Source organism: Candidatus Sodalis endolongispinus, assembly GCF_018777395.1.
Taxonomy (GTDB): domain Bacteria; phylum Pseudomonadota; class Gammaproteobacteria; order Enterobacterales; family Enterobacteriaceae; genus Sodalis_B; species Sodalis_B endolongispinus.
This window is the reverse complement of the sequence record NZ_JAFJYC010000001.1, coordinates 1037479-1093666: the sequence shown is the minus strand read 5'-3', so window position 1 is coordinate 1093666 and position 56188 is coordinate 1037479. Positions and strand designations below refer to the sequence as shown.

The 56188-nt window shown below is 51.6% G+C and carries 55 protein-coding genes, 2 tRNA genes, 1 rRNA gene and 15 pseudogenes (2 of these 73 running past the window's edge); 56 read left to right on the top strand and 17 right to left on the bottom strand.

The window, feature by feature from the left end; all coding sequences use genetic code 11:
• The 28 genes and pseudogenes from rplC to JZM24_RS05295 all read left to right on the top strand — a co-directional run.
• Positions 1-592, top strand: the 3' portion of a protein-coding gene (gene rplC, locus JZM24_RS05430) for a 50S ribosomal protein L3 (protein ID WP_215668926.1). It extends 38 nt beyond the left edge of the window; 592 of the gene's 630 nt are visible here — the last part of the coding sequence; its start codon lies off the left edge, out of view; its stop codon occupies positions 590-592.
• Between the two features lie 16 nt (positions 593-608).
• On the top strand, positions 609-1214 hold the full coding sequence (gene rplD / locus JZM24_RS05425; RefSeq protein WP_074012266.1) for a 50S ribosomal protein L4: 606 nt from the start codon (positions 609-611) through the stop codon (positions 1212-1214).
• Positions 1211-1513, top strand: coding sequence for a 50S ribosomal protein L23 (rplW, locus tag JZM24_RS05420; RefSeq protein WP_215668925.1), 303 nt, complete (start codon positions 1211-1213; stop codon positions 1511-1513). The genes rplD and rplW overlap by 4 nt, the downstream gene beginning before the upstream one ends.
• 18 nt (positions 1514-1531) lie before the next feature.
• Positions 1532-2353 (top strand): 50S ribosomal protein L2, encoded by an 822-nt coding sequence (gene rplB / locus JZM24_RS05415; protein WP_215668923.1) that lies wholly within the window; start codon positions 1532-1534, stop codon positions 2351-2353.
• 16 nt (positions 2354-2369) lie between these two features.
• The gene (gene rpsS, locus JZM24_RS05410) at positions 2370-2648 is read left to right on the top strand and encodes a 30S ribosomal protein S19 (protein ID WP_215668921.1); all 279 of its coding nucleotides are present in this window, start codon (positions 2370-2372) and stop codon (positions 2646-2648) included.
• A gap of 14 nt (positions 2649-2662) precedes the next feature.
• The gene (gene rplV / locus JZM24_RS05405) at positions 2663-2995 is read left to right on the top strand and encodes a 50S ribosomal protein L22 (protein ID WP_215668920.1); all 333 of its coding nucleotides are present in this window, start codon (positions 2663-2665) and stop codon (positions 2993-2995) included.
• Positions 2996-3012: 17 nt separating this feature from the next.
• Positions 3013-3711, top strand: a complete 699-nt coding sequence (gene rpsC / locus JZM24_RS05400) for a 30S ribosomal protein S3 (protein ID WP_215668919.1) — start codon at positions 3013-3015, stop codon at positions 3709-3711.
• Positions 3712-3723: 12 nt separating this feature from the next.
• On the top strand, positions 3724-4134 hold the full coding sequence (rplP, locus tag JZM24_RS05395) for a 50S ribosomal protein L16 (RefSeq protein ID WP_025243890.1): 411 nt from the start codon (positions 3724-3726) through the stop codon (positions 4132-4134).
• On the top strand, positions 4134-4325 hold the full coding sequence (rpmC, locus tag JZM24_RS05390; RefSeq protein ID WP_215668917.1) for a 50S ribosomal protein L29: 192 nt from the start codon (positions 4134-4136) through the stop codon (positions 4323-4325). Before rplP ends, rpmC begins: the two co-directional genes overlap by 1 nt.
• A complete protein-coding gene (gene rpsQ / locus JZM24_RS05385) occupies positions 4325-4579 on the top strand; it encodes a 30S ribosomal protein S17 (protein WP_025243888.1) in 255 nt (84 codons plus the stop codon). The genes rpmC and rpsQ overlap by 1 nt, the downstream gene beginning before the upstream one ends.
• Before the next feature lie 172 nt (positions 4580-4751).
• Complete coding sequence (gene rplN / locus JZM24_RS05380; protein WP_215668915.1) at positions 4752-5123, top strand: 50S ribosomal protein L14; 372 nt, start codon at positions 4752-4754, stop codon at positions 5121-5123.
• Positions 5124-5133: 10 nt separating this feature from the next.
• Positions 5134-5448, top strand: coding sequence for a 50S ribosomal protein L24 (gene rplX, locus JZM24_RS05375; RefSeq protein ID WP_215668913.1), 315 nt, complete (start codon positions 5134-5136; stop codon positions 5446-5448).
• A gap of 14 nt (positions 5449-5462) precedes the next feature.
• Positions 5463-6002 (top strand): 50S ribosomal protein L5, encoded by a 540-nt coding sequence (gene rplE / locus JZM24_RS05370; RefSeq protein ID WP_215668911.1) that lies wholly within the window; start codon positions 5463-5465, stop codon positions 6000-6002.
• Positions 6003-6015: 13 nt separating this feature from the next.
• The gene (gene rpsN, locus JZM24_RS05365) at positions 6016-6321 is read left to right on the top strand and encodes a 30S ribosomal protein S14 (RefSeq protein WP_215668909.1); all 306 of its coding nucleotides are present in this window, start codon (positions 6016-6018) and stop codon (positions 6319-6321) included.
• A 34-nt stretch (positions 6322-6355) separates the two neighbouring features.
• The gene (rpsH, locus tag JZM24_RS05360) at positions 6356-6748 is read left to right on the top strand and encodes a 30S ribosomal protein S8 (RefSeq protein ID WP_215668907.1); all 393 of its coding nucleotides are present in this window, start codon (positions 6356-6358) and stop codon (positions 6746-6748) included.
• Between the two features lie 13 nt (positions 6749-6761).
• The gene (gene rplF, locus JZM24_RS05355) at positions 6762-7295 is read left to right on the top strand and encodes a 50S ribosomal protein L6 (RefSeq protein ID WP_215668906.1); all 534 of its coding nucleotides are present in this window, start codon (positions 6762-6764) and stop codon (positions 7293-7295) included.
• A gap of 9 nt (positions 7296-7304) precedes the next feature.
• Positions 7305-7658, top strand: a complete 354-nt coding sequence (rplR, locus tag JZM24_RS05350; RefSeq protein ID WP_215668904.1) for a 50S ribosomal protein L18 — start codon at positions 7305-7307, stop codon at positions 7656-7658.
• A 14-nt stretch (positions 7659-7672) separates the two neighbouring features.
• Positions 7673-8173 (top strand): 30S ribosomal protein S5, encoded by a 501-nt coding sequence (rpsE, locus tag JZM24_RS05345; protein ID WP_215668902.1) that lies wholly within the window; start codon positions 7673-7675, stop codon positions 8171-8173.
• A 6-nt stretch (positions 8174-8179) separates the two neighbouring features.
• Positions 8180-8359, top strand: coding sequence for a 50S ribosomal protein L30 (rpmD, locus tag JZM24_RS05340; protein WP_011412070.1), 180 nt, complete (start codon positions 8180-8182; stop codon positions 8357-8359).
• Positions 8360-8362: 3 nt separating this feature from the next.
• Positions 8363-8797 carry a 50S ribosomal protein L15 gene (gene rplO / locus JZM24_RS05335; protein ID WP_215668900.1) on the top strand — a complete coding sequence of 145 codons (435 nt, stop codon included), beginning with the start codon at positions 8363-8365 and terminating at the stop codon, positions 8795-8797.
• Between the two features lie 7 nt (positions 8798-8804).
• Positions 8805-10136 (top strand): preprotein translocase subunit SecY, encoded by a 1332-nt coding sequence (secY, locus tag JZM24_RS05330; RefSeq protein ID WP_215668898.1) that lies wholly within the window; start codon positions 8805-8807, stop codon positions 10134-10136.
• A gap of 32 nt (positions 10137-10168) precedes the next feature.
• The gene (rpmJ, locus tag JZM24_RS05325) at positions 10169-10285 is read left to right on the top strand and encodes a 50S ribosomal protein L36 (RefSeq protein ID WP_002227352.1); all 117 of its coding nucleotides are present in this window, start codon (positions 10169-10171) and stop codon (positions 10283-10285) included.
• A gap of 147 nt (positions 10286-10432) precedes the next feature.
• Entirely contained in the window at positions 10433-10789 is a 357-nt protein-coding gene (rpsM, locus tag JZM24_RS05320) for a 30S ribosomal protein S13 (protein ID WP_215668896.1), read from the top strand.
• A gap of 16 nt (positions 10790-10805) precedes the next feature.
• A complete protein-coding gene (gene rpsK / locus JZM24_RS05315; RefSeq protein ID WP_025420689.1) occupies positions 10806-11195 on the top strand; it encodes a 30S ribosomal protein S11 in 390 nt (129 codons plus the stop codon).
• A 30-nt stretch (positions 11196-11225) separates the two neighbouring features.
• Entirely contained in the window at positions 11226-11846 is a 621-nt protein-coding gene (gene rpsD / locus JZM24_RS05310) for a 30S ribosomal protein S4 (RefSeq protein WP_215668894.1), read from the top strand.
• Positions 11847-11871: 25 nt separating this feature from the next.
• Positions 11872-12861 (top strand): DNA-directed RNA polymerase subunit alpha, encoded by a 990-nt coding sequence (locus JZM24_RS05305; protein WP_215668892.1) that lies wholly within the window; start codon positions 11872-11874, stop codon positions 12859-12861.
• 40 nt (positions 12862-12901) lie between these two features.
• Positions 12902-13304 (top strand): annotated as a pseudogene (gene rplQ / locus JZM24_RS05300) (50S ribosomal protein L17).
• A gap of 1022 nt (positions 13305-14326) precedes the next feature.
• On the top strand, positions 14327-15016 hold the full coding sequence (locus tag JZM24_RS05295) for an ankyrin repeat domain-containing protein (protein ID WP_215668886.1): 690 nt from the start codon (positions 14327-14329) through the stop codon (positions 15014-15016).
• A 7-nt stretch (positions 15017-15023) separates the two neighbouring features.
• On the opposite strand, the pseudogene JZM24_RS05290 reads toward JZM24_RS05295, so the two are convergent.
• A pseudogene (locus tag JZM24_RS05290) lies at positions 15024-16108 on the bottom strand (IS3 family transposase); the annotation flags it as partial.
• Positions 16109-16203: 95 nt separating this feature from the next.
• Between JZM24_RS05290 and JZM24_RS05285 the strand changes: the two are divergent.
• Positions 16204-16587 carry an ankyrin repeat domain-containing protein gene (locus tag JZM24_RS05285; protein WP_215668885.1) on the top strand — a complete coding sequence of 128 codons (384 nt, stop codon included), beginning with the start codon at positions 16204-16206 and terminating at the stop codon, positions 16585-16587.
• 846 nt (positions 16588-17433) lie between these two features.
• Positions 17434-18359: pseudogene (locus JZM24_RS05280) on the top strand (IS3 family transposase).
• Between the two features lie 638 nt (positions 18360-18997).
• Here the strand turns inward: JZM24_RS05280 and fhuE are convergent.
• Positions 18998-21190, bottom strand: a pseudogene (gene fhuE / locus JZM24_RS05275) (ferric-rhodotorulic acid/ferric-coprogen receptor FhuE).
• 451 nt (positions 21191-21641) lie between these two features.
• Between fhuE and JZM24_RS05270 the strand changes: the two are divergent.
• Positions 21642-21968 (top strand): DnaJ family domain-containing protein, encoded by a 327-nt coding sequence (locus JZM24_RS05270; protein ID WP_215668883.1) that lies wholly within the window; start codon positions 21642-21644, stop codon positions 21966-21968.
• A gap of 35 nt (positions 21969-22003) precedes the next feature.
• A complete protein-coding gene (locus tag JZM24_RS05265; RefSeq protein ID WP_215668881.1) occupies positions 22004-22252 on the top strand; it encodes an alternative ribosome-rescue factor A in 249 nt (82 codons plus the stop codon).
• Positions 22253-22256: 4 nt separating this feature from the next.
• On the opposite strand, the gene mscL is transcribed toward JZM24_RS05265, so the two are convergent.
• From mscL to def, 5 genes are all read right to left on the bottom strand, one after another.
• Positions 22257-22718 carry a large-conductance mechanosensitive channel protein MscL gene (gene mscL, locus JZM24_RS05260; protein ID WP_215668879.1) on the bottom strand — a complete coding sequence of 154 codons (462 nt, stop codon included), beginning with the start codon at positions 22716-22718 and terminating at the stop codon, positions 22257-22259.
• 97 nt (positions 22719-22815) lie between these two features.
• Complete coding sequence (gene trkA, locus JZM24_RS05255; RefSeq protein WP_215668877.1) at positions 22816-24192, bottom strand: Trk system potassium transporter TrkA; 1377 nt, start codon at positions 24190-24192, stop codon at positions 22816-22818.
• 167 nt (positions 24193-24359) lie between these two features.
• On the bottom strand, positions 24360-25661 hold the full coding sequence (gene rsmB / locus JZM24_RS05250) for a 16S rRNA (cytosine(967)-C(5))-methyltransferase RsmB (RefSeq protein WP_215668875.1): 1302 nt from the start codon (positions 25659-25661) through the stop codon (positions 24360-24362).
• A gap of 72 nt (positions 25662-25733) precedes the next feature.
• Complete coding sequence (gene fmt, locus JZM24_RS05245; RefSeq protein ID WP_215668874.1) at positions 25734-26684, bottom strand: methionyl-tRNA formyltransferase; 951 nt, start codon at positions 26682-26684, stop codon at positions 25734-25736.
• Between the two features lie 21 nt (positions 26685-26705).
• The gene (def, locus tag JZM24_RS05240; RefSeq protein ID WP_215668872.1) at positions 26706-27221 is read right to left on the bottom strand and encodes a peptide deformylase; all 516 of its coding nucleotides are present in this window, start codon (positions 27219-27221) and stop codon (positions 26706-26708) included.
• A gap of 132 nt (positions 27222-27353) precedes the next feature.
• On the opposite strand from def, the pseudogene dprA reads away from it, so the two are divergent.
• The 6 genes and pseudogenes from dprA (at position 27354) to JZM24_RS05210 (ending at position 31154) form a co-directional block, all read left to right on the top strand.
• Positions 27354-28476: pseudogene (gene dprA / locus JZM24_RS05235) on the top strand (DNA-protecting protein DprA).
• On the top strand, positions 28448-28921 hold the full coding sequence (locus tag JZM24_RS05230; RefSeq protein WP_215668871.1) for a DUF494 family protein: 474 nt from the start codon (positions 28448-28450) through the stop codon (positions 28919-28921). The pseudogene dprA and the gene JZM24_RS05230 overlap by 29 nt, the downstream one beginning before the upstream one ends.
• A gap of 23 nt (positions 28922-28944) precedes the next feature.
• Positions 28945-29499: pseudogene (locus JZM24_RS05225) on the top strand (DNA topoisomerase family protein).
• Positions 29492-30061, top strand: a complete 570-nt coding sequence (tsaC, locus tag JZM24_RS05220; RefSeq protein ID WP_376775536.1) for an L-threonylcarbamoyladenylate synthase type 1 TsaC — start codon at positions 29492-29494, stop codon at positions 30059-30061. Before JZM24_RS05225 ends, tsaC begins: the two are co-directional and overlap by 8 nt.
• Positions 30062-30080: 19 nt before the next feature.
• A pseudogene (gene aroE, locus JZM24_RS05215) lies at positions 30081-30840 on the top strand (shikimate dehydrogenase); the annotation flags it as partial.
• A 56-nt stretch (positions 30841-30896) separates the two neighbouring features.
• Entirely contained in the window at positions 30897-31154 is a 258-nt protein-coding gene (locus tag JZM24_RS05210; protein ID WP_215668867.1) for a DUF1488 family protein, read from the top strand.
• Between the two features lie 96 nt (positions 31155-31250).
• Here the strand turns inward: JZM24_RS05210 and JZM24_RS05205 are convergent, their stop codons facing one another.
• Complete coding sequence (locus JZM24_RS05205; protein ID WP_215668866.1) at positions 31251-31829, bottom strand: gamma carbonic anhydrase family protein; 579 nt, start codon at positions 31827-31829, stop codon at positions 31251-31253.
• A 454-nt stretch (positions 31830-32283) separates the two neighbouring features.
• Here JZM24_RS05205 and JZM24_RS05200 point away from each other — a divergent pair.
• The 15 genes and pseudogenes from JZM24_RS05200 to JZM24_RS18055 all read left to right on the top strand — a co-directional run bounded on the left by JZM24_RS05200 (position 32284) and on the right by JZM24_RS18055 (position 43685).
• Positions 32284-33824: ribosomal RNA gene (locus tag JZM24_RS05200) — 16S ribosomal RNA — on the top strand.
• A gap of 73 nt (positions 33825-33897) precedes the next feature.
• Positions 33898-33974: transfer RNA gene (locus JZM24_RS05195), tRNA-Ile, on the top strand.
• 182 nt (positions 33975-34156) lie between these two features.
• Positions 34157-34232, top strand: a tRNA-Ala gene (locus tag JZM24_RS05190).
• Between the two features lie 1148 nt (positions 34233-35380).
• Positions 35381-35662: a hypothetical protein gene (locus JZM24_RS05185; RefSeq protein WP_246579890.1), complete on the top strand. Its 282-nt coding sequence runs from the start codon at positions 35381-35383 to the stop codon at positions 35660-35662.
• 48 nt (positions 35663-35710) lie between these two features.
• Entirely contained in the window at positions 35711-35965 is a 255-nt protein-coding gene (locus tag JZM24_RS18450) for an NTP transferase domain-containing protein (RefSeq protein ID WP_246579889.1), read from the top strand.
• A gap of 54 nt (positions 35966-36019) precedes the next feature.
• A complete protein-coding gene (locus JZM24_RS18445; protein WP_246579888.1) occupies positions 36020-36466 on the top strand; it encodes a glycosyltransferase family protein in 447 nt (148 codons plus the stop codon).
• Positions 36467-36491: 25 nt separating this feature from the next.
• On the top strand, positions 36492-37157 hold the full coding sequence (locus JZM24_RS05175; protein ID WP_215668865.1) for a hypothetical protein: 666 nt from the start codon (positions 36492-36494) through the stop codon (positions 37155-37157).
• A 156-nt stretch (positions 37158-37313) separates the two neighbouring features.
• Complete coding sequence (locus JZM24_RS05170) at positions 37314-38000, top strand: hypothetical protein (RefSeq protein WP_215668863.1); 687 nt, start codon at positions 37314-37316, stop codon at positions 37998-38000.
• Positions 38001-38253: 253 nt separating this feature from the next.
• Positions 38254-38724 (top strand): hypothetical protein, encoded by a 471-nt coding sequence (locus JZM24_RS05165; protein ID WP_215668862.1) that lies wholly within the window; start codon positions 38254-38256, stop codon positions 38722-38724.
• Between the two features lie 27 nt (positions 38725-38751).
• The gene (locus JZM24_RS05160; protein ID WP_215668861.1) at positions 38752-39684 is read left to right on the top strand and encodes a WavE lipopolysaccharide synthesis family protein; all 933 of its coding nucleotides are present in this window, start codon (positions 38752-38754) and stop codon (positions 39682-39684) included.
• A gap of 231 nt (positions 39685-39915) precedes the next feature.
• Entirely contained in the window at positions 39916-40443 is a 528-nt protein-coding gene (locus tag JZM24_RS18440; protein ID WP_312884996.1) for an ABC transporter permease, read from the top strand.
• A gap of 283 nt (positions 40444-40726) precedes the next feature.
• Complete coding sequence (locus JZM24_RS19100) at positions 40727-41200, top strand: ABC transporter ATP-binding protein (RefSeq protein ID WP_312884921.1); 474 nt, start codon at positions 40727-40729, stop codon at positions 41198-41200.
• Positions 41201-41352: 152 nt separating this feature from the next.
• The gene (locus tag JZM24_RS05145) at positions 41353-42099 is read left to right on the top strand and encodes a PI-PLC domain-containing protein (RefSeq protein ID WP_215668859.1); all 747 of its coding nucleotides are present in this window, start codon (positions 41353-41355) and stop codon (positions 42097-42099) included.
• A pseudogene (locus JZM24_RS19635) lies at positions 41985-42618 on the top strand (HAD family hydrolase). The gene JZM24_RS05145 and the pseudogene JZM24_RS19635 overlap by 115 nt, the downstream one beginning before the upstream one ends.
• Before the next feature lie 239 nt (positions 42619-42857).
• A complete protein-coding gene (locus JZM24_RS18055) occupies positions 42858-43685 on the top strand; it encodes a nuclear transport factor 2 family protein (protein WP_220098815.1) in 828 nt (275 codons plus the stop codon).
• Between the two features lie 331 nt (positions 43686-44016).
• Here JZM24_RS18055 and JZM24_RS05130 read toward each other — a convergent pair.
• Positions 44017-44829: pseudogene (locus tag JZM24_RS05130) on the bottom strand (MurR/RpiR family transcriptional regulator).
• A gap of 184 nt (positions 44830-45013) precedes the next feature.
• Here JZM24_RS05130 and JZM24_RS05125 point away from each other — a divergent pair.
• Both JZM24_RS05125 and JZM24_RS05120 read left to right on the top strand, forming a co-directional pair.
• Positions 45014-46570, top strand: coding sequence for a PTS transporter subunit EIIC (locus JZM24_RS05125; protein ID WP_215668856.1), 1557 nt, complete (start codon positions 45014-45016; stop codon positions 46568-46570).
• An 8-nt stretch (positions 46571-46578) separates the two neighbouring features.
• Positions 46579-47285, top strand: a pseudogene (locus tag JZM24_RS05120) (N-acetylmannosamine-6-phosphate 2-epimerase).
• Between the two features lie 160 nt (positions 47286-47445).
• On the opposite strand, the gene JZM24_RS05115 reads toward JZM24_RS05120, so the two are convergent.
• The 5 genes and pseudogenes from JZM24_RS05115 to trxC all read right to left on the bottom strand — a co-directional run bounded on the left by JZM24_RS05115 (position 47446) and on the right by trxC (position 53532).
• Positions 47446-47784: a YfiM family lipoprotein gene (locus tag JZM24_RS05115; protein WP_215670014.1), complete on the bottom strand. Its 339-nt coding sequence runs from the start codon at positions 47782-47784 to the stop codon at positions 47446-47448.
• Positions 47785-47855: 71 nt separating this feature from the next.
• Positions 47856-49211, bottom strand: coding sequence for a CDP-diacylglycerol--serine O-phosphatidyltransferase (gene pssA / locus JZM24_RS05110; protein ID WP_215668855.1), 1356 nt, complete (start codon positions 49209-49211; stop codon positions 47856-47858).
• Positions 49212-49359: 148 nt separating this feature from the next.
• Positions 49360-51866 (bottom strand): annotated as a pseudogene (locus tag JZM24_RS05100) (bifunctional acetate--CoA ligase family protein/GNAT family N-acetyltransferase).
• 41 nt (positions 51867-51907) lie between these two features.
• A pseudogene (locus JZM24_RS05095) lies at positions 51908-52620 on the bottom strand (tRNA-uridine aminocarboxypropyltransferase).
• 471 nt (positions 52621-53091) lie between these two features.
• Positions 53092-53532, bottom strand: a pseudogene (gene trxC / locus JZM24_RS05090) (thioredoxin TrxC).
• Positions 53533-53752: 220 nt separating this feature from the next.
• Between trxC and JZM24_RS05085 the strand changes: the two are divergent.
• Positions 53753-54867 (top strand): annotated as a pseudogene (locus tag JZM24_RS05085) (tRNA/rRNA methyltransferase).
• Positions 54868-54940: 73 nt separating this feature from the next.
• On the opposite strand, the gene mprA reads toward JZM24_RS05085, so the two are convergent.
• The 3 genes and pseudogenes from mprA to JZM24_RS18425 form a co-directional block, all read right to left on the bottom strand.
• A complete protein-coding gene (gene mprA / locus JZM24_RS05080) occupies positions 54941-55459 on the bottom strand; it encodes a transcriptional repressor MprA (RefSeq protein ID WP_215668854.1) in 519 nt (172 codons plus the stop codon).
• A 137-nt stretch (positions 55460-55596) separates the two neighbouring features.
• Positions 55597-55935, bottom strand: coding sequence for an L-valine transporter subunit YgaH (gene ygaH / locus JZM24_RS05075; RefSeq protein ID WP_215668852.1), 339 nt, complete (start codon positions 55933-55935; stop codon positions 55597-55599).
• Positions 55936-55952: 17 nt separating this feature from the next.
• A pseudogene (locus JZM24_RS18425) lies at positions 55953-56188 on the bottom strand (AzlC family ABC transporter permease); its annotated part runs 163 nt beyond the window's last position; the annotation flags it as partial.

Below are 56188 nucleotides of genomic sequence, written 5' to 3'. Positions count from 1 at the left end.
CATCTTCACCGAAGATGGCGTTTCTATCCCCGTCACCGTTATCGAAATTGAAGCAAACCGCGTCACCCAGGTCAAAGATCTGGAAAACGACGGTTACCGTGCTATCCAGGTTACCGCCGGCACCAAAAAAGCCAACCGCGTAACTAAACCGGAAGCCGGTCATTTTGCGAAGGCTGGCGTTGAAGCCGGCCGTGGTCTGTGGGAATTCCGCGTCGAAGACGGCGAAGAAGTCACCGTTGGCCAGATCATCACCGTAGAACTGTTTGCTGATGTAAAAAAAGTCGACGTTACGGGTACCTCCAAAGGTAAAGGATTTGCCGGCACTGTAAAGCGCTGGAACTTCCGCACCCAGGATGCTACCCACGGTAACTCCTTGTCACACCGCGTTCCGGGTTCCATCGGTCAGAACCAGACTCCGGGCAAAGTATTCAAGGGCAAGAAAATGGCAGGCCAGATGGGCAACGAGCGCGTAACCGTTCAAAGCCTGGACGTGGTACGTGTTGACGTAGAACGCAACCTGCTGCTGGTCAAAGGCGCCGTCCCGGGAGCAACCGGTGGCGACCTGATCGTCAAACCGGCTGTCAAGGCGTAACGTCGAGGAGATAGGAATGGAATTGGTATTGAAAGACGCGCAAAGCGCGCTGACTGTTTCCGAAACTACCTTCGGTCGTGACTTCAACGAAGCGCTGGTCCACCAGGTTGTTGTGGCTTACGCAGCAGGTGCCCGTCAGGGGACCCGCGGTCAGAAGACCCGTGCCGAAGTCACTGGTTCCGGTAAAAAGCCCTGGCGTCAGAAGGGCACCGGCCGTGCGCGTTCCGGTAGTGTGAAGAGCCCGATTTGGCGTTCTGGTGGCGTTACCTTTGCCGCCAAGCCGCAGGATCACAGTCAGAAAGTCAATAAGAAGATGTACCGCGGGGCGCTGAAAAGCATCCTGTCTGAACTGGTACGTCAGGATCGTTTGATCGTTGTTGAACAGTTCTCTGTCGAAGCGCCGAAAACCAAGCTGCTGGCACAGAAACTGAAAGACATGGCGTTGGAAGATGTGCTGATCATTACCGGCGAACTGGACGAAAACCTGTTCCTGGCTGCGCGTAACCTCTACAAAGTAGACGTACGCGACGCTAATGGTATCGACCCGGTTAGCCTGATCGCCTTCGACAAAGTTGTTATGACGGCTGACGCTGTTAAGCAAGTTGAGGAGATGCTGGCATGATTCGTGAAGAACGTCTGCTGAAAGTACTGCGCGCGCCGCATGTTTCTGAAAAAGCATCTACCGCGATGGAAAAACACAACACCATCGTACTCAAAGTAGCTAAAGATGCGACCAAAGCAGAAATCAAATCCGCTGTGCATAAACTGTTTGAAGTCGAAGTCAATGACTTGCGTACCCTGGTCGTTAAAGGGAAAACCAAACGTCACGGACAGCGTATCGGTCGTCGTAGCGACTGGAAAAAAGCTTACGTCACCCTGAAAGAAGGCCAGAACCTGGACTTCATCGGCGGCGCAGAGTAAGTCGGAGGAGTAAGAACAATGGCAATTGTTAAATGTAAACCGACATCTCCGGGTCGTCGCCACGTTGTTAAAGTGGTCAACCCTGAGCTGCACAAGGGCAAACCCTACGCCCCGTTGCTGGAAACTCTCAGCAAATCCGGTGGCCGCAACAACAATGGCCGTATCACTACGCACCATATCGGTGGTGGCCACAAGCAACATTATCGTCTGGTTGACTTCAAACGCAACAAAGACGGTATCCCGGCAGTGGTAGAACGTCTGGAGTATGATCCGAACCGTTCCGCTAACATAGCGCTGGTGTTGTACAAAGATGGTGAACGTCGTTACATCCTGGCACCGAAAGGCCTGAAGGCCGGTGATCAGATTCAATCTGGCGTCGATGCGGCAATCAAAGCCGGCAACGCTCTGCCGATGCGCAATATTCCGGTTGGTTCCACCGTGCATAACGTGGAAATGAAACCGGGTAAAGGCGGTCAGCTGGCGCGTTCCGCCGGTGCTTATGTTCAGATCGTGGCTCGTGACGGCGCTTATGTCACGCTGCGTCTGCGTTCCGGTGAAATGCGCAAAATTCAGTCCGAATGCCGCGCGACCCTGGGCGAAGTAGGTAATGCTGAACATATGCTGCGTGTACTGGGTAAAGCCGGCGCCAGCCGCTGGCGTGGCATCCGTCCGACCGTTCGCGGTACGGCGATGAACCCGGTCGACCACCCGCACGGTGGTGGTGAAGGTCGTAACTTTGGTAAGCACCCGGTTTCGCCGTGGGGCATTCAGACCAAAGGTAAGAAGACCCGTAGCAATAAGCGTACTGATAAGTTCATCGTACGTCGCCGTAGTAAATAATATTAGAGGATAAACCATGCCACGTTCTCTCAAGAAAGGTCCATTTATTGACCTGCACTTGTTGAAGAAGGTAGAGAAAGCGGTGGAAAGCGGTGACAAGAAGCCTATTCGCACTTGGTCCCGTCGTTCAACGATCTTTCCCACAATAATCGGTTTGACCATCGCTGTCCATAATGGTCGTCAGCACGTACCCGTTTTTGTCGCCGATGAAATGGTCGGTCACAAACTGGGGGAATTCGCGCCGACGCGTACTTATCGCGGCCATGCGGCCGACAAAAAGGCCAAAAAGCGCTAAGGTAGGAGGAAGAGATGGAAACTATCGCTCAACATCGCCACGCTCGTTCTTCTGCTCAAAAGGTTCGCCTGGTGGCTGACCTGATTCGCGGTAAGAAAGTGTCGCAAGCTATGGAAGTTCTGACCTATACCAACAAGAAAGCTGCTGGTCTGGTGAAGAAAGTACTGGAGTCTGCCATTGCTAACGCTGAACACAACGATGGCGCAGATATTGATGATCTGAAAGTCGCGAAGATTTTCGTCGACGCTGGCCCGAGCATGAAGCGCATTATGCCGCGTGCCAAGGGTCGTGCAGATCGTATCCTGAAGCGCACCAGCCACATTACTGTGGTTGTGTCCGATCGCTGAGACTCTGGAGACTAGCAATGGGTCAGAAAGTACATCCTAATGGTATTCGCCTGGGTATTGTTAAACCCTGGAATTCTACCTGGTATGCGAATACTAAAGAATTCGCTGACAACCTGGACAGCGACTTTAAAGTTCGTCAGTTCCTGACCAAGGAATTGTCGAAAGCTTCGGTTTCCCGCGTGGTGATCGAACGTCCGGCCAAGAGCATCAGTGTGACCATTCACACCGCTCGTCCGGGCATCGTTATTGGCAAAAAAGGCGAAGACGTCGAAAAACTGCGTAAGGTCGTAGCGGATATCGCTGGCGTGCCGGCGCAGATTAACATCGCTGAAGTCCGTAAGCCGGAACTGGACGCCAAACTGGTCGCCGACAGCATCTCTTCGCAGCTGGAACGTCGCGTTATGTTCCGTCGTGCGATGAAGCGTGCCGTGCAGAACGCCATGCGTCTGGGCGCCAAGGGGATTAAGGTTGAAGTCAGCGGCCGTCTGGGCGGCGATGAAATAGCACGTACCGAATGGTACCGCGAAGGTCGTGTTCCGTTGCATACCCTGCGTGCGGATATCGACTACAACACCTCCGAAGCGCACACCACTTATGGTGTCATCGGCGTAAAAGTGTGGATCTTCAAAGGTGAGATCTTAGGTGGTATGGCTGCCGTTGAACAACCGGAACCGGCTGCTCAACCTAAAAAGCAGCAGCGTAAAGGCCGCAAGTAAGGAGAGTCGCTGATGTTACAACCAAAGCGTACAAAATTCCGTAAGATGCACAAGGGCCGCAACCGTGGCCTGGCAGCGGGTACGGATGTTAGCTTCGGTACTTTCGGTCTGAAAGCTGTTGGCCGTGGTCGTTTGACCGCTCGTCAAATCGAAGCAGCACGTCGTGCCATGACACGTGCAGTTAAGCGTCAAGGTAAGATCTGGATCCGGATTTTCCCGGACAAACCGATCACCGAAAAGCCGCTTGAAGTGCGTATGGGTAAAGGTAAAGGTAACGTGGAATACTGGGTTGCCTTGATTCAGCCGGGAAAAGTCCTGTACGAAATGGACGGCGTTCCGGAAGAGCTTGCCCGTGAAGCCTTCAAGCTGGCAGCAGCAAAACTGCCGATTAAAACCACCTTTGTAACCAAGACGGTGATGTAATGAAAGCAAATGAGCTGCGTGAAAAAAGCGCTGAAGAGCTGAACACCGAACTGCTGAACCTGCTGCGCGAGCAATTCAACCTGCGTATGCAGGCTGCCAGCGGCCAGCTGCAGCAGACTCACCTGTTAAAGCAGGTGCGCCGAAATGTTGCGCGCGTGAAGACGTTATTGACTGAGAAGGAGGGTGCGTAATGAGTGACCAAATCCGTACTCTGCAAGGTCGTGTGGTCAGTGACAAAATGGAGAAATCCATTGTTGTGGCCATCGAACGTTTTGTGAAACACCCGATCTACGGCAAGTTCATTAAACGTACGACCAAGCTCCACGTACATGACGAGAACAATGACAGCAACATCGGCGACATCGTTGAAATCAGCGAATGTCGTCCGATTTCCAAGACCAAGTCCTGGACGCTGGTTCGCGTTGTAGAGAAAGCGATCCTGTAAAACGGTAAGCGCGCTCTAAACAGATAAACGTCTCGTCCTTTGGGCCGTTTATTTTTTCTACCCATACACCAGGAGCGGTGTTATAATGCCGCGCCCTGTATTATGGGTTTTTTCTTACGACCGATTCAGGTCATTAAGTATAAGTAGTAGTTGACATTAGCGGAGCACTAACATGATCCAAGAACAGACTATGCTGACCGTGGCCGACAACTCCGGTGCACGACGCGTAATGTGTATCAAGGTTCTAGGTGGCTCGCACCGTCGCTACGCAGGCGTCGGCAACATTATCAAAATTACCATCAAGGAAGCGATTCCTCGTGGCAAAGTAAAAAAAGGTGATGTCCTGAAGGCGGTAGTGGTGCGCACCAAAAAGGGGGTTCGTCGCCCTGACGGTTCTGTCGTTCGCTTCGATGGTAATGCTTGTGTTTTGTTGAACAACAACAGTGAGCAACCTATCGGTACGCGTATTTTTGGGCCGGTGACTCGTGAACTGCGTACCGAAAAGTTCATGAAGATCATTTCCCTGGCACCTGAAGTACTCTAAGGAGCGAATCATGGCAGCGAAAATCCGTCGTGATGACGAAGTTATCGTGCTGACCGGCAAAGATAAAGGTAAGCGCGGTAAAGTAAAAAATGTCCTGTCTACCGGCAAGGCCATCGTTGAAGGTATCAATCTGGTCAAGAAACATCAAAAACCAGTCCCGGCCACGAACCAGCCGGGTGGCATCGTTGATAAAGAAGCAGCAATCGATCTTTCCAACCTTGCAATCTTCAATGCGGCCACCAGCAAGGCGGACCGTGTGGGCTTTAAGATTGAAGAAGGCAAGAAATTGCGTGTCTTCAAATCTAACGGCGAAACTATTAAGTAATTTGGAGTAGTACGATGGCGAAACTGCATGATTACTACAAAGACGAAGTAGCCTCTCAACTGATGAAACAGTTCGGCTACCATTCTGTCATGCAAGTCCCTCGGGTCGAGAAGATAACACTGAATATGGGTGTGGGTGAAGCAATTGCCGATAAAAAGCTGCTGGATAACGCCGCAGCCGATTTGACCGCGATTTCTGGCCAAAAGCCGCTTATCACCAAAGCACGCAAATCTGTTGCTGGCTTCAAAATACGTCAGGGCTATCCGATCGGTTGTAAAGTAACTCTGCGTGGCGAACGCATGTGGGAGTTCTTCGAGCGACTGATTTCCATTGCTGTACCGCGTATCCGTGACTTCCGTGGCCTGTCCGCGAAGTCATTCGATGGCCGTGGTAACTACAGCATGGGCGTGCGTGAACAGATCATCTTCCCGGAAATCGACTATGACAAAGTCGATCGCGTTCGTGGCTTGGATATTACCATCACCACCACTGCGAAATCCGATGATGAAGGCCGTGCGCTGTTGACCGCCTTTAACTTCCCATTCCGCAAGTAAGGTAGGGTTACTGATGGCTAAACAATCCATGAAAGCACGCGAAGTAAAACGCGTGAAATTAGCTGATAAATTCTTCGCAAAACGCGCTGAACTTAAAACCATCATCTCCGACGTTAATGCTTCTGATGAAAAGCGTTGGGATGCGGTTCTCAAGCTGCAGACTCTGCCGCGTGATTCCAGCCCGTCTCGTCAGCGTAACCGCTGCCGCCAAACTGGTCGTCCGCACGCTTTCCTGCGGAAATTCGGGTTGAGCCGTATCAAGGTCCGTGAAGCCGCCATGCGCGGTGAAATCCCGGGTCTGAGAAAGGCTAGCTGGTAAATTGTCACCAATTGAATCACGGGAGTAAAGACAGATGAGCATGCAAGATCCGATCGCGGATATGCTGACCCGTATCCGTAACGGTCAAACCGCGAACAAAACCGCGGTCTCCATGCCTTCCTCCAAGCTTAAAGTGGCAATTGCCAACTTGCTGAAAGAAGAAGGCTTTATCGAAGATTATAAAGTTGAAGGCGACACCAAGCCGACGCTGGAACTGGTACTGAAGTACTTCCAGGGTAAGCCGGTGGTAGAAAGCATTCAGCGTATCAGCCGCCCCGGCCTGCGTATCTATAAGAAAAAAGATGCGTTGCCGAAAGTTATGGCAGGCATGAGTATCGCGGTTATTTCTACCTCTAAAGGTGTAATGACTGATCGTGCGGCTCGCCAGGCTGGTCTTGGTGGCGAGATTATCTGCTACGTAGCGTAATTGGGAGGAAAGAATGTCTCGTGTTGCTAAAGCACCCGTCGTCATTCCTGCCGGCGTAGAGGTAAAACTCAACGGTCAGGTTATTTCGATTAAGGGTAAAAACGGCGAGCTGACTCGTACTATCCACGAAGCTGTTGACGTTCAGCATGCTGACAACCAGCTGTCCTTTGCTCCGCGCGAAGGTCATGCCAACGGTTGGGCACTTGCAGGAAACACGCGTGCGCTGCTGAACGGCATGGTGATTGGTGTGACCGACGGCTTCACTAAAAAGCTACAGCTGGTAGGCGTAGGTTACCGTGCTGCAGTGAAAGGTAATGTAGTGAATTTGTCTCTGGGCTTTTCTCACCCCATCGACCATCAACTGCCGGCAGGTATCACCGCAGAATGCCCGAGCCAAACTGAAATCGTGCTGAAAGGCGCTGATAAGCAGATTATTGGCCAGGTTGCGGCAGATCTGCGTGCCTATCGTCGTCCTGAGCCTTACAAGGTCAAGGGTGTTCGTTACGCCGACGAAGTCGTGCGTACCAAAGAGGCTAAGAAGAAGTAAGGTAACACTATGGATAAGAAAGCAGCTCGTATCCGTCGTGCGACCAGCGCACGCCGCAAGCTCCAGGAATTGGGTGCAACCCGTCTGGTGGTACATCGTACCCCGCGTCATATTTACGCACAGGTTATTGCACCAAACGGTTCTGAAGTCCTGGTAGCCGCGTCTACGGTAGAAAAAGCTATCGTAGAGCAATTAAAGGGTACCGGTAACAAAGATGCCGCCGCCGTCGTAGGTAAAACTATCGCCGAGCGCGCGCTGGAAAAAGGCATTAAAGATGTGTCCTTTGACCGTTCCGGGTTTCAATATCATGGTCGAGTCCAGGCACTGGCAGATGCTGCCCGTGAAGCTGGCCTTCAGTTCTAAGGTAGAGGTGTAAGATGGCACATATCGAAAAACAAGCTGGCGAACTGCAGGAAAAGCTGATCGCGGTAAACCGCGTATCTAAAACCGTAAAAGGTGGCCGTATTTTCAGCTTTACCGCACTGACGGTTGTCGGTGATGGTAACGGTCGCGTGGGTTTTGGCTACGGCAAAGCACGCGAAGTTCCGGCAGCGATCCAGAAAGCGATGGAAAAAGCCCGTCGCAACATGATGAATGTCGCGCTGAACAGCGGCACCCTGCAGCACCCGATCAAAGGTGCGCATACGGGTTCTCGCGTGTTCATGCAGCCGGCTTCCCAAGGTACCGGTATTATCGCCGGTGGTGCAATGCGCGCCGTCCTGGAAGTCGCAGGGGTTCACAACGTACTGGCAAAAGCCTATGGTTCCACCAACCCGATCAACGTGGTTCGTGCAACTATCGATGCTCTTGGCAATATGAAGTCTCCTGAAATGGTCGCTGCCAAGCGTGGTAAATCCGTTGAAGAAATTCTGGGGTAACTGACCATGGCACAGACTATTAAAATCACTCAGACTCGCAGTTCCATCGGTCGTCTGCCGAAACACAAGGCAACTCTGGTTGGCTTGGGCCTGCGTCGCATTGGTCACACCGTAGAGCGTGAAGATACGCCCGCTGTACGCGGTATGGTCAATTTGGTTTCCTATATGGTCAAAGTTGAGGAGTAAGAGATGCGTTTAAATACTCTGTCTCCGGCTGAGGGTTCCAAACACGTTCCGAAACGTGCAGGTCGCGGTATTGCTTCTGGCTTGGGCAAAACCGGCGGTCGCGGTCACAAAGGTCAGAAGTCTCGTTCTGGCGGTGGCATACGTCGCGGGTTTGAAGGCGGCCAGATGCCTTTGTACCGTCGCTTGCCGAAATTCGGCTTTACGTCGCGCGAATCTATGGTCACGGCGGAAGTTCGCCTGTCCGAATTAGCGAACGTTGAAGGCGATGTGGTCGATCTGAACACGCTGAAAGCCGCTAACATTGTTGGCATCCAGACTGAATTCGCCAAAATCATGCTGTCCGGCGAAGTCAAACGTGCGGTAACCGTACGTGGCCTGCGTGTTAGCAAAGGCGCGCGTGCCGCGATCGAAGCTGCCGGCGGTACAATTGAGGAATAAGTAGCAGATGGCTAAACAACCGGGATTAGATTTTCAAAGCGCCAAAGGCGGACTGGGTGAACTGAAACGCAGACTTTTGTTTGTTATCGGGGCGCTTATTGTCTTCCGCATCGGCTCTTTTATTCCGATCCCTGGTATTGATGCCACCGTACTTGCGAAATTGCTTGAACAACAGCGCGGCACCATCATTGAAATGTTTAACATGTTCTCTGGTGGTGCGCTGAGCCGTGCTTCTATCTTCGCCTTGGGGATCATGCCGTATATTTCGGCGTCGATCATCATTCAGCTGCTGACGGTGGTTCACCCGGCGCTGGCGGAGATAAAAAAAGAGGGTGAGGCTGGCAGACGTAAAATCAGTCAGTACACCCGCTATGGCACGTTGGTGTTGGCGATATTTCAGTCAATCGGTATTGCTACCGGTTTGCCGAATATGCCTGGAATGCAAGGTCTGGTGATTAATACGGGCTTTGCGTTTTACTTTACTGCGGTAGTGAGCCTGGTATGCGGAACAATGTTCCTGATGTGGCTGGGTGAGCAGATTACTGAACGGGGTATCGGCAACGGTATCTCCATCATTATCTTCGCGGGTATCGTAGCGGGCTTGCCGCCTGCCATCGGCCACACTATCGAGCAAGCTCGACAAGGCGACATGCACTTCCTCGTGTTGCTATTGGTTGCAGTTCTGGTGTTTGCGGTGACGTTTTTCGTGGTGTTCGTTGAACGTGGTCAGCGTCGTATTGTCGTTAACTACGCCAAGCGTCAGCAGGGACGTCGTGTTTATGCAGCCCAGAGCACGCATTTGCCGCTGAAAGTGAACATGGCCGGGGTTATCCCGGCAATTTTCGCCTCCAGTATCATTCTGTTTCCGGCCACGATCGCATCCTGGTTCGGAGGCGGCACAGGTTGGGGCTGGCTGACTGCGATTTCGCTCTATTTGCAGCCTGGTCAACCGCTTTATGTGCTATTATATGCGGCTGCAATCATATTCTTCTGTTTCTTTTACACGGCGTTGGTGTTCAACCCGCGCGAGACAGCGGATAACCTGAAGAAGTCCGGTGCATTTGTACCAGGCATTCGTCCGGGAGAGCAAACGGCAAGGTATATTGATAAGGTGATGACCCGCCTGACGCTGGTCGGCGCCATGTACATTACCTTTATCTGCCTAATCCCGGAGTTCATGCGTGACGCAATGAAAGTCCCCTTCTATTTTGGGGGCACGTCTTTATTGATCGTCGTTGTGGTTATCATGGACTTTATGGCTCAAGTGCAGACTCTGATGATGTCGAGTCAATACGAGTCCGCATTGAAGAAAGCAAACCTGAAAGGCTATAACCGCTAATTCGGGAAGCTGGGAAGTTACGGAGAGTAAAAATGAAAGTTCGTGCTTCCGTCAAGAAATTATGTCGTAACTGCAAAATCGTTAAGCGTAACGGTGTCGTTCGTGTGATTTGCAGCGCTGAGCCTAAGCATAAACAACGCCAAGGCTAATATTTCCGGCATTTTTTTCTTGCAAAGTTGGGTTGAGCTGGCTAGATTAGCCAGCCAATCTTTTGTATGTCGCTGCAACATTGTTTGAGTATCCTGAAAACGGGCTTTTCAGAATGGTGTTGCCGTTAAAAATTCTAGGAGTGCATAGTGGCCCGTATAGCAGGCATTAACATTCCTGATCATAAACATACCGTTATTGCCCTAACGTCAATCTACGGTATCGGCAAAACCCGCTCGCAGCACATCTGCGCGGCTACGGGTATTGCTGAACATGTTAAGATCAGTGAACTGTCTGAAGAGCAGATTGACACGCTGCGTGAAGCAGTTGCCAAGTTTGTTGTCGAAGGCGATCTGCGCCGTGAAGTCACCCTGAGTATCAAGCGTCTGATGGACCTTGGTACCTATCGTGGTTTGCGTCATCGTCGTGGTCTTCCGGTTCGCGGTCAGCGTACCAAGACCAATGCCCGTACCCGTAAGGGTCCGCGCAAACCGATCATGAAATAATCGGGGTGAGTAAATAATGGCTAAGGCACCTATTCGTGCACGTAAGCGTGTTAAAAAACAAGTTTCAGATGGTGTGGCTCATATCCATGCGTCTTTCAACAATACCATCGTCACTATTACCGATCGTCAGGGTAATGCGTTGGGTTGGGCGACCGCCGGTGGTTCCGGTTTCCGTGGTTCTCGTAAGTCTACTCCTTTCGCCGCACAGGTCGCAGCAGAACGTTGCGCCGAAGCCGTGAAAGAATATGGCATCAAGAATCTGGAAGTTATGGTTAAAGGACCAGGTCCAGGCCGCGAGTCTACCGTCCGCGCGTTAAACGCGGCTGGTTTCCGCATCACGAACATTACTGATGTGACTCCGATCCCCCATAACGGTTGTCGTCCGCCTAAAAAGCGCCGCGTATAACGCCGCTTTTAGGTTAGTTGGAGAAAGAAAATGGCAAGATATTTGGGTCCTAAGCTCAAGCTGATCCGTCGTGAGGGCACAGACCTTTTCCTGAAGTCTGGTGCGCGCGCGATCGATTCAAAGTGCAAAATTGAGCAACCGCCCGGTCAGCACGGTGCGCGTAAACCGCGTCTGTCTGATTACGGCGTACAGTTGCGTGAAAAACAAAAAGTTCGTCGTATTTACGGCGTGCTGGAACGTCAATTCCGCAACTACTACAAAGAAGCAGCACGCCTGAAAGGCAATACCGGTGAAAACCTGTTGCAGTTGCTGGAAGGTCGTCTCGACAACGTTGTTTACCGCATGGGCTTTGGTGCTACCCGCGCTGAATCACGTCAGTTGGTCAGCCATAAGGCGATCATGGTGAACGGCCGCGTTGTTAACATCGCTTCTTACCAGGTTACTCCGAATGACGTTGTCAGCATCCGTGAGAAAGCGAAAAAGCAATCCCGTGTTCGTGCCTCATTGGAACTGGCTGAGCAGCGTGAAAAGCCGACCTGGCTTGAAGTCGATGCTGCTAAGATGGAAGGGGTGTTCAAACGTATTCCAGAACGTACCGATCTGTCTGCGGACATTAATGAACACCTGATCGTCGAGCTTTACTCCAAGTAAGGCTTAGTACCAAAGAGAGGACACAATGCAGGGTTCTGTGACAGAGTTTCTAAAACCGCGCCTGGTAGATATAGAGCAAGTCAGTTCGACGCACGCCAAGGTGACCCTTGAGCCCTTAGAGCGCGGCTTTGGCCATACTCTGGGTAACGCACTGCGCCGTATTCTGCTTTCATCGATGCCGGGTTGCGCGGTGACCGAGGTTGAGATTGATGGTGTACTGCACGAGTACAGCACCAAAGAAGGTGTACAGGAAGACATCCTGGAGATTCTGCTCAACCTGAAAGGGCTGGCGGTGAGAGTTCAAGGTAAAGATGACGTTATCTTGACCCTGAATAAATCTGGCATTGGCCCTGTGACCGCAGCCGACATCACCCATGATGGGGATGTCGAAATCGTCAAACCGCAGCATGTCCTGTGCCACCTGACCGATGAAAACGCCGCTATCAGCATGCGTATCAAGGTTCAGCGTGGACGTGGTTATGTTCCGGCTTCTGCCCGAATTTATTCGGAAGAAGATGAGCGCCCGATCGGCCGTCTGCTGGTAGACGCATGCTATAGCCCTGTAGAGCGTATTGCCTACAATGTGGAAGCAGCGCGCGTTGAGCAGCGTACCGACCTGGACAAGCTGGTTATCGAAATGGAAACCAATGGCACGATCGATCCTGAAGAGGCGATCCGCCGTGCGGCAACCATTCTGGCTGAACAACTGGGAGCTTTCGTTGACTTACGTGATGTACGTCAGCCTGAAGTGAAAGAAGAGAAACCAGAATTCGATCCGATCCTGCTGCGCCCCGTTGACGATCTGGAATTGACTGTCCGCTCTGCTAACTGCCTCAAGGCAGAAGCTATCCACTACATCGGTGATCTGGTACAGCGCACCGAGGTTGAGTTGCTGAAAACGCCCAACCTTGGTAAAAAATCTCTTACCGAGATCAAAGACGTGTTGGCTTCCCGTGGGTTGTCTCTTGGCATGCGCCTTGAGAATTGGCCTCCGGCAAGTATCGCTGATGAATAACCCGATCACAGGTTAAGGTTTTACTGAGAAGGATAAGGTCATGCGCCATCGTAAGAGTGGTCGTCAACTGAACCGTAACAGCAGCCATCGCCAGGCTATGTTCCGTAACATGGCCGGCTCTTTGGTTCGTCATGAAATCATCAAGACGACCCTGCCGAAAGCGAAAGAGCTGCGCCACGTTGTTGAACCGCTGATTACACTTGCCAAGACCGACAGCGTAGCAAATCGTCGTCTGGCATTCGCCCGCACTCGTGATAACGAGATCGTGGCAAAACTGTTTAACGAGCTGGGCCCGCGTTTCGCGAGCCGCGCCGGTGGTTACACTCGCATTCTGAAGTGTGGCTTCCGTACAGGCGACAACGCGCCGATGGCATACATCGAACTCGTTGATCGTTGATCGCGCTGAAGCAACAGCTCCAGCAGCGGAAGCAACCGTAGAGTAATCTGCCGTTGTGCAAGCTTGTAAAAAACCGGGCCAGGGCCGGTTTTTTTATGTCCGTCGTTGACTGCTACGGATGCGATTAAGCCTACGATTGTCGCCAGTTGCATCACTGACAATCGCCTTTGCTTACCCAAAGTCGCCTGTGATGTCGTTATGCTGTGGTAAAATCGGCTACCCTTACCTGGACGTCGATTGTCACGCGCTTGTGTCATTTGACACTACGCTAACGAACTAAGACGGTTATGCTCGCCCGCCATTGCCACCATCGGCCACACGTGGCTCCAGGGCCGCCACATTTTACCAAGGCTGCCACATTACTCCATGGCCGCCGCACAGCTCTTAGGTCGTCACGCTGCGCTAATATCTACGGCCTCTACACTGCACTAAGCCTGCCAAACTGCTTTAGAATCGTCACACAACGCTAAGTCTGCCATGCGTCGACGTCGCGCCGCCGCTCGCATTTACCCTCTGCTTTAGGGGTTGTTTTACCACGTGGGGCACGTAACGGGTATTATGCCTTGCCAATCCGGGCGGCTGAGTGCCTTTGCCGGGGCCGATGGCGTCGCTGCCGGCACCAGATGTTGACGCCCCGTATCGATTCTAACGCCTCGGTGAGACTGCGCGATAACCTGTTCACCGCTGGCGCCTATTGAGATGAAACGGTATTAGCGCATACGCTATCCATTGGCGGCCTCATTTTGCGCGCGCTGCCGTAGGGCGCGGTCGTGAAGGCACCGCAGCATGGGTTTGCCAAAAACTTTTGGCTTGTCAAAAGCGCAAAACCAATAATGCCCTAAAGTGTTGAGCGATAATATTTCCACTTAGCCATTGGCTGATAACTTATTGCGCTGTATTAATAATCAAATGCAAATATTGATGTACTTATTAAGTACAGACAATAAATGTTATTCATAGTGGTGGGAATTGCTTTTTTGTTGATGAAAAAATGATTTTGAAGCTGATGTATTTAACATAATACTATGCTCCAGAAGTCTGTAACACAATGAAATGAGGGAGGTAAGCATGCCAGTATCAGGCGTTTCGACTTCAGTAGGCAGTTATCCGGCACCGACAATGGCGTCGTCGGCACATATAGTCACGGATTTGAAGAGTAAAATTTATAACGGAGACAGACAAGGCTTTATCGCTGCACTGCAGAACGCTATTGCTGCCGGTATAAACATTGATGTCGAAATTGATAGCGATAGAAATACGCCGCTTAGCTATGCCTTAAACCAAAGTCAGTTGAGCATCGCCGAATCTCTGCTGGAAATGGGTGCCGATCATACCGTGACCGATGATCGCGGAAACACGGCGCTAATGATGTTAATTCATCATTATGGAGAAAACGGATACAACGGTGAAACGACGCCCGATACTTTTCTCGCACTGGCTACGAAGTTAATAAATTATGAGGCAGATATTAATCGTTCTAATAAACGAAATGAAACGGCGGCCATGATGGCTTTAACCTCTAACAAGGGTGACGACGTCGCCATGTCGCTGTTGACGCTTATGAAGCACAAGGGCATAAAGCTTTATCAATACGATGCTGACGGTCATTCGTTAATGAGTAAGGCAATAACCTTTACCAATGGCACAGATGTGGTGAAAAAAATAATCGATATGGGTTTTAATGTGAACGACTTTTCAACATTGGGTCATCCTGATCTTGCCCCGCCATCTCCGTACAGCTTTTGTATCTTAAGTTAACGAAGCCCGCTGCCGCAAGGTTTCGCAGGGCTGTTCTCGCATCCGGTTTTGGCATGAACGATATAGTCTTCCTTCATCGTCTTCACGAACCGTTCGGCCATGCCATTGCTCTGCGGGCTGCTCACCGCTGTTGTGCAGGGCTCCAGATCCAGTTCTCTGGCGAACCTCTGCGTTTCATGCGCGGTATACGCTGAACCGTTGTCTGTCAACCACTGCACCGCTGTATCGGGTAACCTGTCGCCGAAGCGCTTTTCTACCGACATCAGCATCACATCCTGCACGGTCGAACTGTCGTAGCCTCCAGTGCTCGCAGACCAGTCTATGGCCTCTCTGTCGCAGCAGTCCAGTGCGAACGTGACCCGCAGTTTTTCACCGTTGTCGCAGCCGAACTCGAAGCCATCTGAACACCAGCGCATATCGCTTTCTGCCACCGCGATCCTGCCCTTATGCTCACGCCTCGGCCGCTCTGGTTTTCAATGTAATAACAGCAGGTTATGCTCACACATGATCCTGTAAAGTCGTTTCGCATTTACCGGCGGCAGTCCCTCTGCGCGACGTTGTTTACGCAGGATTCCCCACACCCGCCGATAGCCGTAGCTGGGCATATCGCTGATGATGTCGAGGATGTCCGACAGTATTTCAGCGTCTGCTTCGTCATTACGCCGGTTACAGCGCCTGTCCTGCCAGTCGGCAGAACGCTTAATCCGCAGTGACAGCGGCGCACGCGACACGCTCATGGCGCGGCTGACCTGTGCTATTCCCCGGCCTTTGGCAACAAGGGCGCGTGCGCTATCCATTTTCGTGACTGGCCGTACTCCACGGCTTCTTTTAGGATCCCAGAAGGCGCTGGAGCTCCCGGACCTGCTTCAATGCAGCTGCAAGCTCAGAGGCAGGAACAACGTCCTCCCCGGCGGTGAGGCTTCCTTCCTGATATTGCTTTTTCCACTTAAACAGCAGGCTGGGCTGGATACCGTGCAGTCGTGCGAGATGGGAGACATTCATGCCGGGCTCCATCCTCTGCTGAATAATGGCCATTTTTTCCTGAGGAGTTTTACGTTTACGGACTTCTTGACCTAACGGGATCCCGGTCATATCAAAATTGGCGTTAGTGTTAGACATATATTTAAGCCTATCTCTTATCTGGAGATACAGCTACTGTCTGGTGTTTCAGGGGGCTAAATCAAACATTGGGTCATCCCCATATAGAAAGGCTGTTAGGGGATAAGGAATCAATCGCCTATCATCAGTTCCAATACACGCCTTTATATTTTGCTATTGTGAAAAATGATTATCATAAAGTAAAACTGTTGCTGGATGAAGGTGCCAATGAAGAGGGTATCTCCATGTGGGATATAAATGGTGTAGGGGGACGTAAGGCCATTACTCCGCTCAGGCTGGCGGAAAAAATAGGAAACCAAAATATAGTAAAGCTACTAATAGAACATGGCTTCAAAGACAGCTGGTCGGCCTCAAGATGGTTTTCCTGCGACAGTGACGATAGTAGCACGGTTTCATTAGATGACATTGAAGATTATCAAGATCTTATTGTCGATAGTAGCGACAGTGATTAACCTGTCGCCTCAAGCAAATCGCCGTTTATGATCTCATGCGATTACTGACTTGGTAATTGACCGGCTAATGGCGTGGTTGACGGTCGCCGTTCGCCTCGTTGCAACTGGTTTGCTAGTTACGCACCGCCGAAATGTCACTAGAATTTACCTAACGCGTTGACATTTAGGTTGACGTAATGCTGCGTTACCGTGTTGCTGCGCTGCGACATAGTGTCGAGGTGCCGCTAGGGTTGCCGGCCATGGATGATAAAGATTCCAAGCGCATTAATGCAACCGTCACCGAAACAACGGCACCGGGGAGTGAATCTGTAGCTAATGGGTCAGATTAAATACTATTGGTCATGGGTGTGTGTATTGGCGTCCATCCTTAAGAAGGACGGCATCGACTAAAAATGACCGGCGCGCCGTCTTGGGTGATGGCGGTGTTGTATTTTATCTTATTTTCAAATGAGCGAGATGCCTGATTTGTCATGGCATCAATAAACCCTTTTTTTCGCTTCGGTAAATGAAGTCATACGCTATAATTAAATGCTCAACAAGGTTTTCCAATGAAATTAAGAAATTGGCTTCCCGCTGAGATGTCATTTTTTGTCTCTTGCCACATCGTTCAATTCCTCTTGTAAGATATTGTAGTCTCTTTCGACCAAGCGCATATGTTTTAAGGCTAGCTTTTTGTCCTTTTCAGAAACAGTGGCTGTCATTTCAGAACGCATCTTCTCAAGATTTCGACTATGAAGATATTTGTAATGATTAGATGATTTATCCCCCTGAAACACCAGACAGTAGCTGTATCTCCAGATAAGAGATAGGCTTGAATATATGTCTAACACTAACGCCAATTTTGATATGACCGGGATCCCGTTAGGTCAAGAAGTCCGTAAACGTAAAACTCCTCAGGAAAAAATGGCCATTATTCAGCAGACGATGGAGCCCGGCATAAATTTCTCCCATCTCGCACGACTGCACGGTATCCAGCCCAGCCTGCTGTTTAAGTGGAAAAAGCAATATCAGGAATGCAGCCTCACTGCCGGGGAGGACGTTGTTCCTGCCTCTGAGCTTGCAGCTGCATTGAAGCAGGTCCGGGAGCTCCAGCGCCTTCTGGGATCCTAAAAGAAGCCGTGGAGTACGGCCAGTCACGAAAATAGATAGCGCACGCGCCCTTGTTGCCAAAGGCCGGGGTCATGTGTGAGCATAACCTGCTGTTATTACATTGAAAACCAGAGCGGCCGAGGCGTGAGCATAAGGGCAGGATCGCGGTGGCAGAAAGCGATATTCGCTGGTGTTCAGATGGCTTCGAGTTCGGCTGCGACAACGGTGAAAAACTGCGGGTCACGTTCGCACTGGACTGCTGCGACAGAGAGGCCATAGACTGGGCTGCGAGCACTGGAGGCTACGACAGTTCGACCGTGCAGGATGTGATGCTGAGGTCGGTAGAAAAGCGCTTCGGCGACAGGTTACCCGATACAGCGGTGCAGTGGTTGACAGACAACGGTTCAGCGTATACCGCGCATGAAACGCAGAGGTTCGCCAGAGAACTGGATCTGGAGCCCTGCACAACAGCGGTGAGCAGCCCGCAGAGCAATGGCATGGCCGAACGGTTCGTGAAGACGATGAAGGAAGACTATATCGAGTTCATGCCAAAACCGGATGCGAGAACAGCCCTGCGAAACCTTGCAGCAGCTTTCACGCATTACAATGAAAACCATCCGCACAGCGCGCTGGGATATCACTCTCCGAGAGAATACCGGCGGCAGCGGGCTTCGTTAACTTAAGATACAAAAGCTGTACGGAGATGGCGGGGCAAGATCAATTTGTAATGATTAGAAGACCTTATCGCAGGTCGATTAGCTATATCCTTTAAATTCCCCATCAAATTCTTGAGACTGTTATAAATCGCTTTGTCAATTATTTTGCTACTTTGGCGGGTTACCACGTTGTCGACGCTGGGGGGTGTGGTTGTCGGTGATGCATTACCATCCATGGGGTTTCCTCCTGATACAAGTTGTGGCTATGCGTAGTTAAAACTATTTGTATTAAGGCTATGATTGAGAAGTTAAACGATAACCTAATCAATCTGGTTATATTAAAATAAATTGCTGATATTGTCCTGCTCTTAACCGGAATGAATATATTGATTTATCTATCGACGATTAGCACTTTCAATAAAATACTTTGTTAAAAATATCATTGCCAGGGTAAATGACTATTTAAAAGCCTATAACTTAGTTATGTAATTTTATGGTGGAACGCCGGTTGGATTTAATGACTTGCTATTCCGCTCTGGCTGATATTATTTTATGATGCCTGAATTAATGATGGTTATATTAAGCGTGTGCCCGTGTCATCCGGCAAGAACGCATATTGGTTCCGTTGATGAAAGGGGAGCCTGAGCTCCCCTAAGGTGACATTTTTAGAAATGGTAATTGGCTGAAAGGCTGAAGTTACGCGGCGCGCCGTAAACAATGGTATTAGACACGCTGGTATCGTAAGTTTTGTCGAACAGGTTATGGATATTGGCTTGAACTGACAGATTCTTGGTCAACTGGTAGCGGCTGAAAAGATCTACCAGCGCATAGCTGCCCTGTTCCGCACGCCAGGTACCATAGGCGGTAGAAATATCCTGGTACACGTGGTTCTGCCAATTGACCCCGCCGCCCACCGTCAGATCCGGCGCCACCGGCAGACGATAGCTGGTGAACAGTTTCACCGTGGTTCGCGGTAGCTCCGGGCTCACTGCTTTATCATCATTATCGGTGGCGACATACCGGGTGGCGCCGAAGGTCATTTGCCAATTATCGGTTATTGCCCCATTAATCTAGAATTCCACCCCTTTGCTTACGGTAGCGTCCACGCCACGATAGGCAGTATCGGTGGAGCCTTGGATAATCTGACCGGTGCTTTGCGCGACGTTATCCTGCTCAATGCGGAAGACGGATAAGGTGGTGGTCAGGCGGCTGCCCATCCAGTCTGATTTCACCCCGATCTCATAGTTGTTACCGGTGATAGGCGCGAGGTATTTACCCGAGCTGTCCCGATAATTTTGCGGCTGAAAAATGGAGGTATAGCTGGCGTAGGCCGACCAGTTTTCGTCAATGTCATACACCAGCCAGGCGTAAGGCGTGGTGTGATTTTTCTCCATGCTGTAGGTCAAAGCATCGACGCGCCAGTTGGTGTAGCGGGCGCCAATGATAAGGTTCAGCGGATCGGCAAGAGAAATGCGGATCGCTGCGTACAGCGATTTCATGTAGGTTTTGTCATATTGGGCGACGGTTTGTTGGCCCCAGTCGGTTTACGGGAAATCATCGTTATAGTCGTAAAAGCTGCCCACTTCGTCTGGGAAGATATTTGCCCAGGTGTTCAGGTAACGGTTGGTTTGTCGGCTGTAGCTGCCCCCTAACATCAGGGTATGTTGACGTCATAACAGCTCATATTTGCCGTCGGTAAACAAATCCAGCGAGTCTACCTTGCGCTCGCCGGTATTCCAGCCCGTCCAGCCCACATAATCATAGCCGGGCCCATAATTGCCATAGGGGCCGACTAGTTGACCGGTTTCTTTATTGACGACCGCATCCAGATACATCATCTGGCTATCAAATTTGGTATTGGTGTGGGTGGCGTTCAGCGTCGCTTGCCAATTCTCGGCAAAGCGCTGCGTTAACGTGACAAAAAACTTATTGATTTCTTTATCGTTGTACGCCCAATCTGGCGCGGTGCTGTGTGAGCGATCATAATGTCTGACGCTGCCATCGCTATTCCAGCGCGGCAAGCCTGCCCAGGTCGGGCTATTGGTATCAATGCGCTGATATTCGTAACCGGCCGCAAGGGTGGTGGAGTCGCTCAGGTCGGCATCGATGATCCCTGAGAAGAAGGTCTTTTTATTGTTATAGCGATCGAGCCAGGAATCATTATCCTGATACCCGGCCACGACACGGGCGCGGACATTGCCTCTTTCCGTCAGCGGGCTTTGCAGATCGGCCACATAACGTTGTTTGTCCCAGCTGCCATATTCGGCGCTAAGATCGCCTTTGAATTCTCGACTGGTCGCATGTTTGCGTACCATATTGATCGACGCAGAGGGGTTGCCAGTCCCCGTCATCAACCCATTTGCACCCCGCACGACTTCTACCCGATCATACAGTGCAGTATCACTTTAGGAATCACCCAGATTACAGCGTGACTCAAAGTAGGTAGGAATGCCATCGACCATGTAGTTGTCGATGAGAAAACCGCGTGAGTAATAAAGGTCGCGATCGGAGCCCGACTGGTTTCTACTAATCCCGGTGGTGTAGGTCATCACATCACCCAGCGACTGGAGTTGCTGATCTTCCATGCGCTGTTGGCTGATAATGCTGACCGATTGCGGGATATCGCGCAGTACCATCGGCATTTTAGTGCCGCTGGTGGTAGTGGGCACGCTGTAATCTTGATTCTGGCTGTCCGCCGCCGCGCCGGCGTCTGCGTTTCCCGTGACTACGATGGTGTCATCGGTGCTAGCGGTCGCAGTGGTGGCGGCAAGGACGGCGCTGGGCATCAATGCCAAGGCAATGGCGGCGGCCAAGAACGATGGCCCGCGCCCCACTGATGAATCATTGGCGGCAAGCATTACATCTCCTATCTCATTTGTTATCGTCGTTCGGCATCAAGGTGATGCCTAGCCAGAATTATGTGAAATTATTTTGTTTGTAATTAATATGGATAAAACAAATTAGAAATATACTTATTTACATTACCAATGTAAACATGTGTTGCATACATTTACAGAGCTAAACAGATGCCGCGCTGACTGTAGAAGTGCCGATATAGGTTACTGTCGCGACAGCGTAGTGAAGGGCTATGAGATTAAGACGCACAACGGCCAAGTGGTAAACAAGACAAGGGATCGTCGGCATTCTTAAACGGACGCGAGCAGCGTGCCAGAGCGTGGCGTCTTGGCGATCGGGTAGTGTTGCAGGTTTTTTTTGCGTAGAATGGCTCCGCTATTATCCGTCATTGGCTTTTCGTGCTGACGTTTGGCGACAGTCATATCGTCGCGCCAACTTAACTGAGGTACAAGCATGGGCATTGTTGACGACTGGGCCGAACGTCATATACTGCAAGCGCAGCAGGCGGGACAGTTCGTTGCGCTGCCCGGCTATGGCGAGCCGCTGCAGCTGGATGACGACAGCGCCGTGCCGGCGGAACTGCAGGATCGTAAAGAAGCCCTGCAACTGGTGGATCTGCTCAAGACGTTGTGCGAGGATGACCCTCGTTTTGCGCCTCTGGACGCCCGGCTTCGGCTGCTGGATATGAAGCTGTGTCAGGCCGGAGTTAGCACTGACTTTTTACATCAACATTATCAGCAACAACTGCGGGCGCGCTTTACCCGATCTGGACGCAGATAACGTTGAATCATTTTTCAACTCATAAGAGAACGACTATGGACGATAACTACCGCCATACCAAAGGCACGATTCAAGACAATGCGCTTGCGGCACCGCTGCACGATCCGCTGTTTCGTCAACGGCGGGAAAAAAACAAGAAGTGGAAGGGCAGTTACAGCCGTAAGCAGAAATCAAAAGGGAACTGGGAGGCCAGTGGCAAAAGCATCATCGGTACGATTACCACTGGTTTTCTTTTTCACTTTCGGGCCCTGGCGGATAAAGGTTGCCCGCTAACAGCCGTTTAATGATTTAGAGTTTAGGCGGCGGCTTCTGGCCGCTTATCGTCGTCGTACCCGGCGCCACGGCGTTGTTCTGCTGTTTCAGGAGATCGCGGATCTCGGTAAGCAGTGTCTCTTCCGCACTCGGTTTAGGCGGCTCGGCGGGTTTTTCCGCCTCTTTGCGATGCATTCTGTTAATCAGATTGATAATACAGAACACGGCAAAGGCTACGATGATGAAATCAAAGATATTTTGTAGGAAAATCCCGTACTCCATCACCACCGCCGGCGTGTCTCCTTGGGCCGGCTTTAACACCCAACTGAATTGCTTAAAATCAATTCCGCCTATCAGTAACCCCAACGGCGGCATAATGACGTTGGCCACTAAAGATGAGACGATTTTGCCGAAAGCGGCACCGATGATGATACCGATCGCCAGGTCGACCACGTTGCCACGCATCGCGAATTTGCGGAATTCTTGTAAGAAACTCATAGGCTTGCTCCATCATTTATGAATGAACTAAGTCTAACAAAGGATGAATGTTTTACCAGGGGGTATTTTTCCGAATAGGCCGGCTGCATAGTGACGCTCAGAGGAAAAAGGGGCTGGGTTGGAACAGCCTTTCCACATCGCTGACAAACTTTTTATCGGTCAGGAACATGATCACATGGTCGCCCTGCGCGATGCGGCTGTTGCGGTTAGCGATAATCACTTCGTCGCCGCGCACAATGGCACCGATAATGGTACCTGGCGGCAGTTTGATGGCGTCGATAAGGCGGCCAACCACGCGCGAGGTACTTTCATCGCCGTGGGCGATGGCCTCAATCGCCTCCGCCACCCCGCGCCGCAGCGAGGAAACGCTGACGATATCCGCTTTGCGCACGTGCCCGAGTAGCGCTGAAATCGTGGCCTGTTGCGGGGAGATGGCGATATCAATCACGCTGCCCTGCACTAAATCCACATAGGCCCGCCGCTGGATGAGTACCAACACCTTTTTCGCCCCCATGCGTTTGGCCAGCATGGCGGACATGATATTGGCTTCATCGTCGTTGGTAATGGCGATAAAGACGTCGATCTGTTCTATGTGCTCCTGCGCCAGCAGTTCTTGATCTGAAGCGTCGCCGTAGAAGACGATGGTGTCATGCAGCCTTTCCGCTAGCTCCGCGGCGCGTTCCTGATCGCGCTCTATCAACTTCACGCTGTAATCTTTTTCCAGCCGATAAGCCAGACCGGCGCCAATATTGCCGCCGCCGACGATCATGATGCGCTTATAAGGTTTTTCCAGCCGCTGCATTTCACTCATTACCGCGCGAATATGCTGCGAGGCAACGACAAAAAACACCTCGTCGCCCGCCTCGATAATGGTCGAACCCTGCGGACGAATTGGCCGGTCCTGACGAAATATAGCCGCGACGCGGGTTTCTATATGCGGCATATGCTCGCGTAACGAAGAAAGGGCATTACCCACCAGCGGCCCGCCATAATAGGCCTTTACCGCCACCAGGCTTACTTTTCTTTCCGCAAAATTGACCACCTGCAGCGCTCCAGGATACTCAATCAGCTTATAGATGTTGTCGGTGACCAGCTGTTCCGGGGAAATTAAATGATCAATGGGCACCGCTTCGGGAGAAAACAACCGCTCCGCTTCGCGGACATAATCATGGGAGCGGATACGGGCGATGCGGTTTGGCGTTTTGAAAAGCGTATAGGTTATCTGACAGGCGATCATATTGGTTTCGTCGGAGTTGGTGACCGCCACCAGCATATCGGCATCATCCGCCCCGGCATCGCGCAGGACCCGCGGATGAGATCCATGCCCTTGGATCGCGCGCAGGTCGAACTTGTCCTGCAGTTGGCGCAACTGGTCAGGATTGGTATCAACAATGGTAATGTCATTGTTCTCACCAACCAGGTTTTCCGCCAATGTACCGCCGACCTGCCCCGCACCAAGAATGATGATTTTCATATAAGACCCGTTGTGTTCAGCCGGGCGCACCTGCAGCGGGTGCGCTTACCGTTTATATCTGCGCCGCTAATCGGTTCGCTTACTGTTACCATCTGCGCCGTAAGTCGGTGCGTTTACCGTTATCATCTGCGCCGTTAATCGGTGTGCTTACCGTTTATCATCTGGCATCAGCAGGCCTGTGTCTCTTTTATCATCTTAGCGTAAAATAAACCATCACCCGAGGTCGGCGACGGCAAACATTGCAGGCCAGGTGCGGCGGCATCACCTGTTTCCTGCAGCAGGGCGTCGGGGTGGTCGGAGAGGAACGCGGCAATTTGCTGGCGGTTCTCTTCCGGCAAAATCGAACAGGTTGCATACAGCAATGTACCGCCGGGCTTCAGGACTTGCCAGGCGGCGCACAGGATCTGCCGCTGCGGTTCGGCCAGCTCGGCAATGTCGCCGTCGCGGCGCAGCCACTTAATATCTGGATGACGACGTATGACGCCGGTCGCGGAGCAAGGGGCGTCCAGCAGAATGCGATCGAAAAGCGTGCCGTTGCGCCAGTCGTCCGGCGTGCGTCCGTCGCCGATCATCACCTCCGCCTGCATGCCAAGACGCTGTAGATTGTCATGAATGCGGGCCGCGCGCTGCGCATCCACATCCACCGCCATCACCCGCGCCGCGGGCGCGATTTCCAGAATATGGGTGGTCTTGCCGCCGGGGGCGGCGCATAAATCAAGGATAGTCTCGCCGTCCCGGGGGGCGAGCAGCAGGGCGCAGTACTGTGCCGAAGCATCTTGCACTGTTACCCAGCCCCTATCGAAGCCGGGCAAGCGGCCGACGTTGCACGGCATTTCCAGCCTGATGGCGTCCGGCAACTGCGGGTGCGCGCCGGCGGCAGTCTCCGCGCCGGCCAGCAGCGCCAAATAGGCGTCACGGCTGTGGTGCAGCCGGTTGACACGCAGCCACATCGGCGGGCGTTGATTGTTGGCGTCGATGATCTGCGCATACTGCGCCGGCCAGGCGGCCAGGATCCGTTTTTGCAACCATGAAGGGTGCAGATGGCGGATATCCTGCCGCTCGGCGTCGGCCAGCAAGGCCGGCTGCTGGCGCTGAAACTGGCGCAACACGCCGTTAATCAGCCCCTTGAGCTGTGGCCGTTTCATCGCCACCGCGCCCTCAACCGTCTCTGCCAGCGCGGCATGCGGAGGAATGCGGGTGTATATCAACTGATACAGGCCAACCATTAGCAGATAATGTACCGGGCGTTGTTTGCCGGTCAGCGGTTTTGCCATTAGCTGACGCAGTAGCCATTCCAACTGCGGCAGGACGCGCATAATGCCGAAGCACAGTTCCTGCAGCAGCGCGCGGTCCTTCTCGCTCAAAGGAGCCTGCAGCGGGGGTAGCAGGGCTCCAAGGGATTGGCCCTGATCCAATACCTGCGCCACCGCTCTGGCGGCGATAACGCGGAGATTATACTGTGTTTTCATAGCTGACCGGGCCGTGGTGCGCTCGCTTTATAACCGATGGCAGAGGCCGCCGGCTCACTCTGCAGGTGAAGATTAATCCAGAACGGTGCCGGGAATAAACCATTCACGGCGTGAATTGAGCAAATCCTGAACCGGCATCGCTTTTTTACCCGCCGGCTGCAACTGCGTCAGCGTCAATACGCCTTCGCCGGTGGTGATGTGGATGCCGGCCTTGTCCGCCGCCAAAATTGTGCCGGGGGCGTGTGAAGCCGTCTGCCTGTTATCAACGTTGGCGGCCCAGACTTTAATCTGCTGATCCGCCAGCGGAAAATAGCTGATGGGCCAGGGATTGAAAGCACGGATGCAGCGCTCAAGCTGCGCCGCGGACAGACGCCAGTCGAGTCGGGCTTCTTCCTTGCTGAGTTTGTCTGCGTAAGTGGCAAGGGCGTTGTCTTGCGGCTCTGCGACGGCGCGGCCTGCAGCGATCTGCGTTAGCGTGGCTAAAAGAGCGCGCGGCCCGATTTGCGCCAATTTGTCATACAGCGAAGCGCTGGTATCGTCAGGCTGGATAGCGCACACGGCCTTATGCAGCATGGCGCCGGTATCAAGACCGGCATCCATCTGCATAATCGTCACGCCTGTGCGATCGTCGCCGGCCCATAATGCTCGCTGGATCGGTGCTGCTCCGCGCCAGCGCGGCAATAGCGATCCGTGCACATTGATACAGCCGAGCCGCGGCAGGTCCAACACGACCTGGGGCAGGATCAGGCCATAGGCCACGACCACCATGATATCCGCCTTCAGCTCCGCCACGCTCCGTTGTCCCTCTGGTTTGCGCAGCGAAACGGGCTGAAACACCGGCAGACCATGCCGCTCAGCTAATCGCTTCACCGGACTGGGGGTCAGGCGGTTGCCGCGGCCTGCGGGCCGATCCGGCTGGGTAAAAACCCCGACCACCTGCTGTTTGGCATCAATCAACGCGTCCAGATGACGCGCGGCAAAATCCGGCGTACCGGCGAAGATGATACGTAAAGAGTCTGACACGATGTTTCCTATGGCGTTGGGTTACTTTTCCGCCCGCGCGGTCATGCGTGCCAGTTTTTCCATTTTTTGACGAATGCGCTGACGTTTTAGCGGCGAGAGGTAATCGACAAACAGCTTGCCGACCAGGTGATCCATCTCATGCTGAATACAGATCGCCAGCAGATCGTCCGCCTCCAGCTCGAAACTGTTACCGTCGCGATCCAGCGCCCGCACCTTCACCTTTTCGGCCCGAGGAACAAAGCCACGCTGATCGGGGATCGACAGGCAGCCTTCATCAATGCCTGCCTCGCCGCTTTTCTCCAATAATTCGGGATTAATCAGCACCAGGCGCTGATCGCGACTTTCAGAGACATCGATTACGATGATCCGCTGGTGGATATCGACCTGGGTGGCGGCCATGCCGATACCTTCTTCGGCGTACATAGTTTCAAACATATCATCCACGATGCGGCGGACGGCGTCATTAACGTCAACGACGGGCTTGGCGACTTTGCGCAGTTGCTCATCGGGATAATGTAATACCTGCAATAATGACATAGTGGTCTGAATCTGCATCTGAGTATGAAATCGATATTTACCCTTATTCTAGACATTTCCGGGACTGATTGACAGCATTGGACAGGAAATGTTTCGGCGTCGGCTGTTCGCCAGGGAAGGGAAGGAGGGGAAATGCCATCAAACGAAATGTGGCTGCGCATGGCGTCGGTAAAGGGGGTGAACGGGGCCCGGATCAAGGGTTATTTAACCAAAACGGCGGATTCGGCGCCCTTGGACACGCAAACGTTGTTAAAGGCGCTTCTAACCCCGCGGCAGCACCAACGCTACCAACACTGTCCGCCGGGCGAATTGGCGGCTGCGCGCCGCTGGCTGGCGCAACCGGGCCACCATGTGCTCGCCATCACCGATCCGCGCTATCCACGCCGGCTAGCCACACTCGACTGCCCGCAGCCGGCGCTTTTTGTCGCTGGGGACCTGGCCTGCCTGGAAACGCGGCAACTGGCAATGGTCGGCAGTCGGCAATACAGTCTGTCCGGTAAACAATGGGGCGACTACTTCGCCACTCAACTGTCGGCTGCCGGGCTGACCATCACCAGCGGTCTGGCGCTGGGTATTGATGGTGTTTGTCACCGCGCGGCGCTGGCCGCCGGGGGAAAGACCGTAGCGGTACTGGGCTGTGGAATCGGTTACGGCTATCCCCGCCAGCACCGTCGGTTGGCCGCTGATATTGTCGCGCAAGACGGTGCGCTGGTTTCGGAGTTTTTGCCTTTTGCGCCACCGCTGGCGATGCATTTTCCTTTTCGTAATCGTTTGATAAGCGGTTTGAGCCTGGGAGTGCTGGTGGTAGAAAGCGGCAATAAAAAGCGGCTCGCTGGTCACGGCGCGTTGTGCGCTGGATCAGGGACGGGAGGTATTTGCCTTGCCAGGCCCGCTGGGCAGCCCTTCCAGTGTCGGCACCCACTGGCTTATCCTTCAGGGCGCGACGCTTATTACCCGCCCGAAGGAGATATTTGAACAGCTATGCGGTGACTTGAAATGGTTGGCGCCGAACAAGACGGAAATTATTTCTGCACCAGAATGCGAAGTTAAATTGCCATTTGCCGATGTGTTGGCTAACGTAGGGGATGAGGTTACACCTGTTGAAGTCGTCGCTGAACGTGCCGGCCAACCTGTGCCAGAGGTGGTGGTAGAACTGCTCGAACTGGAGTTAGCAGGATGGATCGCAGTTGTACCCGGCGGCTATGTCCGATTAAGGAGGGCAGGCCATGTTCGACGTACTAATGTATTTGTTTGAAACCTACATCCACAATGAAGTCGAAATGCGCGTGGATCAGGATAAATTGACCGATGACCTTACCCGGGCGGGCTTTCATCAGGACGATATTTATAATGCGTTAAACTGGCTGGAGAAATTGGCTGATTTGCAGGACGGGACGGGCAGAGCTTTTGCGCTGAATGCCGATCCGCTTGCCATGCGGATCTATACTGATGAAGAAAGTCAGTTCCTGGATACCGACTGTCGTGGTTTCTTGTTATTTCTCGAACAGGTTCAGGTGTTGAACCTTGAAACCCGCGAGATGGTCATCGATCGTGCGATGGCACCGGACGCGGCGGAATTTGATCTGGAAGATCTGAAGTGGGTTATTCTTATGGTGCTGTTCAATATTCCCGGTTGCGAAAATGCCTATCAGAAAATGGAAGATTTGGTTTTTGAAGAAGACGAACAGCGTCTGCATTGATGCTTTAAAGATGACTTAACGTTATGACCAAAGCTGCGCTTTTTGCCGCAAAGCACACGGAGTCCTGCCCAGAATGCGGGGCAGATCTTGTTATTCGCTCCGGCCAGCACGGCCCCTTTCTTGGCTGCTCTCATTACCCGCAATGTGTCTATATACGTCCACTTAAGTCCCACGGCGATGGACATGTGGTAAAGGTGCTTGAAGGGCAAATTTGCCCGGCCTGTCAGTCCACGCTGGTATTGCGCCAGGGGCGCTTTGGTATGTTTATCGGCTGCTTGAATTATCCCCAATGCGATCATATTGCACCTATGGCGCTGGCCGACACCACGGCATTTACCTGTCCGCAGTGCCGTTCCGGTAAACTGGTGCAGCGCACTTCACGTTTTGGCAAAAGTTTTTACGTTTGCGATAGGTATCCCGCTTGTAAATTTGCCTTGAATAATCAACCTGTGGCGGGAGAATGCGAGTATTGACATTTCCCGCTATTGATGGCGAAAAACACCGCCCGCGGCATTAAACGGTTTTGCGCTGATAAGAATTGCGGCCGGCCGGTAGCGATAAACGACGATGATGAATAAAGCCCGCTCGATGGACCTGAAGAGTTTGATAGAGGCGCTGCGTCAGCAGCAGGTTATTGCTTATCCGACGGAGGCCGTTTTCGGGTTGGGCTGCGATCCAGGCAGCGAAAGCGCGGTCCAGGCGCTATTGGCGTTAAAGCAGCGCCCGTGGCAAAAAGGGTTGATCTTGGTCGCTGCTGATTACGCCCAGTTGACGGATTATATTGACGACGACGCATTAGATGATGCTGCACGGGCGCGGATCTTCGCCAGTTGGCCCGGTCCCTTGACATGGGTAATACCTGCTCTCCCGACTACCCCGCGCTGGCTTACAGGGCAGTATCCCTCCCTGGCGGTGCGTGTCAGCGCGTTTGAACCCGTACGACGGCTTTGTCTTGCGTTCGGTAAGCCCTTGGTGTCCACCAGCGCTAACCTGACCGGTCAACCGCCGGCGCGTAGCGCCGATGAAGTGCGTAAGCAATTGGGTGCCGCTTTCCCGGTACTGGACGAGGCGGTGGAAGGACGACTCAATCCCTCCGAAATTCGCGATGCTCTGAGCGGCGGATTGATTCGTCAGGGCTGATTACAACCGGAGTGACACCATGGAGACTTTTGCCGTTTTTGGTAATCCGATTAACCACAGTCGTTCGCCGCGCATCCATGCGCTATTTGCCGCCGAAACCGGCATTACCCATCCATATGGCCGGGTACTGGCGCCGCTGGAGGGCTTTGAAGCAAACGCTGCGGCAGTTTTTCGACACGGGCGGTTTGGGGGCGAATATCACCCTGCCGTTTAAAGAGCGTGCGTTTTCGCTATGCGATCAACTCACCGAACGAGGTGCTCTGGCCGGGGCGGTGAATACCATCAAGAAACAGCCGGACGGCTCCTTGCTGGGGGACAATACCGATGGCATCGGTCTGGTCAGCGATTTACAGCGTCTCGATCTACTGCGCCAGGACAGCCGGGTTCTGTTAGTGGGTGCCGGCGGCGCGGCGCGGGGAGCGATCCTGCCGCTGCTGGCCTACGGCTGCAAAGTGGTGCTCACCAACCGCACTTTCCCGCGCGCGCAGGAGCTGGTCGGGTTTTACCACCCTATGGGCGATATTAGCGCGCTGCCGCTGGAGCGCCTGCACACGCCGGATTACGATCTGATAATTAACGCGACTTCCACCGGTGTGCAGGGCAATTTCCCACCGCTGCCGGCATCGCTCATTACGTCATCGGTCTGTTGCTACGACATGTATTATCAACAAGGCGACACGCCGTTCATTGCTTGGGGCCGCCGGCATGGCGCGCTGCGCTGCGCCGATGGGCTCGGTATGTTGGTGGGCCAGGCGGCCTCATCTTTCTTGCTGTGGCATGGCGTTTTACCCTCGGTGTTGCCGGTGCTGGAAACGTTGCGCGCGGAGCTGACTACATGAACCAGGCGATCCATTTTCCCGATTTGGAGCAATGGGATGATGAGCGCCAAAGCGTGTGTTTTCCGGCTTTGGTGAGCGGCATGCGCGTAGAGTGCCAGGTCAGTGCGGGCTGGTTAAATAACCGATTTGCCACCGCAGCAGGTGACGCCACGCCTCTGGCGCTCTTTCGTCAGCAGCGCCTGGACGTTGAGGATGCAATCGAGTTACTTATCGCACAAGAGGCCGATCTCGACGGACCCTTGTGCTTAAATTGACGCAATGGGTCATGCCTGAGCGATTGCCAGAGGCTGTGATCTCGGTGGTTTCATCCTTCCCGGCGCGCTTTCGCAAACGCCTGGATAAGGCGTTAATCAATATTTATCTGCGTGCGGCTGCTGTTCATCCCCCTGCGTGAGATAGTCATCCTTCCACTGTACATAATTATTGGCTGAGTAAATGAGATTGCCGATTTCTGCGGGCGTCAGGCGGCGTACTCGGCGCGCCGGACTGCCAAAATAGAGATAGCCACTGTGCAGACGTTTGCCGGAGGCCACCAGGCTGCCGGCGCCAATGATGACCTCATCCTCAACGACGGCGCCGTCTAAAATAATGCTCCCCATGCCAACCAGAACACGATTGCCGATAGTGCAGCCATGTAACATCGCTTTGTGCCCTACCGTGACCTCATCGCCGATAATCAGGGGATGGCCCGTTGGGTTACGCTCGGAGCAATGGGTAACGTGCAACACGCAACCGTCCTGAATATTGGTACGCGCACCGATTTGCACGCTATTGACATCGCCACGAATAGCGGCCAGCGGCCAAATACTGACATCGTCACCGAGGGTAACATGGCCGATGACCACGCTGCTGGGATCGATCATGATCCGCTTGCCGAGCTGGGGGGAGGTACCTCGGTAAGTACGCAGCGGTTCAACGTGCTGTAGCATGATTGGGATCCTTTTGTGGTGTGCTGGAGAGACTGTATCGTCTCGAAAGCGCTCATGACAACCTTTCGTCGGTCGCCTTTTGCCGTTTTTGCAAAGACGATCGCTTAAGATCAAAGCGGAAGGGATGAAAAATAAACAGTCTAGCGGCAAAAGATCAAAAAAGGCTTGTGCAATAAATTCGGATCCCTATAATGCTCCTCCATCGACCGGTCATGTGAACATCATCACGGTGAACGGGAGGGTTCAGAAACAAGCGAAACGGCTTGACTCTGAATGAGGCTGGCGTAATATACGCCAGCCGGATTCCGGCAGCGCAACGCTCTTTAACAGTTTATCAGGCAATCTGTGTGGGCACTCACAAGACGATATCGATACACGAATATATCGAGTCTTGAAGAGTGAACAACGAATATTCTTATGAATACCGGTTTTAATTCTTTGAGCATCAAGCTTTTAATTGAAGAGTTTGATCATGGCTCAGATTGAACGCTGGCGGCAGGCCTAACACATGCAAGTCGAGCGGCAGCGGGAAGAAGCTTGCTTCTTTGCCGGCGAGCGGCGGACGGGTGAGTAATGTCTGGGGATCTGCCCGATGGCGGGGATAACTACTGGAAACGGTAGCTAATACCGCATAACGTCGCAAGACCAAAGTGGGGGACCTTCGGGCCTCACACCATCGGATGAACCCAGATGGGATTAGCTAGTAGGTGGGGTAATGGCTCACCTAGGCGACGATCCCTAGCTGGTCTGAGAGGATGACCAGCCACACTGGAACTGAGACACGGTCCAGACTCCTACGGGAGGCAGCAGTGGGGAATATTGCACAATGGGGGAAACCCTGATGCAGCCATGCCGCGTGTGTGAAGAAGGCCTTCGGGTTGTAAAGCACTTTCAGCGGGGAGGAAGGCGGTGGCGTTAATAGCGCTATCGATTGACGTTACCCGCAGAAGAAGCACCGGCTAACTCCGTGCCAGCAGCCGCGGTAATACGGAGGGTGCAAGCGTTAATCGGAATTACTGGGCGTAAAGCGTACGCAGGCGGTCTGTTAAGTCAGATGTGAAATCCCCGGGCTTAACCTGTGAACTGCATTTGAAACTGGCAGGCTAGAGTCTCGTAGAGGGGGGTAGAATTCCAGGTGTAGCGGTGAAATGCGTAGAGATCTGGAGGAATACCGGTGGCGAAGGCGGCCCCCTGGACGAAGACTGACGCTCAGGTACGAAAGCGTGGGGAGCAAACAGGATTAGATACCCTGGTAGTCTACGCTGTAAACGATGTCGATTTGAAGGTTGTGGCCTTGAGCCGTGGCTTTCGGAGCTAACGCGTTAAATCGACCGCCTGGGGAGTACGGCCGCAAGGTTAAAACTCAAATGAATTGACGGGGGCCCGCACAAGCGGTGGAGCATGTGGTTTAATTCGATGCAACGCGAAGAACCTTACCTACTCTTGACATCCAGAGAACTAAGCAGAGATGCTTTGGTGCCTTCGGGAACTCTGAGACAGGTGCTGCATGGCTGTCGTCAGCTCGTGTTGTGAAATGTTGGGTTAAGTCCCGCAACGAGCGCAACCCTTATCCTTTGTTGCCAGCGATTCGGTCGGGAACTCAAAGGAGACTGCCGGTGATAAACCGGAGGAAGGTGGGGATGACGTCAAGTCATCATGGCCCTTACGAGTAGGGCTACACACGTGCTACAATGGCGCATACAAAGAGAAGCGATCTCGCGAGAGTCAGCGGACCTCATAAAGTGCGTCGTAGTCCGGATTGGAGTCTGCAACTCGACTCCATGAAGTCGGAATCGCTAGTAATCGTGGATCAGAATGCCACGGTGAATACGTTCCCGGGCCTTGTACACACCGCCCGTCACACCATGGGAGTGGGTTGCAAAAGAAGTAGGTAGCTTAACCTTCGGGAGGGCGCTTACCACTTTGTGATTCATGACTGGGGTGAAGTCGTAACAAGGTAACAGTAGGGGAACCTGCGGTTGGATCACCTCCTTATCAAAACGATACGTTAAGTGACGTGTCCACACAGATTGTCTGATAACTGTCGCGAGCAAGAAAAACCTTCTATAGGCTTGTAGCTCAGGTGGTTAGAGCGCACCCCTGATAAGGGTGAGGTCGGTGGTTCAAGTCCACTCAGGCCTACCAGTTCTGCTTATTCCCGTGGTGTTTCCCGTAATGGTCAGTGCAACCTGTTGCCGACAGGCGGCATGCGAGACTGTGCGTCGGGGAGCGGAGAAATCGAGACTGGCTGTCGTCCTGTCGCGGTCCGGTATCGGGTAAACGGTATCGTCGCGGGTGAGCGACGGCATATGCAAGGTGAACGACATGGGGCTATAGCTCAGCTGGGAGAGCGCCTGCTTTGCACGCAGGAGGTCAGCGGTTCGATCCCGCTTAGCTCCACCATTCCGTCACGGAATGTTTTTGTCATCTTGTGGGATGAGAGGTTTTTCTACTGTTGATGTATTTCAGAGCGCGTTTATCAAGCGAGCTGCGAAATACCGCTCTTTAACAATCCGGAACAAGCTGAAAATTTGAAACACATGCTGAAGTGCAAACTCAGTATGCGAGTCTCTCAAACGAAGTAAGCAAACCTGAGATAACGCGTAAGCGTTATCACTGTAGCGCGACAGGCACTGTTGTCTCCGCGCGGTCTTCGCAGACTACGCCGGGTCTCGCCTGTATGGCGATACTCGAGCGAGACGGCGCGAACGGCTGAAAGCCCAGGCGCACGGCACGCAGGCACCGCGGTGGACTGTATGTCCATGAGGATGCCGAGTACCGCGCAACGCCGGATTTCGGTCGTGCAGCCTGTCGGACAAGGTGCAGACAGCTCAGGGTTGTGAGGTTAAGTGACTAAGCGTACACGGTGGGTGAACTTGTTTGATGGTCATTAGTAAAATGTATGCTGTCGATAATAAAAAGTATGCTGCGCAGTGTTGGAAACCAAAGGATTTTTAAATGTAATGGGTGTTTAATAATCCTTAGTGACTTTATATTACAGCAAAAGTGAGAACGTTCAGTAATATTGAAAGAAAAATTACCAGAGTTGGGAATAAGATCTCTTATAAGGCATGCTGGTACGGCGTTGGATGCTGAAGCTGTAAGCACACCGTTTAAACACTCAAGGCAGATGAAGAAGACGCAAAGAGGCATAAACAGCGCTGAAAAAGATACTACCGCAATTAAATTGTTGTAATAAAATATAAAGCTAACTTTTAAGGTGATTATATGAAGTGAATAAAAAATGTAACTTCATTATTAGAACTAAAAGAAAAATAAATATTTTGTAAAATAGATTATTTAGAGGCTATTTTTAATAAAAATATCTAAAATCAATGGATTGCGATAGTGGCAATCTTTTTTCGCTGCCAAAAAAAATTACACGAGGTCCTCTGTTTTTCTCCATCATCTAATGTTATAGTTTGTGGAAAATAATCTCCACGGACAATATTACAGGATAATCTCATTACGGAATATATAAGTACAGCAAACTCTGTGAATAATGAGTTGCGGCCAGCGCATTGCATAACTTCAAAAAATGAGAGAGATTTATGGAAAGTTATCCTCTGCATGAAATGCTGAGAGGTTGGTTTGTTGGAGCATTTACTCCATCTGTGTTTAGAACTCAAGATGTCGAGGTCGCCGTTCAGCATTTTAAAGCAGGCGACTACGAGGTAAAACACCTGCATAAAATTGCTACGGAAATCACTGTTATTGTATCAGGTGCAGTTAGAATAAACGGCACGAGATATTTAGCTGGCAGCATTATTAAGCTCCTTCCTGGCGAAAGCACCGACTTCGAAGCGCTAGAGAGGACACTGTTACTACAGTAGTTAAGTTACCCGGCGCATTAGATGATAAGTATTTAGTGGAAGAATAACATGTTGAATATTGTAATTCCAATGGCCGGGCGCGGTAGTCGATTTTCTCTAGCAGGTTTTACCGACCCAAAACCACTTGTTAAGTTAAATGATAAGCGTATGATAGAAGTCGTTGTTAACAACTTGACACCCGCGCAGCCGCATAGATTCATTTTCATCTGCCAGCAGGAGCATCTGGAACGCTACAATTACGAAGCCGAGCTAGAGAATATCGCGCCCGATTGCATCATTATTGGCATAGATGGTGTCACTTAAGGTGCGGCTTGTACAGTGATGCTTGCTGAATAGTATATCAATAATGAGCAAGCTTTGATGATTGCTAATTCCGATCAATGGGTTGATATTGCGATTGATGACTATCTTGCAGGGTTAGTGAAAAACGATCTTGATGGCCTGATTATGACCATGAAAGCGGACGATGCAAAATGGTCTTATGTTGAGCTTGGTGAACGGGAAATGGTCATTAACGTAGTTGAAAAAATCGTCGTATCCGATGAGGCCACCGTTGGTGTTTATAATTATAAACATGGCAAGGACTTCTGTCGCTGTGTAAAGCAGATGATGGAGAGAAATCAACGTATAAACGGTGAGTTCTATGTTGCACCTGCTTATAATTATATGCTCGCAGAAGAAAGGTCAAGGATTGGCATATATAATGTAGGAAGAGAAGCTGATGGCATGTATGGCTTAGGAACACCATCAGATTTGGAACTATTTAAAAGCTTGCCGGTATTCGCTAAAGCAGTATCGTTTTAATCTTTAGGCCCCGTATGATTTCTAAGTGAAGCTCATCAAATTAAAGCATGATAAAAAGACTAGCTATTTTAACGTTAAACACGCGCAAGTTCTGGAGCTATCTTTCTTACGTGATGTGAGTCGTACCACGATAATTACCTTCCGTGATCTCGTGGTGCCAAAGATAATGAAGGAAGAATATACTGTTAATGGCACCTCGCGATATCTGTTTGACGACATTGATGATGTCCTACTGTATAACGTACAATCTTATTCACCGCTTTATGCGCAAATTATCTGGGATATAGCTCACCAAGTAAAACCTTCTGGCATGATCTATCTTGCGGAAAATTATGATACCGATTGCTTGCTCGAAAGGTCTTACTTTAGAGATGCCTTTATAGAAGTCAACAATGCATCAAATTACCTCAGAGCTTTTCAGAAAGTCAGCCCCCTGATTATTGAATCCGATCGTGGTCTTGATGAGTGGACATTCTGCATACCTGTCGGACCCGAAGAGCCGCAATTCCTTAATAAATGTGTCGAACGTATACTTGAATTAGATATACCCAATAAAGAGATAATACTTTGTGGTATGCCTCATAAAGATTTCAAATTCTTTGACAAGGTTAGAATCGTTGGTGAAGATATACCTGCGCCACCTGTGCATATTACCCGAAAAAAAACACTATCGCGAGGGCTGCGACACTAAAAAATCTATGTCTCATTCATGACCGCATAATGCTGCCTAAAAATTTTGTTAAGGCGATGGAACAGTTTGGGGATTATTTTCCGATAACGGGTCTCCAATCGTTTTTTTTCGCGGACAAAAAATTTAATACCGCGCCGCTATTCAGATTTCGGAACAGTGAGTGAGGATATCACAAAAACATTTAACCTTCATGCGATAACGAAGAAAGAGATGAGACTTATTGGGCGTAAAGGCCTATTTTGCCAAAGCCCAATGCGGAAAACCTATGGATGTGATTTTTTGACGGGAAGCCTATACATTTGTAAGACAAAGCTTTGGAATTATTTCCCGCAAAACGAGTTATTATATTGGGACGATTTTGAGCATAATATTAGAGCGGCTTGTATGGGTATTCCCGTGATTATAAATCCCTGTTCGATGACACAAAGTATGAATAACAGATCCATTATGCATTATTATGGATATTATAGTGTTTTTTCACATAATTGGAAACTCAGCCAGCGCCGGACCATAACCGAAGCACTCCCTTTTTTGCGGCGTAATACTTTGTTCAGGATAACTATACAAGAGGCTAAGAGGAAACTCTATCGTATTGCTAAAAAATATGCAGCAGAGGATAAGATTTTTCACGTAATTAACCGACAATCTTTTTCTAGTCAATCACGTTTGAAAACCATAATAATGGTGATCAGAAGTATTAGAATTCCTCTTTGGGAGGTGGAGCAATTTGTAACCGATTTTGAAAAAGACGTTCTTTGTGAGATCATACCTCCACTTTATCGAAGCGATTTGATAGACCTTTTAAAGTCGTCCAGTAGTGTCACTGATAAAAAACTGCATTGATCACCATGCCCTTTCTACAAAATCAAGTTTCTCATACCTTGATTCATAGCCCTTTTACAGAAAATAAGCACGATTGGTTTATCCGAAAAACGGCTCTTCAAAAACTAATTAATATAATATCTGCTTTTCAAATGAAATATTGTATGAATGGTGTATATTTTAAACTTAGTGTCCAAGAGATTGCTGCACTTGTAGAAGGGACGACGGTTTATTATAATGAAAATGGAAAATAATGCGGATCAGTTATGAGAAAATGACTGAGAAACGTTATTTGCAACTCACGCTTCTTCAGCAAGCTGAAGAAGAAAAATGTGAGGAATTTGACCTGTTAATCGATATGTCCAAGATGAACAAATCATCATACCGAACCCCCCAAATTAGCATTCCTGATGATAGTAGAATACTTAATATTGACTTCATTCAGCTAAAAAATGAGTTTTTTCATGAGAACTTAGCTTTTCTCCGCAGTTTACTGATGGTGTTATGTAAGAGGAAATTAGTACCCAATGTTAATATTAGAATCTACTATCAGCATTATGCTTATTTTCAAAAAGAAATAAACTCTTCAATCTTTTGTGACTCTAATGATGGTTTCGGCAATAATGATTGCCGTATTAGCTTCAGAAAGATTTTGCTTGGCATTGCATTAAGAAAAATAGTAGGTCTAAGGTTGTCTGGCATTGCTTATAAAGCCTATCAATATTTGAAAAGACCGTTAAGATAACGATTATCACTGGACTTAACAATGCGAGTGTCACCTGATGATATAACAATTGTGATGCAAGGGATAGTAGTTGACGATAAAGGAATCGATAGATCCATAATCAATAATATCCGAAAAGTCACACAACATTTCCCAAGATGCAAAATTATTATATCTACGTGGAAAATGGAGCCCGAACGCAATGCACAATTTTGCAAATTAGCGCGCTATCTCGGTTTCGCCTATATTATTAATGATGATCCTGGGATCACTAGTAAAATTAAAGATGGTATTAGATACGTAAGTAATGTTAATCGAATGATTGTGTCATCTTTATGTGGTATACAATTAGCCAGTGCGTCGTTTGTAATAAAAATGAGAACTGACTCATATTTTACCTCTGACGCTATAATCGACTTGCTTGAAAGATACATAGTAAACGATAAGTTTGAGCGTCATGTTGGTTATTCAGTTTTTAATCATATGGTTTTAAACTATAATCTTTTCTCACGAAATGCCAGAGGCTATTTACCCTATCTTTTCCATCCTGGAGACATACTCTTTTGTGGGTATAAAGACGATGTTATGAGTATTTTCGATGTTGAATTGGCGGATGAAAGAATTTTCAAAATTAGTAAGCATGGATATTTTTACACCATAATGAACTATGTTCCAGAGCAATATATTTTGGTTAAATGTATTGAAAAGCGAACAGGGCTTCAGGTATATAGCGGAAATAGTCAGATAAATAACAAGCTCATTGTTGAATCTGAAATGTACTACATAAACAATTTCATTCCTTGTGATTCCGGTAACATTGCTTTCTGCTGGAGAAAACACAAATCGCATTATCACAATAAGGGAAGATACAGTGTCTATGATTATTCTGATTGGATGAGGGTTTATAACAAGTCTATGCGCGGTTTGCGTACACCAATCGATAGAAAATTCATGATAAAAAAATGGTTACGCTTTTCATGACGGGCTTTTTTTATATACGCTCAAATTTGCTCAGCATACCCTTTGTGAAAAGAATAGCCATGAAGATCTTTAATAAAAGAGGGTGAGCTTATGCGGAGCATCGTCTCAAAGCCTAATAGTGTAACGTCTAAGTCAGAAATCTTTAACGCTAAGTACCTGATATTACAATTGGCTAAGCGAGATTTTTTTGTCAGATATAGGCAAACTGGCCTATGATTTCTATGGGCAGTCATCAATCCATTGACCAGTTTCATTTTGTTTGCCTTTGCCTTTGGTCTTTTAGTAAAAATTCCAACGCCCGAGTACTCTTCACCCTATTCAGCGGTATTGATTGTCGGAATATTGTTTTGGAACTTTTTCTCCGCCAGTCTGAACTCCGTAAGTGGTTCATTAATAAATAATATTGGTCTTATTAAAAAAGTTTACTTCCCACGCGTAGTTTTTGGCCTGGCACGTGTTTTCGTTGCTGTGATTGACTTGCTGTTTGCGTTGATTTTCTTTATTCCTGTTCTTTGGTATCTGGATGTCACTATCCACTTTTCTCGATTAGTGGTTTATTTACCGTTTTGCATTTTAACTACGCTGTTATTCGCGTGGGGTATGGGTGCCATCATTGCTATTTTGAAAGTCAAATACAAAGATTTTGGGCACGTTGTTCCTTTGGTAATGCAAATTTTGTTTTATGCATCTCCTATTGTTTACACTTTAAGTATTGTGCCAGAGAAATATATGTATCTATATAAGATGAACCCATTTTAGCATATATTGACATTGGCGCGCTATGCTTTTCTTAATGGAAAAGTGGTGCCTAGTATAGCCACAACCTTAGCTCTGGCAATGATCGTCGCGATTGTGGGCAGTGTCTATTTCGTGTTGAATGAAAGAAAAGTGGTTGATTTAGAATGATTGAGTTTAATGGTGTTTCAAAAAAATACCGTACGGGTAAGCGCCGAAGCGACTCTATGAAAGATATTTTTTCATTTGGGCGATTTGCTCGCGCCGGGGCCATAGCCAAATTTCGACTTTTACAGCGGTCAATAACGTGATCTTTCGTATCAACGAGGGTGATTCAGTGGGGAGCTTGGGGAGGAATGGCGCTGGCAAGTCAACTATTCTGAAATTGATGACTAGGATCATCCTACCCACTAGCGGATTTATTCAGATAAATGGTACCTTCTCTACATTATTAGAAGTGGGTGCCGGCTTTCATCATGATCTCTCTGGCTATGAGAATATCTTCTTATCCGGCGCCATTATAGGAATGAATCGTAAAATCGTCAAGCAATCGCTGGATGAAATTATTGCTTTTTCAGAGATTGGCGATTTCATCGATTCTCCCGTCAAATATTACTCGTCAGGTATGTTTCTACGTCTGGCATTTTCTATTGGCGTTCACCTTAAATCTGATATTTTGGTGGTTGACGAGGCAATATCAGTAGGTGATTCCAATTTCCAGAATAAATGTTTGCTCAAGATTAATGAAATTAAAAAAATAATAAGACGGTTGTGTTTGTAAGTCATGATTTGAATCAGGTGTCTGCAATATGCAACAAGGCGATACTCATTGAACAGGGTAGTGTTATTTTTGATGGCGACGTCAAGGATGCGGTTGAAATTTATACATCGCGTTAACATCTTACTATATGAATATTGATTTAAAAGGTCACTATGGAAATATTGTCTCATCGTGGATATTGGAAACTGCCAGCAGAGAAAAACAGCACCGCTGCGTTTATCCGTTCGTTTGATCTCGGTTATGGCACTGAAACCGATTTGCGCGATTTTGATGGTCAACTTGTCATTAGTCATGATATGCCCAACTCAAGTGCGCTTGCAGTAGATGATTTATTCACCCTATACAATAATAGTAAATGTAGCTGCCGCCCCACGTTGGCGTTGAATGTAAAAGCAGACGGATTACAAAAGCTCGTTAAAGAGAAATTAAATCAATATAATATAGAAAATTATTTTGCTTTTGATATGTCTATACCCGATCTTGTCGCTTACAAAAATGAGGGCCTAAATTTCTTTGTTCGTTTTAGCGAATATGAGCCTGAATCTCGTCTTTTTGAGGATGCGGCAGGGGTCTGGCTGGATGGTTTCAAGGAAACGATAGTCAATAAAAGGCTTATTAGCTCATTTCTGAACCGTAATAAAAAGGTTTGTTTGGTGTCCCCGGAGCTCCATACTCGTGAGCATTTAGCCGTCTGGGATAAAATTAAGCAGCTGCCTGATAGCATCACTTCATCAAGCAATTTTCTTTTATGCACCGACTTACCTGAGGATGCAAGGAGTTTTTTATGGTCACTAAAATTAAAGCTGTCATTTTCGATATGGATGGTGTGCTCATTGATGCCAAGGACTGGCATTATGATGCACTCAATAAAGCGCTTAATCTTTTTGGCTTGGAAATAACCAAGCAGGAACATCAGACTACTTATGATGGTTTGCCGACAAAAGACAAGCTTATCATGTTAAGCCGTGACAAGGGGCTTTCTCACTCACTGCACTTATTCATTAATGAGATGAAACAAAAATACACGATGGACATCGTCAATAATTGTTGTAAACCAATGTTCCATCATGAATATGCTTTATCGAATTTACAACGAGAAGGCTACATGCTTGCATGTGGCCTCTAATTCAATTAGGAATTCAATTGAAGTGATGATGGATAGAGCGCATTTGTCCCAGTACTTGGAATTCACTCTTTCAAATCAAGAAGTGGTTAAAGGTAAACCTGACCCTGAGATGTACAATAAAGCAATATTGACGCTTAACGTATTGCCGCAAGAGTGCGTAATTGTGGAGGACAATGAAAATGGCATTAAGGCCGCTCGCGCCAGCGGTGCGCATGTACTTGAAGTCGAGACGGTTTATGATGTTAATTACGAAAACATCAAAAAATTTATCATGAGTATAGAAGAGGCCTAACACAATGATCAATATCATTATCCCAATGTGTGGTGAAAGTCTTTACGAAACGTCCGATGATTTTATCTATCCAAAAATTCTAACTGAGATAGCAAACAGAACGTTATTGGAATATTCTCAGGATATCTTTGACACGTTGAAAGAAGAAGCAAAAAATATATATCATTCCACAGAGTAAACTCAAAGAACTGGGTCTTAAAATAATAATAGAAACTATTAGCGATTCTACAGGCATAATTGTGCCGTTACAGGGTAATACGAAAGGTGCCGTGTGTAGCTGTCTCATGGGTGTTGATGCGCTTGATTTAGAGGCAGAACTGATCATTTCATCTGCTGATCATTATATTAAAGATGATCTGCAAAGCATTGTTACGTATTTCCGTAGTCAAAAGGCTGACGCGGGGGTTCTTTCTTTTGAGTCAGTGCATCCAAAATGGTCTTTTGTGAAATTGAATGCGGATAAACAGGTTATCGAAGCCGCTGAGAAAGTGTCCATTAGCCGCAATGCCGTTGCGGGGTTATATTATTTCCGCCAGGCCAAAGACTTTGTAAGTGCGGCAAAAAGCATTATACGGAAAGATAATTGCATCGGCGGTAATTTTTACCTCTCTTCCTGCTTAAATGAATTGGTTTTAGAGAAAAAGAGAATTATCCTGCGCCATCTGGATAATGCTATTTATCATAATTTTTATGATGCTCACGCGGTGAAAGCTTTCGCCCTTTCACATGACAAGCATCTCAATTCGGTAGGCAAGCTCACGGAACAGTATGTTGAGGCTTTTAATAAACGTTCCTTACCGTCTGTGATTGAGATTTTTGACCGCGATGCCTCTTTGATTGATCCAGATAATCAACTGATAGGACAGGAAAGCATCCGGGAGATGCTGTTGCGGTTGTTCTCGGCGTGTGACTCCTTTTCTTTCGTTGCGCACTCAGTCATGACAGAGGGTTATAAATCAATCATCGAGTTTGAGCTGCAATTGAACGAAAAGATCCTGCGAGGAGTGGATATCATCGAATGGAATCAAAAAGGGAAAATCATCAAACTCAACGCCTACCTTCACTAAGGCTTGGGTTGATTTTGCAAGTCTACGATGCGGTGGAGATGACAGCATGCCCGTGAAGTTTGCAGTAAAACTCCCGGCTTTGGCACAGCGAAAACAACAGATGTCCGGCGATGTAAAGGGGTCCTGGCGGCGGACTGTATCTTTGATGACAAACAAGGCGAGCTAATACGAGAGGCCCGCCGGGACGGTAACCTGACGCCCGTCACCGCGCGTTAGCATATCGCGCGTACCTAATGATGTCCGCCGGGACGGTAACCTGACGCCTGGCATGACACGCGAACGTCATACCCGCATCGGGCGCGCGCTGGCAGGCACATCCATAAGCAGGGGTTTACAACAACAGCGGTAGAGTGGCGCTGGCGCTGCGCTGACTGGCGAGAGCGTAATGGTCATCAAGCTTTAACAGCTCCTGGATTAATAACTCAACCAGCAGCATGGCGCTGATTTTAGATTGCAGCGCACCGGCGTTAAGCGGCCCTTACGGTTTGGCGGCCACTAATAACACGTCAGCCAATTCACAGAGCGGGCTATGCAGAGTGTTGCTCAGCACAATCACCTTTGCCCCGTGCTCGCGGGCGAGTGCCACCGCCGATAAGACATCGCGCGTCGATCACGAACTGGAGATGGCAATGACCACATCTTCCGCGACCAAGCTGACGGCGTTCATTGCCGCGCTGTGCATGTCGTCAAAGGCATGGGCGGATTTGCCCAGCCGCAGCAGTTTATATTGCAGATAATTGCCGATGATCGCGCTGGCCGCCACGCCATAGATTTGCAGCGAGCGCTTCGCGTGCAGTAGCACGGCGCCGTCCGCCAACGCCTGGCGGTTGACCAGCTTGCCGGTATCCTGGAGCGCGTTGGCGGCCTCGTCAATCAGACCCTGCACATCATCGGTTGCCGACGTAGGCTCTTCTTGCTGACCCGCCTCCAGCGACAGCGCCATTTTAAATTCGGCAAAGCCCTTGCAACCGAGCATACGGCACAGCCGCGTTACGTTGGCTTCACTGGTGCCGCTTTGCTCCGCCAGTTCGGTGATGGTCAGATAAAGCACGCGTTGAGTATGCTCAAGCACGAACACGCCGAGCTTTTGTAGCGTCTGGCTAAAACTTTCCAGGCTATGTCGCAGGTAAAGCAGCAGATTCACCGGTGCAGAATATTGATTCACAGCAGACTCCTTGTTATATGCCGAACCGGTTAGCAGAGGATCCTGAATGCTGCCGGAGACGTTATTTTAAGCGCTTAAGGCCCTTTACGAAAATGTTTATCGATCGATATACTGCTTGTGGTGAAAATTTTCATCATAAAAACTATGATTGGGGATAATTATCATGGCTAGGCCACTTTCTGCTGCAAGCGGTATATGGTTTGAAAAGGCCCAGAGATTCGGCAAATCCTTTATGTTACCCATTGCCGTCTTGCCGGCAGCGGGCTTATTGCTGGGGATTGGCGGCGCGTTATCCAATGCGAATACGGTGGCCGCCTACCCCTTTTTAAATATTCCCTGGCTCCAGGATGTGTTTACCGTCCTAGCGGGCGCCGGCACGATTGTTTTCGCCAATCCGGCGGTGCTATTCGCCGTCGGCGTGGCGGTGGGTTTGGCGAAGACGGATAAAGTAACGGCAGGCATGGCGGCGTTATTGGCCTATCTGGTGATGAATGCCACCATCAACGCCTTATTGCAAATTAGCGGCAAACTGGCGGCCAATAATCCAGGCGTCCATGGGCAGGGCATGGCGCTGGGGATCCAGACGCTGGAAACGGGTGTTTTTGGCGGGGTGGTCATCGGCCTGGTGTCGTACTGGCTGCATAACCGCTACAACAAAATTGCCTTGCCGCAGTTTCTCGGCTTCTTCGGCGGATCGCGCTTTGTGCCGATCGTCTGCTCCTTTGCCGCCATTATTGTCGGTGCGGTGATGATGGTCGTGTGGCCCTGGTTTCAGAAAATCATTTTCAGTCTCGGCGGCCTGGTCGATGCCACCGGTTACCTGGGTACATTTATATATGGCTTTGTACTGCGCATGCTTGGGCCGTTTGGATTACATCATATTTTATATTTGCCGTTCTGGACTACGGCACTCGGCGGCAGTGAAGTGATTAACGGTCAGCTTTATGAAGGAACCCAGCGCATCTTTTTTGCTCAGTTGGCGGACCCAAACACTCAGCATTATTATATTGGCACGGCGCGCTTTATGTCCGGGCGATTTATTACCATGATGTTTGGACTGCTCGGCGCATGTCTGGCGATGTATCATGCGGCGCGGCCGGAAAATCGCAAGCGGGTGGGCGGGCTATTGCTGTCGGCGGCGCTTACCTCCTTCTTGACCGGTATTACCGAACCTATTGAGTTTTCATTTCTGTTTATCGCGCCGGCGCTGTATGTGCTGCATGCCGTGCTCGATGGTTTGGCGTTTATGCTGGCCCATATCCTGCACATTACCATTGGTCAAACCTTCTCCGGCGGCTTTATCGACTTTATTTTGTTCGGCGTTTTGCAGGGCGAGGCGAAAACCCATTGGTTGTGGGTTCCGGTAGTGGGCGTTCCCTGGTTTTTGATTTATTACTTCTCATTCCGTTACCTGATTAGCCGTTTCGATTTCAAAACCCCCGGCAGGGAAGAAATGGCCGCCGTAAGCGAAGCGGTGGCCGGCAGTCAGCGGGCGGAGACGATTATTAAAGCGCTGGGCGGGCGGGAGAATATTGAAGAACTGGATTGTTGTGCTACCCGTTTGCGGGTCACGGTGCGGTCCCCGCAAGAGGTGGATGAAGCGTTGCTGACGCAAAGCGGCGCCCGTGGCGTGATTAAACGTGGTAATGGGGTGCAGGTGATATTCGGCCCCCATGTCACGGTGATTAAAAATGAAATAGAGAAAGCAACTGCGTCATGACTGAGTCTATGCTGACGACGATTAAAGGGAAACTGGTAGTATCCTGCCAGGCGCTGGAGCAGGAACCGCTGCACGGTGCATCGATAATGGCGCGTATGGCGCTGGCGGCACAACAGGGGGGATCGGCGGCAGTCCGCGCCAACGGTATGGCGGATGTAGTGGCTATTCAACAGCAGGTTGCGCTGCCGGTTATCGCTATCATCAAGCGGGATTATCCCGATAGCGAGCTGTTTATTACCGCCACGGAACGGGAGGTTGATGAGCTGATGGCGGCGCGGCCGCCAATGATTGCAATGGACGCCACCGACAGGCCGCGTCCCGCCGGCGGCTCGCTGGCCCGGCAAGTAGACTATTGCCGGCGACAGTATCCGGACCTGCTGATGATGGCCGACATTGCAAGCGTGGCGCAGGCGCGTCAGGCCGAGCAACTGGGTTTTGATGTCATTGGTACGACGCTTTATGGTTATACCGAAGAGAGCAGGGGGCGGATGCTGGCCGAGCAGGATTTCGCTTTCCTGCGCGAGGTGCTGGCGGCGGTCAGCCGCCCGGTTATCGCCGAAGGCAATGTGTTGACGCCGGAAATGGCGGCGCGTTGCCCCTGGAATTAGGCTGTCATGCGGTGGTGGTGGGCGGGGCTATTACCCGTCCGCAGCAAATAACGGCGCGTTTTGTCTCTGCCATTGCCACCGTTAATATCGCGCGAAAAGGAAATTAATGGCATCAGCCGGGAACGCGGCGCCCCAGTATTTCAGGCCGGCCCGCCGGTATATAAACGCCGTGCGCGCCGGGCGGAGCAGGATTGACGCGTCAACCCGCTGATGCAACGGGAAAGAGGGCGGGTCATCGTCCGCCGTGCGGTACAGCGCGGTGATGGGCTAGTCGCTCAGGGCATACAGGCTGTAGCCGGCGGCGGCGACGTCCCAGGTAAAGTCCTTCCAGCTCCAGCCGGTGCCTGCGGGCCGGCTGTCCCAGGCTTCTTTTAACGCGCCGAAGCTGATAGCCAGACCAAAACCGATATTACGACTGCGTGCGGGCGAGGCCGATTGATGCTCGGCGATCGCGCTGCCGGCCACCGCCAGCAGCGCGGAGCCAACAAAGTGCTGGGCCTTGTCGCGACCGGTCCAACTATCCTGGGCCAGGTGGCTACAACCCGTGCAACATAGCAGCGGCAACAGCCACAACGCGGGTAACGATAAATGGCGGCCTTTGTGCATCACTGAGTTCCTGCTGGCGCCGGCAGCGTAACGCTCAAGAAAGCGCCGCCGCCGGGAGAGGGCATCTTGGTTCAGAGGATGCGGCTAATTAAACGGTCGATGCGGATCCGACGCAATCGGCGGATAAGCTTGCGGACTTTAACCGGATAATCGGCGATTCTCTCAAGTTCTGTGAAATGCCGCACCACTTGGGTGTGGGTGCGGATCCGGTTGAGCTCTTTCTCACGCTGCGGGCGCAACGCCTGTGCATGATCGTGAATAAGCAGCGCGTTCTCCAAATCAAGCCGCCAGGCACGCGGGTTGAGGTTATTGCCGGTCAGCAATTGCCACTCCTCGTCAACCCATACCCCTTTCAAATGGTAACTGTTGTCGCCGTCCTTCCACAGACGCACCACCAATTGACCGTTGTCCACATACCGCTGCAGGCGGCTTAGAAAACGGCGTAAATTGATTTCGTACAAATACGGTAGGGCGCCGATAATCTTGAACGGCTGATCTTCAGGGATATAAAAATCGTTGGCGGTTTTATCGCCGACAATGATTTCCACCTGCCTGCCCAGGCGCAGCAGACCGATTAAATCGCGCACCAGCAGCGCCGGCAAATTGAAATAAGGGGTACACAGCGTCAAGGTGTCGCGGGTGGAGCACAGTAGATGATGAATCGTTTTGTTTAGCGGGCTTTGCTTGCCCAATCCCACCAGTGGGGTAATGGCCAATTCATTCAGTCCCGCCGTGCCCTGGAAACGATAGCCGGCCTCGCGCAGAGTCTGGCGAAACAGGCGGGTATCATTTTTGATCTCCAGGCTTTTCGGCCGGGCGACGTTATCCAGCCGGTTTACCGCCGGCGCTGTGAGTAATTGCTGTTTGATGTAGGCAAGTAGCGTGTCGGCCAGGGAGGGATTACGGATAATTTGGTAACGATCGTAGCGATACTTATCCTGTTGATGCAGATAAACATCGTTCAGGCTGGCGCCGCTGTAAATCACCTGAGCGTCGATAATGAAGCCTTTCAAATGCAGAACGCCCAGCGCTTCGCGGGTATTGACCGGCACGCCGTATACCGGCACGTCCACGCCGGGATGCGCTTGAGCCATACGGCAGTACCAATCGGCGTTGGTATCAGCGGCGGCGGCGGCGATACGTCCGCGTTGCGCCCGGTGCCAGTCAACCAGAATCGCTAAATCCAGCGAGGGATTATTACGTTTGGCATCATAAACGGCGTCAAGGACGCGTTGACCGCCCTGATCCTGCTCCAGATACAATGCGACCAAATAGATATGCTGCCGGGCGCCGGCGATGGCCTGTATGAGCGCGTGATAGAAATCTTCAGGGCTGTAAAGCGTTTTAACATCTGCAACCGTCTGAGGAATTTTTGGCAGTTGTGCAAGGTGTTGTTGGTGTTTACTGCGTTTAAAAGTTGACAACATCACAGTGCGCTTCTTCTCTTATCATCGAAGGTTAGAATGACCCTATGCAAACAAATATTTGCGTTGAATCGGCCATAATACCACTACTTCTGTTGCTTGTGGGCATGTTTCAACTGCTCGGCTAATCCTTGCCCGCTGTCGGCAGAACTCATGCTGTAGCCGGTTCCAGTGCCAGCGACAGCGCGACGATACCGTCCTGCATTTGAATATCTACCGTAAACCCTAATTTGCGCGCCAGCGTTATCATGCCGCGGTTGTTGTGCATAGTGATAGCGGTCAGCCGCTGCAAACCGTGGGCACGGGCGTAATCTATCATCTTTTCCAGCAGCATGCGCCCGAGCCCCAGTTTTTTCAAATCGGAACGTACCAGTACCGCGAATTCCGCATCGGTGTTGTCAGGGTCGGCAATGACGCGGGTAACACCAATGATAACCTCTCGATCCTGCTGTTGTACGACCGCCACAAACGCCATTTCCCGATCGTAGTCGATTTGCGTCATATATGCCAAATCTTCATGGGTAAATTCGCTAATTTCGCTGAAATAGCGGTAATAGAGATCATCGCGGGTCACCAGACCGATAAAGGCTTTCAGCAGCGGTTCGTCCTCCGGTAAAATCGGCCGGAACAGACAGCGCTGGCTGTTATTGAGCGTCACCACCGATTCCAGCTGGCGCGGATAGGGGCGGATAGCCAGCAGCGCGCCAAGATCGCCATGGTACTCGCTTAATTGCAAGCTGACATTCAGCGCGGTGATTTCCGTGCAATCCACCACCAGATCGGAGACTTGCACCAGCAATTGGCTGAGCGCCGCGAGATCCAAAGGATACAGCGGGCGGTGGTTGCGCAGGGCGCCCATCTTTAACCCTTGCAGCACCAGGTGATGCGCCAAGGCCATATTGAGCGGCGGTAATGCTACCGCCACCGGCGCCCCCGCGCGCCAGTCGCTTTCGCCATCGCCTAACAGGATAAGCGGGCCAAATACCGAGTCTTGTTCCACGCTGATGCGTAGTTCCTGCGTGCCGTCGCGGCTGGCCATGCTCTGCACCGACAGTCCTTCAATGCGCGCCGCGGGATAGGTAACTGCCGCGCGCTCAAGCATCGCGCTGGCCGCCTGCGCCACTTCCGCCGCGTTGCGTAGCGCGAGCATCACCCCCTGCACGTCGGATTTATGGGCAATATCGGCGGACCGCAGTTTTGGCGCCACCGGATAACCGAGTCCTTCGCTGAGCCGTACCGCGTCGTCGCTGTCGGCGGCGATCCAGGTGGGCAACGTCTTGATACCATAGGCTTCAACAATAGGCCTGACTTCATGGGTTTCCAGCCGGGTTATCCCTTGATCCAGCGCTTCGCGGATCATCTGGTGGACGTGGGCGGCATCGACGGTCAACCCGACCGGCAGCGCTGGCGTCTCCATCAGCTGTCGCTGATTGCGCCGGTATTCCGCCATGTGCATGAATGCCGTCACCGCCCCTTCGGGGGTACGATAGGTCGGCAGGCCCGCCTCGGTGAACAGGCGGCGCGCCTGCTGTGAAGAATACTCGCCGCTCCAGTTGGTCAGTAGGGTTACCGAACCAGAGCGGGCAGCCTCGGCCAGCGTGTCAATCACCTCGCGGGCGGTTTCACTGCTGGGCGCGGCGGCGCTCGGTGCATGGATTATCAGCAACGCATCGAAATCCTTACTGCCCATCAGCGCCGACAGCGCGGCGCGATAACGTTCCGGCGTCGCATCGTCGGCGAGATCCAGCGGATTACCGGGTTTCACCGTCGCCGGCAACGCCTGCGCCAGTGCCGCCATGGTGGCGTCAGCCGGCCATGGCGGCGCAACAGCTCGTCCAGAGCTAATGCCGCGGGTGCAATGCCATTGCTGATGATCAGTAAGCGTTCGCCCCGCAGGGATCGCATATGGCTTAAGGTTTCCACCGCTGAAAACAGTTCGTGGGTGTCGCGTACCCGTAGCAGCCCGGCCCGCTGAATGGCGGCGTCATAGGCGGCATCGCGGCCGGGATGGTAGTTTAGCAACTGCTGCGCCTGGATGGTGCGGCCGCTTTTAATTACCAGAATCGGTTTATTGCGCGCCGCGCCACACGGGCGGCGGAAAGGAAACGTCGGGCGTCGGAGAGATGCTCCAGGTGCAGAAGTATCGCGCTGGTCTTACCGTCGCGCGCCAGAAAATCCAGCATATCGTCGACATCGATATCAATGCTGTCACCGAGAGCGATAAAGTAGGAAAACCCGATGGCGCGCTGCTGCGCCCAGTCGAGCACGGTATTGGATACCGCCGCCGACTGCGAAATAAACGCCAATTTGCCACGATGAATAGGGACCGGCGAAAAGCTGGCGTTCAGACCCTGCCACGGCGCCAGCAGCCCCAAACTGTTGGGGCCCAGCAACCGCATGCCGAAACGCTGGGCACAGGCGAGCAGTTCGTCGAATTGCGTCGCCGGCGCCGACAGCACGATGGCGGTCTTGCAGCCTCGTTCGCCCAAAGCGGTGAGCAGGTCCACATTGCGTCGGCCGTGGGTACACACTACCGCCAAATCCGGCGTCAAGCAGATTGCGCATCATCAGGTTGCCGGCGCGGCCGGGCGTGTCCGATGCACCAACCACCGCAATCGATTTAGGCCGCAGCAGCGCCTCCAGTCCCCGTAAACTCATCACTGCCTCCCCCGCTGGTTGACGGGATAAGTGTACGCGTTTTATTCCATTTCTGCTGTGACGGCGGGGGACAATCCGCGCGGCGCGTGGGATTTGCCGGCCATATAACGATGACGAAAGAGCGCAAAATGGGCCATCAGTGTGTTAGCGGCGGCGTGATACCACGTCTGCATGAGCAACGCGGCGGCCACCTCCGCGGTGCAATGGTGTCCCGCGCCATGGCTGCCGCGCAGGCCATATTGCGACTCGCTGGGCAATGCCAGCGACAATACCGGAAACTGCGTCAGCCACGGGCTTTTGCGGAACATTTTGCCCGCCTCGGGCCAGGTACCGTCCAGCAGGATAAACAGCGGCGGCCGCGGCATCGGGCAGGATATGGTTGACGACCTGCCGCCCGGCCGGCGTATGGCTGGCGGGAAACACCACATAAGGTTGACGGCCCGAATCGGCCACCGCCGCCAGCATGGCCGGATCCGGTTCAGTACGTGACCAGAGAAACGCCTGCGTGGTGGGCAGAATGTCGGCCATTAACCGGCCGGTATTGCTGGGTTTCAAGGGTTCGGCATCGAACATCACCAGACAAAACCGACTGCTGGCCTGCTGCGGCATAATGGTAGAGCATAAACAGAGCCGGCGCGGCAGCAGGCAATGCTCGCAGCGCATCACGCAGCACGCGGCAGCCGCGGGCGCGAAACGGACGCGTCGATTGCTGCAAACGGAATTGGCGCAAGGCCAGAACGGCGTTTTGGGTAATGGGAAGTTCGGCGGTGTCAAAAGAGGACGAGTGTACCGGAGCGCTCAGGTGAAGGGTAACGCTTTTTGCCTGCTTGCCGCCGTGGTGGCGCAGGTCTGGGTAGCATTTAACTCCGGTGGCGCCCCCCTGCGGCAACGTATATTATCACGACCGTCTGTGGCAACGCAGACCATGGCAACCTTCTACGGCATCGCAGACCATGGAAACCTTCTGCGGTATCGCAGACCATGGCAACCTTCTGCGGCATTGCAGACCATGGCAACCTTCTGCGGCATCGCAGACCATGGCAACTCTCTGCGGCATCGCACATAGGGCGGACCCTGAGCAGAACCCGGGTGGCGGAACCGCCCGCGCTGTCCCGCGTTACCAGAGAACCGCTGGCGGCAACCTCAGCAGGCGAGTGGACTGCACCACCGCGCGGGTAAGTCACGCGCGGCGCTCAGGGGAGTAGTCAGGCGCGCCGCGCGCGTCTCACGAGGTGGTGCCTTGCAGGTAGAGTCCTTCATCCAGCCACTCCTCGAAGGGCGCTTTGGGCATGGCGCCGTGCAGCGAGTCCACTTTTTGTCCCTGCTTGAACAACATAATGGTAGGAATACTGCGAATGCCGAAACGGCTGCTCAGCGTCGGCTCGGCTTCGGTATTAATCTTGATGAAGCGCACCTTATCGCGACGTTCGCCGGCGACAGCATCGAAAACCGGCGCGAAGCCGACGCAGGGGCCGCACCACGGCGCCCAGAAATCGATAACGACGGGCAGATCGTCTTGCAGCAGTTTGTCCAGGGTGGCGGCCGTGGCGTGGACAACCGTTCCGTCCAGTAACGGTTCGCCACACCGGCCTCAATTGGCGTCATCATTAATCCTATCGTCCGGCAGGCGATTGGTTGCCAGGCAGGATGCACAAACCGTATTCATAATGTTGCCTCTGATAAGCGAGTTTGCCGGGCCGGAGACTTTTCCGACCGATGACACGCGCGCTTTTAATGGGTAAGTTGTCAAAGTATGGTAAAAGAAATACCGGGTGACAAAATGATTTGTTCAATGGTTTTGATAGTTGCCGGCTTTTACCTTAACCCGGTAGCTATATGGATGGAGATGGGGTAATCTTCGCGCCCATCAGAGGGGGGAGGGCAATATGAGCGATAACGATTCGTTAAAGGGCAAAAACGGCAAAGTCCGCGTGATGTATGTGCGTAAAGAGGAAGAGCAGGAGCAAACGCGCCGCCCATCCTCGCGCGCCTCCGCTGACGATCGCAGGGGCGACCAGCGCAGTGAGGGACGTAGTCCGTGGAACACCTCCGGCGCCCGCGGCGGCGACCGTGCCGACCGTGCCTCGGGTGAGGCGGCGCGTCACGCCCGTCAGGACTCCCCGTCCCGCGACGATAGCGGCGTGCGCGCGGCGACGCGCCGGATTCGCCGTGGAAGACCTTTTACGCCGGCGATGACGCCGCCGTGCCGGATCATGGTGGGATCAGCGGCAAAAGTCAGATTGATCCCGAACAATTACGCCGCCAGCGCGCCGAAGAAACCCGTGTCTACGGTGAAAATGCCTGTCAGGCGCTGTTTCGCAACCGGCCGGACGCGATTGTCTGGGCCTGGTTTGAGCAAGCGGTGACGCCGCGGTTTCGCGATGCGCTGCGCTGGATGGCGGCCAATCGTAAAGCTTATCACGTGGTGGAAGACGATGAGCTGGCCAAAGCTTCTGGCACCGAGCACCATGGCGGCGTCTGTTTTCTGATTAAAAAGCGCGCCGGCCTTGATGCCGACGGATATCTGGCTGCCGCCGCGGCGCAACAACAGGATTGCGTGCTGACGCTGGAGCAGGTGAGTAATCCTCACAATCTCGGTGCGATGTTGCGCAGCTGTGCCCACTTCGGTGTAAATGGCGTGATGGTGAGCGACAGCGCCCTGCTGGATTCCGGCGCCGCAGTGCGCACCGCGGAAGGGGGAGCTGAGCACGTCAAAGCCATACAATGCGACGATGTGTTGCAGGACCTGCAGCGTTTCCAGCGTTCCGGTTACACCGTGGTCACCCTCACCGGTAACGGCGGCACGTCGCTGTCGACGGTGAAGATGCCTGCCCGGACGGTGCTGGTACTGGGAGAAGAAGTCAGCGCGCTATCGGAAGCGGTGTTGTCCCAGGCGGATATCGCGGTGACCATCAACGGCAGCGGCCGGGTGCCGAGTTTGAATGTGTCCGTCAGCGCCGGTATTCTGCTGGCGGAATGGTGGCGGCAAAACCGCGGCTAGCGGCGGCGTAAGGGCGCAAAAAAACGCCGCGGGATATCTCTCGCGGCGTTTACCCGGGCAGGCGGTTAACGCACTACAGCACAGCTTGTTCCGCGATAAGCGTGTCCAGCTTATTCAAAAGCTTGCGGGTCAGGCTTTCCAATTGCTGTTTTTCCGCTTCATTGAGCGTCGACCACAGGGAAAGCAGGCAGTTATATTGCGGCGGCAAGAGGTTATCCAGAAACGCCTGGCCGGCCTCCGTCAGATGCAGATGCAAACAACGGCGATCATTTTCGCTTTCTTTACGCTCGATCCAACCGCGCTTCTCCAACTCATCGGCGATCCGGGTGGCATTGGTGCGCGATGAGCCCAGCGCCGAGCTCAGTTCTGATGGTTGAATACTGCGGGTAGCATGAGATTCCAGCGTTACCAGCGCCATAAACAAGGTTTCATTGATCCCTTGGGCTTTCAGCATACGGTTGCGATTTTCCAGCAATTTTCCCTGCATATGCATGCATAAACGGGTCAAGAGCACTTCCTGCAAAGGAAAATCACTTTTTTGCTGCGCACGCAGCGTTAACATTTGTTCAATCGGGGTGAACGAGCTTTCCATCGTAACCTGCACCTCATTAGTTGCAGACTGTATAATAACTGATGTAATCACCCATGTAAATATTGTCAGGCTGGAAAGTTTAGACGTCTATATAAGTGTTGAGGTAATGTTAATTTACCCACTCACGACGCGACCGGTCAAAACATCAGCAAGCACTTATATACTACACCGTAGACCAACGCGCTGGACAGTGTTGCCATCACAATGCTGCGGGTGCGGCCAAATAGCAGCGTCAAGGTTAAAAAACCCGCCAGCGCGGGCCACGCGCGCTGAGGTTCGTGCATGATGTCGGGTAGGCAGGACACCACCAGCAATGCGCAAATGGCGGCAATACCGATACTGTCCAGCACCCGGCCGAGCAGGCCATTGCGCAACGGCCTGCGGCCGGCGTTGCCTGCCAGACGCAGCGGTAACCAGCGAAACAGAAAATTTGCCGTCCCGACCACGCAGGCAATGATAAATACCGTATTACCCACGGGCGGCCCTCCTGCCATGGCGCAAGCAGCGCCGCCAGACAGCCGCCGCCGATGCCGCCCAGAATCGCCATGGGGATGGATACCAGCCACAGTCCCGCCAGCGCGCCGACCAGGGCGGCAGCCAAAACCAGACTTTGCCGCCGCTGGAACGCGGCCAGCAGAAAACTCAGGAACAGCGCCGGTAACATAAAGCCCAGCGCCGCCGACACGGCGGGACAGTCGTCGAGAAGGCCGTTGCAGGAGCACACGCCCG

Excerpts from the sequence above, each read along its gene's own strand:
- rpsN (WP_215668909.1), top strand. The coding sequence starts at position 6,016 with ATGGCTAAACAATCCATGAAAGCACGCGAAGTAAAACGCGTGAAATTA.
- rpsE (WP_215668902.1), top strand. The coding sequence starts at position 7,673 with ATGGCACATATCGAAAAACAAGCTGGCGAACTGCAGGAAAAGCTGATC.
- rplD (WP_074012266.1), top strand. The coding sequence starts at position 609 with ATGGAATTGGTATTGAAAGACGCGCAAAGCGCGCTGACTGTTTCCGAA.
- rpsK (WP_025420689.1), top strand. The coding sequence starts at position 10,806 with ATGGCTAAGGCACCTATTCGTGCACGTAAGCGTGTTAAAAAACAAGTT.
- JZM24_RS18450 (WP_246579889.1), top strand. The coding sequence starts at position 35,711 with ATGTTGAATATTGTAATTCCAATGGCCGGGCGCGGTAGTCGATTTTCT.
- rsmB (WP_215668875.1), bottom strand. The coding sequence starts at position 25,661 with ATGAAAACACAGTATAATCTCCGCGTTATCGCCGCCAGAGCGGTGGCG.
- def (WP_215668872.1), bottom strand. The coding sequence starts at position 27,221 with ATGTCATTATTGCAGGTATTACATTATCCCGATGAGCAACTGCGCAAA.
- rpmC (WP_215668917.1), top strand. The coding sequence starts at position 4,134 with ATGAAAGCAAATGAGCTGCGTGAAAAAAGCGCTGAAGAGCTGAACACC.
- rpmJ (WP_002227352.1), top strand. The coding sequence starts at position 10,169 with ATGAAAGTTCGTGCTTCCGTCAAGAAATTATGTCGTAACTGCAAAATC.
- JZM24_RS05230 (WP_215668871.1), top strand. The coding sequence starts at position 28,448 with ATGTTCGACGTACTAATGTATTTGTTTGAAACCTACATCCACAATGAA.
- rpsH (WP_215668907.1), top strand. The coding sequence starts at position 6,356 with ATGAGCATGCAAGATCCGATCGCGGATATGCTGACCCGTATCCGTAAC.
- rpsC (WP_215668919.1), top strand. The coding sequence starts at position 3,013 with ATGGGTCAGAAAGTACATCCTAATGGTATTCGCCTGGGTATTGTTAAA.
- pssA (WP_215668855.1), bottom strand. The coding sequence starts at position 49,211 with ATGTTGTCAACTTTTAAACGCAGTAAACACCAACAACACCTTGCACAA.
- JZM24_RS05165 (WP_215668862.1), top strand. The coding sequence starts at position 38,254 with ATGACTGAGAAACGTTATTTGCAACTCACGCTTCTTCAGCAAGCTGAA.
- rpmD (WP_011412070.1), top strand. The coding sequence starts at position 8,180 with ATGGCACAGACTATTAAAATCACTCAGACTCGCAGTTCCATCGGTCGT.
- rplW (WP_215668925.1), top strand. The coding sequence starts at position 1,211 with ATGATTCGTGAAGAACGTCTGCTGAAAGTACTGCGCGCGCCGCATGTT.
- JZM24_RS05295 (WP_215668886.1), top strand. The coding sequence starts at position 14,327 with ATGCCAGTATCAGGCGTTTCGACTTCAGTAGGCAGTTATCCGGCACCG.
- rplV (WP_215668920.1), top strand. The coding sequence starts at position 2,663 with ATGGAAACTATCGCTCAACATCGCCACGCTCGTTCTTCTGCTCAAAAG.
- mprA (WP_215668854.1), bottom strand. The coding sequence starts at position 55,459 with ATGGAAAGCTCGTTCACCCCGATTGAACAAATGTTAACGCTGCGTGCG.
- secY (WP_215668898.1), top strand. The coding sequence starts at position 8,805 with ATGGCTAAACAACCGGGATTAGATTTTCAAAGCGCCAAAGGCGGACTG.
- rplO (WP_215668900.1), top strand. The coding sequence starts at position 8,363 with ATGCGTTTAAATACTCTGTCTCCGGCTGAGGGTTCCAAACACGTTCCG.
- JZM24_RS05125 (WP_215668856.1), top strand. The coding sequence starts at position 45,014 with ATGGCTAGGCCACTTTCTGCTGCAAGCGGTATATGGTTTGAAAAGGCC.
- JZM24_RS05265 (WP_215668881.1), top strand. The coding sequence starts at position 22,004 with ATGGACGATAACTACCGCCATACCAAAGGCACGATTCAAGACAATGCG.
- JZM24_RS05205 (WP_215668866.1), bottom strand. The coding sequence starts at position 31,829 with ATGCTACAGCACGTTGAACCGCTGCGTACTTACCGAGGTACCTCCCCC.
- rplR (WP_215668904.1), top strand. The coding sequence starts at position 7,305 with ATGGATAAGAAAGCAGCTCGTATCCGTCGTGCGACCAGCGCACGCCGC.
- rplN (WP_215668915.1), top strand. The coding sequence starts at position 4,752 with ATGATCCAAGAACAGACTATGCTGACCGTGGCCGACAACTCCGGTGCA.
- JZM24_RS05210 (WP_215668867.1), top strand. The coding sequence starts at position 30,897 with ATGAACCAGGCGATCCATTTTCCCGATTTGGAGCAATGGGATGATGAG.
- rpsQ (WP_025243888.1), top strand. The coding sequence starts at position 4,325 with ATGAGTGACCAAATCCGTACTCTGCAAGGTCGTGTGGTCAGTGACAAA.
- JZM24_RS05145 (WP_215668859.1), top strand. The coding sequence starts at position 41,353 with ATGGAAATATTGTCTCATCGTGGATATTGGAAACTGCCAGCAGAGAAA.
- rpsS (WP_215668921.1), top strand. The coding sequence starts at position 2,370 with ATGCCACGTTCTCTCAAGAAAGGTCCATTTATTGACCTGCACTTGTTG.
- rplF (WP_215668906.1), top strand. The coding sequence starts at position 6,762 with ATGTCTCGTGTTGCTAAAGCACCCGTCGTCATTCCTGCCGGCGTAGAG.
- rplE (WP_215668911.1), top strand. The coding sequence starts at position 5,463 with ATGGCGAAACTGCATGATTACTACAAAGACGAAGTAGCCTCTCAACTG.
- mscL (WP_215668879.1), bottom strand. The coding sequence starts at position 22,718 with ATGAGTTTCTTACAAGAATTCCGCAAATTCGCGATGCGTGGCAACGTG.
- rplP (WP_025243890.1), top strand. The coding sequence starts at position 3,724 with ATGTTACAACCAAAGCGTACAAAATTCCGTAAGATGCACAAGGGCCGC.
- JZM24_RS05115 (WP_215670014.1), bottom strand. The coding sequence starts at position 47,784 with ATGCACAAAGGCCGCCATTTATCGTTACCCGCGTTGTGGCTGTTGCCG.
- rplX (WP_215668913.1), top strand. The coding sequence starts at position 5,134 with ATGGCAGCGAAAATCCGTCGTGATGACGAAGTTATCGTGCTGACCGGC.
- trkA (WP_215668877.1), bottom strand. The coding sequence starts at position 24,192 with ATGAAAATCATCATTCTTGGTGCGGGGCAGGTCGGCGGTACATTGGCG.
- rpsD (WP_215668894.1), top strand. The coding sequence starts at position 11,226 with ATGGCAAGATATTTGGGTCCTAAGCTCAAGCTGATCCGTCGTGAGGGC.
- JZM24_RS05305 (WP_215668892.1), top strand. The coding sequence starts at position 11,872 with ATGCAGGGTTCTGTGACAGAGTTTCTAAAACCGCGCCTGGTAGATATA.
- tsaC (WP_376775536.1), top strand. The coding sequence starts at position 29,492 with ATGAATAAAGCCCGCTCGATGGACCTGAAGAGTTTGATAGAGGCGCTG.
- JZM24_RS05270 (WP_215668883.1), top strand. The coding sequence starts at position 21,642 with ATGGGCATTGTTGACGACTGGGCCGAACGTCATATACTGCAAGCGCAG.
- JZM24_RS05185 (WP_246579890.1), top strand. The coding sequence starts at position 35,381 with ATGGAAAGTTATCCTCTGCATGAAATGCTGAGAGGTTGGTTTGTTGGA.
- rplB (WP_215668923.1), top strand. The coding sequence starts at position 1,532 with ATGGCAATTGTTAAATGTAAACCGACATCTCCGGGTCGTCGCCACGTT.